The 55,754-nt window shown below is 69.3% G+C and carries 55 protein-coding genes and 1 riboswitch (1 of these 56 running past the window's edge); of the genes, 35 read left to right on the plus strand and 20 right to left on the minus strand.

Annotation, left to right across the window (positions count from 1 at the left end; genetic code table 11):
- Positions 1–256: hypothetical protein (locus QNJ67_14340; GenBank protein MDJ0610152.1), on the plus strand; the 256-nt coding region annotated here is incomplete at its 5' end.
- Here the strand turns inward: QNJ67_14340 and QNJ67_14345 are convergent.
- Both QNJ67_14345 and QNJ67_14350 read right to left on the minus strand, forming a co-directional pair.
- Entirely contained in the window at positions 222–839 is a 618-nt protein-coding gene (locus tag QNJ67_14345) for a TIGR04282 family arsenosugar biosynthesis glycosyltransferase (GenBank protein MDJ0610153.1), read from the minus strand. The two genes, QNJ67_14340 and QNJ67_14345, sit on opposite strands and share 35 nt — an antisense overlap.
- Positions 836–1,534, minus strand: coding sequence for a TIGR04283 family arsenosugar biosynthesis glycosyltransferase (locus QNJ67_14350; protein MDJ0610154.1), 699 nt, complete (start codon positions 1,532–1,534; stop codon positions 836–838). The genes QNJ67_14345 and QNJ67_14350 overlap by 4 nt, the downstream gene beginning before the upstream one ends.
- A gap of 107 nt (positions 1,535–1,641) precedes the next feature.
- Here QNJ67_14350 and QNJ67_14355 point away from each other — a divergent pair, with 107 nt between their 5' ends.
- The 4 genes from QNJ67_14355 (at position 1,642) to QNJ67_14370 (ending at position 5,989) form a co-directional block, all read left to right on the plus strand.
- A complete protein-coding gene (locus QNJ67_14355; GenBank protein MDJ0610155.1) occupies positions 1,642–2,730 on the plus strand; it encodes a PA0069 family radical SAM protein in 1,089 nt (362 codons plus the stop codon).
- A 58-nt stretch (positions 2,731–2,788) separates the two neighbouring features.
- The gene (locus QNJ67_14360) at positions 2,789–4,201 is read left to right on the plus strand and encodes a cation:proton antiporter (protein ID MDJ0610156.1); all 1,413 of its coding nucleotides are present in this window, start codon (positions 2,789–2,791) and stop codon (positions 4,199–4,201) included.
- A gap of 10 nt (positions 4,202–4,211) precedes the next feature.
- Complete coding sequence (locus tag QNJ67_14365; protein ID MDJ0610157.1) at positions 4,212–4,847, plus strand: ribonuclease HII; 636 nt, start codon at positions 4,212–4,214, stop codon at positions 4,845–4,847.
- 116 nt (positions 4,848–4,963) lie between these two features.
- Positions 4,964–5,989 carry a site-specific DNA-methyltransferase gene (locus QNJ67_14370; GenBank protein MDJ0610158.1) on the plus strand — a complete coding sequence of 342 codons (1,026 nt, stop codon included), beginning with the start codon at positions 4,964–4,966 and terminating at the stop codon, positions 5,987–5,989.
- A gap of 4 nt (positions 5,990–5,993) precedes the next feature.
- On the opposite strand, the gene fetB is transcribed toward QNJ67_14370, so the two are convergent.
- The 6 genes from fetB to QNJ67_14400 form a co-directional block, all read right to left on the minus strand.
- Positions 5,994–6,797 carry an iron export ABC transporter permease subunit FetB gene (gene fetB, locus QNJ67_14375; protein ID MDJ0610159.1) on the minus strand — a complete coding sequence of 268 codons (804 nt, stop codon included), beginning with the start codon at positions 6,795–6,797 and terminating at the stop codon, positions 5,994–5,996.
- Complete coding sequence (locus tag QNJ67_14380) at positions 6,794–7,420, minus strand: ATP-binding cassette domain-containing protein (protein MDJ0610160.1); 627 nt, start codon at positions 7,418–7,420, stop codon at positions 6,794–6,796. Before QNJ67_14380 ends, fetB begins: the two co-directional genes overlap by 4 nt.
- Positions 7,421–7,512: 92 nt before the next feature.
- Positions 7,513–8,022, minus strand: a complete 510-nt coding sequence (locus QNJ67_14385) for a cold-shock protein (GenBank protein MDJ0610161.1) — start codon at positions 8,020–8,022, stop codon at positions 7,513–7,515.
- Positions 8,023–8,420: 398 nt separating this feature from the next.
- Positions 8,421–8,975: an ATP-binding cassette domain-containing protein gene (locus QNJ67_14390; GenBank protein ID MDJ0610162.1), complete on the minus strand. Its 555-nt coding sequence runs from the start codon at positions 8,973–8,975 to the stop codon at positions 8,421–8,423.
- On the minus strand, positions 8,972–10,519 hold the full coding sequence (gene glpD / locus QNJ67_14395) for a glycerol-3-phosphate dehydrogenase (protein ID MDJ0610163.1): 1,548 nt from the start codon (positions 10,517–10,519) through the stop codon (positions 8,972–8,974). Before glpD ends, QNJ67_14390 begins: the two co-directional genes overlap by 4 nt.
- A gap of 140 nt (positions 10,520–10,659) precedes the next feature.
- On the minus strand, positions 10,660–11,208 hold the full coding sequence (locus QNJ67_14400; protein ID MDJ0610164.1) for a DUF2889 domain-containing protein: 549 nt from the start codon (positions 11,206–11,208) through the stop codon (positions 10,660–10,662).
- Positions 11,209–11,453: 245 nt separating this feature from the next.
- Here QNJ67_14400 and QNJ67_14405 point away from each other — a divergent pair, with 245 nt between their 5' ends.
- Positions 11,454–12,308, plus strand: coding sequence for a phytanoyl-CoA dioxygenase family protein (locus QNJ67_14405; protein MDJ0610165.1), 855 nt, complete (start codon positions 11,454–11,456; stop codon positions 12,306–12,308).
- A gap of 123 nt (positions 12,309–12,431) precedes the next feature.
- Here QNJ67_14405 and QNJ67_14410 read toward each other — a convergent pair whose 3' ends face one another.
- The 3 genes from QNJ67_14410 to QNJ67_14420 are packed head-to-tail and all read right to left on the minus strand — an operon-like array spanning position 12,432 to position 15,514.
- The gene (locus QNJ67_14410; protein MDJ0610166.1) at positions 12,432–13,733 is read right to left on the minus strand and encodes an HlyC/CorC family transporter; all 1,302 of its coding nucleotides are present in this window, start codon (positions 13,731–13,733) and stop codon (positions 12,432–12,434) included.
- A 39-nt stretch (positions 13,734–13,772) separates the two neighbouring features.
- Entirely contained in the window at positions 13,773–14,888 is a 1,116-nt protein-coding gene (aroB, locus tag QNJ67_14415) for a 3-dehydroquinate synthase (protein ID MDJ0610167.1), read from the minus strand.
- Positions 14,885–15,514 (minus strand): shikimate kinase, encoded by a 630-nt coding sequence (locus tag QNJ67_14420; protein MDJ0610168.1) that lies wholly within the window; start codon positions 15,512–15,514, stop codon positions 14,885–14,887. Before QNJ67_14420 ends, aroB begins: the two co-directional genes overlap by 4 nt.
- A gap of 362 nt (positions 15,515–15,876) precedes the next feature.
- Here QNJ67_14420 and QNJ67_14425 point away from each other — a divergent pair, with 362 nt between their 5' ends.
- The 4 genes from QNJ67_14425 (at position 15,877) to QNJ67_14440 (ending at position 21,122) form a co-directional block, all read left to right on the plus strand.
- Positions 15,877–17,757, plus strand: a complete 1,881-nt coding sequence (locus tag QNJ67_14425) for a hypothetical protein (GenBank protein MDJ0610169.1) — start codon at positions 15,877–15,879, stop codon at positions 17,755–17,757.
- Positions 17,758–17,772: 15 nt separating this feature from the next.
- Entirely contained in the window at positions 17,773–18,747 is a 975-nt protein-coding gene (locus QNJ67_14430; protein MDJ0610170.1) for a site-specific tyrosine recombinase XerD, read from the plus strand.
- Between the two features lie 83 nt (positions 18,748–18,830).
- Entirely contained in the window at positions 18,831–19,811 is a 981-nt protein-coding gene (locus QNJ67_14435; GenBank protein MDJ0610171.1) for a CoA ester lyase, read from the plus strand.
- A 156-nt stretch (positions 19,812–19,967) separates the two neighbouring features.
- Positions 19,968–21,122 (plus strand): zinc ABC transporter substrate-binding protein, encoded by a 1,155-nt coding sequence (locus tag QNJ67_14440; GenBank protein MDJ0610172.1) that lies wholly within the window; start codon positions 19,968–19,970, stop codon positions 21,120–21,122.
- 155 nt (positions 21,123–21,277) lie between these two features.
- Here QNJ67_14440 and QNJ67_14445 read toward each other — a convergent pair whose 3' ends face one another.
- From QNJ67_14445 to QNJ67_14460, 4 genes are all read right to left on the minus strand, one after another.
- Positions 21,278–21,961 (minus strand): TenA family protein, encoded by a 684-nt coding sequence (locus QNJ67_14445; protein ID MDJ0610173.1) that lies wholly within the window; start codon positions 21,959–21,961, stop codon positions 21,278–21,280.
- Position 21,962: 1 nt separating this feature from the next.
- The gene (locus QNJ67_14450) at positions 21,963–22,973 is read right to left on the minus strand and encodes an ABC transporter substrate-binding protein (protein ID MDJ0610174.1); all 1,011 of its coding nucleotides are present in this window, start codon (positions 22,971–22,973) and stop codon (positions 21,963–21,965) included.
- 58 nt (positions 22,974–23,031) lie between these two features.
- Positions 23,032–23,140: riboswitch (TPP riboswitch) on the minus strand.
- Between the two features lie 69 nt (positions 23,141–23,209).
- Positions 23,210–23,533, minus strand: a complete 324-nt coding sequence (locus tag QNJ67_14455) for a hypothetical protein (protein ID MDJ0610175.1) — start codon at positions 23,531–23,533, stop codon at positions 23,210–23,212.
- A 301-nt stretch (positions 23,534–23,834) separates the two neighbouring features.
- Positions 23,835–24,242 carry a VOC family protein gene (locus QNJ67_14460; protein ID MDJ0610176.1) on the minus strand — a complete coding sequence of 136 codons (408 nt, stop codon included), beginning with the start codon at positions 24,240–24,242 and terminating at the stop codon, positions 23,835–23,837.
- A gap of 117 nt (positions 24,243–24,359) precedes the next feature.
- On the opposite strand from QNJ67_14460, the gene QNJ67_14465 reads away from it, so the two are divergent.
- The 5 genes from QNJ67_14465 to QNJ67_14485 all read left to right on the plus strand — a co-directional run bounded on the left by QNJ67_14465 (position 24,360) and on the right by QNJ67_14485 (position 30,834).
- Positions 24,360–25,313: an acetyl-CoA carboxylase carboxyltransferase subunit alpha gene (locus QNJ67_14465; protein ID MDJ0610177.1), complete on the plus strand. Its 954-nt coding sequence runs from the start codon at positions 24,360–24,362 to the stop codon at positions 25,311–25,313.
- 141 nt (positions 25,314–25,454) lie between these two features.
- Complete coding sequence (locus QNJ67_14470) at positions 25,455–26,648, plus strand: acyl-CoA dehydrogenase family protein (GenBank protein ID MDJ0610178.1); 1,194 nt, start codon at positions 25,455–25,457, stop codon at positions 26,646–26,648.
- A gap of 3 nt (positions 26,649–26,651) precedes the next feature.
- Positions 26,652–28,259, plus strand: a complete 1,608-nt coding sequence (locus tag QNJ67_14475) for a thiamine pyrophosphate-binding protein (protein ID MDJ0610179.1) — start codon at positions 26,652–26,654, stop codon at positions 28,257–28,259.
- A gap of 20 nt (positions 28,260–28,279) precedes the next feature.
- Positions 28,280–29,437, plus strand: coding sequence for an aminotransferase (locus QNJ67_14480; protein ID MDJ0610180.1), 1,158 nt, complete (start codon positions 28,280–28,282; stop codon positions 29,435–29,437).
- A 17-nt stretch (positions 29,438–29,454) separates the two neighbouring features.
- On the plus strand, positions 29,455–30,834 hold the full coding sequence (locus QNJ67_14485) for a tetratricopeptide repeat protein (protein ID MDJ0610181.1): 1,380 nt from the start codon (positions 29,455–29,457) through the stop codon (positions 30,832–30,834).
- A 39-nt stretch (positions 30,835–30,873) separates the two neighbouring features.
- Here the strand turns inward: QNJ67_14485 and secA are convergent, their stop codons facing one another.
- Positions 30,874–33,621 (minus strand): preprotein translocase subunit SecA, encoded by a 2,748-nt coding sequence (secA, locus tag QNJ67_14490; GenBank protein ID MDJ0610182.1) that lies wholly within the window; start codon positions 33,619–33,621, stop codon positions 30,874–30,876.
- Positions 33,622–33,932: 311 nt separating this feature from the next.
- Between secA and QNJ67_14495 the strand changes: the two genes are divergently transcribed.
- The 4 genes from QNJ67_14495 to QNJ67_14510 all read left to right on the plus strand — a co-directional run bounded on the left by QNJ67_14495 (position 33,933) and on the right by QNJ67_14510 (position 37,364).
- On the plus strand, positions 33,933–34,775 hold the full coding sequence (locus tag QNJ67_14495) for a peptidylprolyl isomerase (protein MDJ0610183.1): 843 nt from the start codon (positions 33,933–33,935) through the stop codon (positions 34,773–34,775).
- 27 nt (positions 34,776–34,802) lie between these two features.
- Positions 34,803–36,035, plus strand: coding sequence for a bifunctional glutamate N-acetyltransferase/amino-acid acetyltransferase ArgJ (gene argJ / locus QNJ67_14500; GenBank protein MDJ0610184.1), 1,233 nt, complete (start codon positions 34,803–34,805; stop codon positions 36,033–36,035).
- Positions 36,036–36,076: 41 nt separating this feature from the next.
- Complete coding sequence (locus QNJ67_14505; GenBank protein ID MDJ0610185.1) at positions 36,077–36,538, plus strand: (deoxy)nucleoside triphosphate pyrophosphohydrolase; 462 nt, start codon at positions 36,077–36,079, stop codon at positions 36,536–36,538.
- A 499-nt stretch (positions 36,539–37,037) separates the two neighbouring features.
- Positions 37,038–37,364: a ribbon-helix-helix domain-containing protein gene (locus QNJ67_14510; GenBank protein MDJ0610186.1), complete on the plus strand. Its 327-nt coding sequence runs from the start codon at positions 37,038–37,040 to the stop codon at positions 37,362–37,364.
- Between the two features lie 40 nt (positions 37,365–37,404).
- On the opposite strand, the gene QNJ67_14515 is transcribed toward QNJ67_14510, so the two are convergent.
- Positions 37,405–38,322, minus strand: a complete 918-nt coding sequence (locus tag QNJ67_14515) for a methyltransferase domain-containing protein (protein MDJ0610187.1) — start codon at positions 38,320–38,322, stop codon at positions 37,405–37,407.
- 79 nt (positions 38,323–38,401) lie between these two features.
- On the opposite strand from QNJ67_14515, the gene QNJ67_14520 reads away from it, so the two are divergent.
- From QNJ67_14520 to QNJ67_14545, 6 genes are all read left to right on the plus strand, one after another.
- Positions 38,402–39,166 carry a ComF family protein gene (locus tag QNJ67_14520; protein MDJ0610188.1) on the plus strand — a complete coding sequence of 255 codons (765 nt, stop codon included), beginning with the start codon at positions 38,402–38,404 and terminating at the stop codon, positions 39,164–39,166.
- A gap of 91 nt (positions 39,167–39,257) precedes the next feature.
- Entirely contained in the window at positions 39,258–40,439 is a 1,182-nt protein-coding gene (locus QNJ67_14525; GenBank protein MDJ0610189.1) for a redoxin domain-containing protein, read from the plus strand.
- On the plus strand, positions 40,436–41,413 hold the full coding sequence (locus tag QNJ67_14530; GenBank protein MDJ0610190.1) for a hypothetical protein: 978 nt from the start codon (positions 40,436–40,438) through the stop codon (positions 41,411–41,413). The genes QNJ67_14525 and QNJ67_14530 overlap by 4 nt, the downstream gene beginning before the upstream one ends.
- A gap of 79 nt (positions 41,414–41,492) precedes the next feature.
- On the plus strand, positions 41,493–41,756 hold the full coding sequence (gene grxC, locus QNJ67_14535; protein MDJ0610191.1) for a glutaredoxin 3: 264 nt from the start codon (positions 41,493–41,495) through the stop codon (positions 41,754–41,756).
- Positions 41,753–42,625 (plus strand): carbon-nitrogen hydrolase family protein, encoded by an 873-nt coding sequence (locus tag QNJ67_14540; protein ID MDJ0610192.1) that lies wholly within the window; start codon positions 41,753–41,755, stop codon positions 42,623–42,625. The genes grxC and QNJ67_14540 overlap by 4 nt, the downstream gene beginning before the upstream one ends.
- 49 nt (positions 42,626–42,674) lie before the next feature.
- A complete protein-coding gene (locus QNJ67_14545; GenBank protein ID MDJ0610193.1) occupies positions 42,675–43,037 on the plus strand; it encodes a hypothetical protein in 363 nt (120 codons plus the stop codon).
- Between the two features lie 10 nt (positions 43,038–43,047).
- On the opposite strand, the gene QNJ67_14550 is transcribed toward QNJ67_14545, so the two are convergent.
- Positions 43,048–43,599 carry a class I SAM-dependent methyltransferase gene (locus QNJ67_14550; protein ID MDJ0610194.1) on the minus strand — a complete coding sequence of 184 codons (552 nt, stop codon included), beginning with the start codon at positions 43,597–43,599 and terminating at the stop codon, positions 43,048–43,050.
- An 87-nt stretch (positions 43,600–43,686) separates the two neighbouring features.
- Between QNJ67_14550 and QNJ67_14555 the strand changes: the two genes are divergently transcribed.
- The gene (locus QNJ67_14555; GenBank protein MDJ0610195.1) at positions 43,687–44,106 is read left to right on the plus strand and encodes a DUF1178 family protein; all 420 of its coding nucleotides are present in this window, start codon (positions 43,687–43,689) and stop codon (positions 44,104–44,106) included.
- Between the two features lie 5 nt (positions 44,107–44,111).
- Positions 44,112–44,384, plus strand: a complete 273-nt coding sequence (locus QNJ67_14560) for a hypothetical protein (protein MDJ0610196.1) — start codon at positions 44,112–44,114, stop codon at positions 44,382–44,384.
- Positions 44,385–44,390: 6 nt separating this feature from the next.
- Here the strand turns inward: QNJ67_14560 and ubiG are convergent, their stop codons facing one another.
- Entirely contained in the window at positions 44,391–45,143 is a 753-nt protein-coding gene (ubiG, locus tag QNJ67_14565; GenBank protein ID MDJ0610197.1) for a bifunctional 2-polyprenyl-6-hydroxyphenol methylase/3-demethylubiquinol 3-O-methyltransferase UbiG, read from the minus strand.
- Positions 45,144–45,327: 184 nt separating this feature from the next.
- On the opposite strand from ubiG, the gene QNJ67_14570 reads away from it, so the two are divergent.
- The 8 genes from QNJ67_14570 to QNJ67_14605 all read left to right on the plus strand — a co-directional run bounded on the left by QNJ67_14570 (position 45,328) and on the right by QNJ67_14605 (position 54,904).
- A complete protein-coding gene (locus tag QNJ67_14570) occupies positions 45,328–46,548 on the plus strand; it encodes an aspartate kinase (GenBank protein ID MDJ0610198.1) in 1,221 nt (406 codons plus the stop codon).
- A 116-nt stretch (positions 46,549–46,664) separates the two neighbouring features.
- Positions 46,665–48,131 (plus strand): DUF4115 domain-containing protein, encoded by a 1,467-nt coding sequence (locus tag QNJ67_14575; protein ID MDJ0610199.1) that lies wholly within the window; start codon positions 46,665–46,667, stop codon positions 48,129–48,131.
- 148 nt (positions 48,132–48,279) lie between these two features.
- Positions 48,280–49,428 (plus strand): flavodoxin-dependent (E)-4-hydroxy-3-methylbut-2-enyl-diphosphate synthase, encoded by a 1,149-nt coding sequence (gene ispG, locus QNJ67_14580; GenBank protein ID MDJ0610200.1) that lies wholly within the window; start codon positions 48,280–48,282, stop codon positions 49,426–49,428.
- Positions 49,429–49,461: 33 nt separating this feature from the next.
- A complete protein-coding gene (hisS, locus tag QNJ67_14585) occupies positions 49,462–50,706 on the plus strand; it encodes a histidine--tRNA ligase (GenBank protein MDJ0610201.1) in 1,245 nt (414 codons plus the stop codon).
- Positions 50,707–50,715: 9 nt separating this feature from the next.
- Positions 50,716–52,008 (plus strand): glutamyl-tRNA reductase, encoded by a 1,293-nt coding sequence (hemA, locus tag QNJ67_14590; protein ID MDJ0610202.1) that lies wholly within the window; start codon positions 50,716–50,718, stop codon positions 52,006–52,008.
- Positions 52,005–53,081 (plus strand): peptide chain release factor 1, encoded by a 1,077-nt coding sequence (gene prfA, locus QNJ67_14595; GenBank protein MDJ0610203.1) that lies wholly within the window; start codon positions 52,005–52,007, stop codon positions 53,079–53,081. The genes hemA and prfA overlap by 4 nt, the downstream gene beginning before the upstream one ends.
- Entirely contained in the window at positions 53,078–53,944 is an 867-nt protein-coding gene (gene prmC, locus QNJ67_14600; GenBank protein ID MDJ0610204.1) for a peptide chain release factor N(5)-glutamine methyltransferase, read from the plus strand. The genes prfA and prmC overlap by 4 nt, the downstream gene beginning before the upstream one ends.
- 228 nt (positions 53,945–54,172) lie before the next feature.
- A complete protein-coding gene (locus QNJ67_14605; GenBank protein MDJ0610205.1) occupies positions 54,173–54,904 on the plus strand; it encodes a DUF4167 domain-containing protein in 732 nt (243 codons plus the stop codon).
- A gap of 16 nt (positions 54,905–54,920) precedes the next feature.
- On the opposite strand, the gene QNJ67_14610 is transcribed toward QNJ67_14605, so the two are convergent.
- On the minus strand, positions 54,921–55,754 hold the 3' portion of the coding sequence (locus QNJ67_14610; protein MDJ0610206.1) for a patatin-like phospholipase family protein. The gene runs 318 nt beyond the window's last position; 834 of the gene's 1,152 nt are visible here — the last part of the coding sequence; the start codon falls outside the window, past its right edge; it ends in the stop codon at positions 54,921–54,923.

Below are 55,754 nucleotides of genomic sequence, written 5' to 3' on the forward strand. Positions count from 1 at the left end.
CTGGATCCCGATCTACGACAAGAGCTGCGTGCCGGGCTTCTACATGGCCTGCGGCTCGAGCGGCAACCAGTTCAAGAACGCGCCGCCCGCGGGCGCGATGATGGCGGCGCTGATCGAGCAGGTCGAGGCCGGCCGGGACCACGACGCCGAGCCGGTGCAGTTCCCCATGGCCTACACCGACCGGACCATCGACGTCGGCTTCTACAGCCGCCGGCGCACGATCAACCCCGAGAGCAGCTTCTCGGTCCTGGGCTGAGACGGGCCAGGTCGGCGGCGGTGTCGACGTCGTCGAGCTCTTCCAGGAAGGCGACCCGCTGCCCGCCGAGACCGGCCAGGGTGTCGGCCCGGGCATGGGGGCCGCCCCAGCGCACGCCGCGAAAGGGCAGGGCGAGGCGCGGCCGCCGGCGCGCGCCGATCAGCCAGTAGCCGCCGTCGCTGGCAGGTCCGATCACCCAGTCGTTCCGGCCGAGAGCGGCGAAGGCCTGGGTCACGTGGGTGCCGGAGATCTCCGGGATGTCGGTGCCGACGATCACCACCGGCCCGGGCGGCAGTTCCCGGAAGACGCGTCCCATGCGCCGGCCCAGGTCGCCCGGGCCCTGCGCCCTCAGGCGGGCCGGCGTCGCCCAGAGGCCGCGCGGCCGCGCGATCTCCCGGTCGGGCGTCACGGCCAGCCAGGTGGTCCAGTTCGGGCTGCGCGCCACGCGCCGCAGCAGGCCGGCGGTGGTCAGACGGTGGAAGCGCAGGGCGGCGACCGGGCCCAGGTCGCGGGCGAGGCGCCGCTTGACCCGGCCGAGCCGGGGCGCGCGGGCGAAGACCACCAGGTGGCTCTGCAGGCTCATCCGTAGAGCCGCTTGAGCCAGGCTGGCGGCAGCCCGGCGAAGTAGAGCGCCAGGATGCCGAGGTTGCGCAGCGGCCGCAGCAGCCAGCCGCCCCGGCGGTAGCGCGCCGCCGAGGTGATCGCTTCGCTCTCCAGCATGACCAGGCGCCGGCGGCCGAGGCGGCGGACGAAGTCGACGTCCTCCATCAGCGCGAGCGGGCGGTAGCCGCCGAGGCTGCCGTAGAGGCTCTTGGTGATCAGCAGCCCCTGATCGCCGTAGGGCAGGCCTAGGGTTCGCGCCCGCCAGTTGGCCACGGCCTCGATCCGGCGCGCCTGCGGCGCCGGGTCGTCGAGCTCCAGGCGGAAGTAGCCGGCGCGCCGGGCGTTCCGGGGCACGCTCATGAAGCGCTCGGCCGCACCGACCCATCCGGGCGCGAGGCGCGTGTCGGCGTGGAGAAAGAGCAGCCAGTCGGCGCCGGCGGCTGCGGCGGCCGTGGCGAGCTGGCGGCCCCGGTTGGCGCGGCCGGCGGAGAGCACCCGCGCGCCCCGGTCCCGCGCGACGCGCGCGGTCTGGTCCTTGGAACCGCCGTCGCACAGCAGGACCTCGGCGATCAGTCCCTCGCGGCGGCCCGGCTCCAGCGAGTCGAGCACGGCCGGCAGCCCCGCCTCGGCGTCGAGGGCGGGAATCAGCACGGAGATCCCGGGGTCGGCGGTCATCGGCCGCTCTTTAGCACGGCGGTGCCACGAGATCGACGGTCTCCGACAGAGCGCTTCCGACAGAGTCGTTCTTGTTTTGTTCTTTCTGTGGGCGTAAACTCTCAGCCATGGACGACGCGGTTCCCAATAAGGCGGTCAAGGGGCGCGGCGCGGTCAGCAACGAGGCCGGGCGTTACGAGCCCTACCAGAGAGTCCGGACCGCCGACGGCTGGGAAGGCGCCTGGGACCGGGACGCGCCGGAGCCGCGGGCCGACACGCTGATCTCGCCCGACGCGAGCCGCGAGATCATTGCCACGAACCAGTCGCCGGACATCCCCTTCGACCGCTCGATCAATCCCTATCGGGGCTGCGAGCACGGCTGCATCTACTGCTACGCCCGGCCGAGCCATGCCTGGCTCGGCCTCTCACCGGGCCGGGACTTCGAGACCCGGATCTTCGCCAAGCACGAGGCGCCGGCGCTTCTGCGCAAGGCCCTGTCCAAACGCGGCTACAAGCCGAAGGTCATCGCGCTCGGCGCCAACACCGACCCCTACCAGCCGGCCGAGCGCAAGCTGGAGATCACTCGCGGCGTCCTGGAGGTGCTCCGCCAGGCGCGCCATCCCGTCACCATCGTGACCAAGTCGGCGCTGATCCTGCGCGATCTGGATATCCTGGCGCCCCTGGCCGAGGCCGGCCTGGTTCGGGTCATGGTCTCGGTGACCACCCTGGACGGCGCGCTGGCGCGCAAGCTGGAGCCCCGGGCGCCGCGTCCGGAACGGCGGCTGGCCGCCATCGAGGGGCTCAACAAGGCCGGGGTGCCGGCCGGGGTGCTCGCCGCGCCCATGATCCCGGCGCTGAACGACGCGGAGATGGAGAAGATCCTCGAAGCGGCGGCCGGGGCCGGCGCGCGCTCCGCTGGCTACACGGTTCTGCGGCTGCCCCTCGAGATCAAGGACCTGTTCCGGGAGTGGCTCGACGCCCACTTCCCGGACCGCCGCGACCGGGTCTTCAGCCTGGTGCGCCAGACCCGGGGCGGCAAGCTCTACGACGCCGACTTCAAGCACCGCATGCGCGGGCACGGCGTCTATGCCGAGATGATCGCCAAGCGCTTCCAGATCGCCCGCAAACGGCTCGGCCTCGACAAGAACGAATGGCAGCCGGATACCAGCCAGTTCGTCGCCCCGGGTCCCGACCCGAATCAGCTCGCTTTGTTCTGAGACTTGTCCCGCCTCGTGACTTCTGGTTAACGGCCGGCGTGCTAGAGTCACCGCCATCATGGAGTCGGTGCATGACCACAGCCAGCTGACCGGATTGGCGCTCGTCGTCCTGGCGGCGCTGGGCTGCGGGATGGCCATGCAGCGCTTTCGACAGCCGGCCGTGGCCGGCTACATCCTGGCCGGGATGATCCTCGGGCCTTCGGGCGCCAGCTTCGTCGAGAACCGCGACATGATCCAGCAGCTCGCCGAGCTCGGCGTGCTGATGCTGCTGTTCCTGATCGGCATGGAGCTTTCCCTGCGCGGCGCGCGGCAGGTCTGGGGCATCGCGCTCGCCGCCACGGGCCTGCAGATCGCGGTCAGCCTGCTCGCCATGTTCATCTTCGGCCAGGTGCTCGACTGGCCTCTGCCCCAGGTGCTGCTGCTGGGCTTCGTCGTGGCGGTCTCCAGCACCGCGGTCGCGATCAAGATGCTGCAGGAGATCGGCGAGCTCAGGACCCGGATCGGGCAGATCACGATCGGCGTGCTGATCGCCCAAGACCTGGCGGTCGTGCCCATGATGCTGATCATCGGGTCGTTCGGTCCGGGTGGGTCGATCGGTATCGAGGCCGTGCTGAAGATCGTTCTCTCGATCGTCTTCCTGGTGCTCCTGATCATCTACCTGAGCGGACGCCAGCGCATGCGCCTGCCCTTCGCCCGGCTGGTCGGCAAGTCCGCCGACCTGACGCCCCTGGCCGGCCTGGCCTTCTGCTTCGGCGCGGCGGCGATCTCGGGCGTGCTCGGCCTCTCGCCGGCCTACGGCGCCTTCCTGGCCGGCCTGGTGATCGGCAACTCGACCAGCCGACGGGTCATGATCCACTACACGGCGCCGATCCAGAGCGTCCTGCTGATGGCCTTCTTCCTGTCGATCGGCCTGTTGATCGACCTCGAGTTCATCTGGGCCAACGTCTGGACCGTGGTCCTGATCGTTGCCTTCATCGCTCTGTTCAAGACGGCGCTCAACGTCGGGCTGCTGAAGGCGCTGGGCGAGACCTGGCCGCGCGCCTTCCTGTCCGGTGTGCTGCTGGCCCAGATCGGCGAGTTCTCCTTCATCCTGGCGGCGCTCGCCATCAGCAGCGGCGCGGTCACGGCCGAGACCCACCGCCTGATCGTCTCGGTGACGGTGCTCTCGCTGATCGTCAGCCCCTTCTGGCTCGAGACCGCCCGCCGGCTCAACCGCATCGTTCTGATCGGCGTCACCTCGCCGCGGGAAATGCTGCGTCTCACTTTCGGCCGCGAGGTCGGCGCGCTGTTCCGCTCGACCCGGCGGGCCGAGCACCGCATGGTCGATATGGCGACCGGCGCGACCCGCTGGGTCGGCGACATCATGCCCCAGCCGTCGCGATCCTCGCCGATGAAGCGCCCGAAGTCGGTCGACCTGGCCCAGGACCTGGGCAAGCCGGTCAAGGGCAAGATCGAACCGGTCAAGGACTGAGGAGGACGCGGTGCCCGACTTCGAGCTCGAGCGGGCGGAGGGCGCCGGCACCGGCCGCTGCGTCGTCGGGGTCGACGAAGCCGGACGGGGTCCCTGGGCCGGCCCGGTGGTGGCGGCCGCGGTCTGGCTCGAACCTGCGCGTCTGCCGCCCGGTCTCGCCGCGGCTCTCGACGATTCCAAGCGGCTGTCGGCGCGCGCCCGCGCCGGCCTGGCGGCGGCACTCCAGGCGGCTCCGCCCGAGGCTGTCCGGCACGGACTGGCCGAGGCGGCGGTCGAGGAGATCGATCGCCTCAACGTCCTGCAGGCCAGCCTGCTCGCCATGGCGCGCGCCGTGGCGCGCTGCGGCCTGGCGCCCGACGTCGCCCTGGTCGACGGCAACCGGGCGCCCGATCTGCCGTGCCGGGTGCGCACGGTGATCAAGGGCGACGCCCGCAGCCTGTCGATCGCCGCCGCCTCGATCCTGGCCAAGGTGGCGCGGGACCGGCAGATGGCCTGCCTGGCGGGGGCGCACCCGGGCTACGGCTGGGAACGCAACCAGGGATACGGCACGGCCGAGCACCGGGCCGCGCTGTCCCGGCTCGGGGTTACCCCCCAGCACCGGCGGTCGTTTCGGCCCGTGCGTGAGGTCCTCGATCTAAGCGATTGACTCTCATGACTCTTGACGGCGAGTCTCCGGTGACTCAGGATGCCCGCACCTGCGCCGCCAAGGGGGACCCCGGGTTGCAATACGACATCATTCGTCAGGGTAATTGCATCGAGGAGATGGGCCGCCTCCCGGAAACGTCGGTCGATCTCGTCTTCGCCGACCCGCCCTACAACCTCCAGCTCTCCGGCGACCTGAGCCGTCCGAACCACAGCCGGGTCGAGGGCGTCGACGACCACTGGGACCGCTTCGACGACCTGGCCAGCTACGACGACTTCACGCGCCGCTGGCTGGCCGCCGCGCGCCGGGTCCTCAAGGACGACGGCTCGCTCTGGGTTATTGGCAGCTATCACAACATCTTCCGGGTCGGCGCCTGCCTCCAGGACCTCGGGTTCTGGATCCTCAACGACGTGGTGTGGCGTAAGTCCAACCCCATGCCGAACTTCCGCGGCCGGCGCTTCACCAACGCCCACGAGACCATGATCTGGGCGGCCAAGCACCAGGAAGCGGCCTACACCTTCAACTACGCGGCCATGAAGGCGCTGAACGACGACCTGCAAATGCGCAGCGACTGGCTGCTGCCGATCTGCACCGGGGCCGAGCGGCTGAAGGACGGCCAGGGGCGCAAGGCGCACTCGACCCAGAAACCCGAGGCCCTGCTGCACCGGGTCATCCTGGCGGCGAGCAAGCCGGGCGATCTGGTTCTGGACCCCTTCCTGGGCAGCGGCACCACGGCGGCGGTCGCCAAGCGGCTGCGGCGGCGCTACATCGGGTTCGAGCGCGAAGCCGACTACGTCGCCCTCGCCGAGCGCCGGCTCGCGGCGGTCCGGCCGCTCGACGACGAGTCCCTCGCGGTCACCCCCTCGAAGCGTGACCAGCCGCGCATCCCCTTCGGCTGGCTGGTCGAGCGCGGTCTCCTGGAGCCGGGCACGCTGCTCTACGCGCCCGGACGGCGGAGCGTCGCCAAGGTGCGCGCCGACGGAACCCTGGTGACCGCCGACTTCCGGGGCTCGATCCACCAGGCGGGCGCCCACGTTCAGGGCGCGCCGGCCTGCAACGGCTGGCAGTTCTGGAACATCGACGTGGAGGGGCAGCTGGTGCCGATCGACGTGCTCAGGCAGAAGCTGCGCGCTGAGTTGTCCTGACCGGTCAATCGCGCGCCGGGGCGAGCCGGTCGAGGCGCAAACGGTGGCGGTTGTCGCTCAGCCTTCGGGTTCCCCAGAGTACCGCGGTGGTGGCGCCGAAGCCCGTACCGCCGGCGATCAGGAACATGACCAGGATCTGGTAGCGGACCGCCGCGTCGGGATCGGCGCCGGCCAGGATCTGTCCCGTCATCATGCCGGGCAGGGAGACCAGCCCGGTCGCCGCCATGGCGTTGATGATCGGCATGTAGGCGCTTCTCAGGGCGGCGCGGGTGACCGGCAGGAAGGCCAGGCTGCGGGTCGCGCCCAGCGCCAGCCGCGCCTCGACCGCGGCCCGGTCGCGCACCAGGCCGCTCGAGAGCGTGTCCAGCCCAAGGCTGATTCCGGTCATGGTGTTGCCGAGCACCATGCCGAGCAGCGGCAAGGCATAGCGGGGGTCGTACCAGGGGTCGGGGCCGACCGAGGCGGTGAGGCCGAAGGCCGTGACCAGGCCGGCGGCCATCAGCATCGACCCCGTGCCGAGGCCGTAGGACCACCAGCCCCGCATGCGGCGCCGCTGCCGGGCCATGATCTCCCGGCCGGCGAAGAGCACCATGGCCAGGGCCGCCACGGCGGTCCAGAGCGGCGAGGCCAGGGCGAAGAGGGTGGTCAGCACGAACCCGATCAGAGTCAGCTGGACGATCATGCGCAGGGTTGCAATCCCGAGCTGACGAGCGATGCCCAGGTTGAGGGCGACCGAGAGCGCGCCGTTGATCAGCACAAGGACCGCGGCGATGGCGAGGTCGGCATATCCAAGGGGAATCGCGTTCACGGGACTGACTCCACCGCCTCGCCGCGCTCCATCCGCAGGCAGCGCTTCGCCACGCGTTTCGCCTGGGACGCGTCATGGGTAACCCAAATCGCCCCCGCGCCCGCGTCCAGCCTTTCGCGCACGGCGGCCTCCACGGCTTCCCGTCCGGCCTCGTCCAGGGCCGAGGTCGGCTCGTCGAGCAGGAGCACAGAGGGCCCCTGCACGAGCAGACGGATCAATCCGAGCCGCTGCGACTCCCCGGTGGAGAGGCGGCCGACCGGCCAGGTTGCGCAGTCTTCGGCCAGGTGGAACCGTCGGACCAAGGGGGCCGCCGCCGTCCAGTCTTCGAAGTGAGCGCCGACCGTCTCCGCCCACCAGCCGGGCTCCGCCGCCGCGTAAGTCACCAGGCGCCGCCACGCCGGTGCGCTCATCGCCGAGCGCGCTTGCCTGGCCAGACTGACGTCGCCGCTGTTGGGATCCAGATCGGCCAGCGCGCGCAGCAGGAGGCTCTTCCCGGAACCGGAGGGACCCATGACGGCCAGGCACTCGCCCGCAGCGAGATCGAAGGAAACCTCGGCCAGCCAGATGCCGCTCAGGCCGCGCACACGCAGCAAGATCTCGTCAGGCCGCAGCACAGACGCCACGCTTTCCTGGGCTTTTTCGGGCGAACTCACCAGCCGCCGGTCTTGCGTCCTGCCGCGCTTCTCTCCACTCCGTGAACGACCGCGGAGTGGTCTTATCCAAGAACCTCGACGTGCTCGGCCATGGGGCCTTTCTGGCCATGGCGAATGCTCAAGCGCACGCGCTGGTTCGATTCCAGCGTCGCCAGTCCGATCCGCTGCAGGGTTCGCGCCGACACGAAGACGTCCTTGCTGCCGTCGTCTGGAATGACGAAGCCGAAACCCTTCTCGGCGTTAAAGAACTTGACCGTGCCCTCGAGCTGCGACGTCTCGGCTTCGCCCATCATCGCGGGCTGCGGCGCCGAGTCCGGCGGATCCTCGACGTGGTTGATCGCGGCGACCTGGAGGCCTTTGCGGCCTTGTGCCAGGTCACAGACGATCTTGGCGCCTTCCGGCAGGTCCCGACGCCCGATTTCCTGCAGGACGGAAATGTGCAGGAAGGCGTCCGGCGAGCCGTCGTTGGGCTGAACAAATCCGAAACCCTTAACGGGATTGAACCATTTGACCACCGCGGCGACCGCGTGCTGCGAGACCGCCGGATGGTCGAAATCTTGACCGTTTGCCATTGATGGTATGCTCCGAAACGTAACGCCCCTAGTCTCAAGCCCAACACGCCCGCGAACCGGAAACCAAGCGTGGCCAGCGCTCAATCCCAACTTGCGGTCCCTCTATACCGCGACCACGCGAAACGCCCTGCCATTAGTTTTGCACGGCAATATGGTTGCTGTACATGGTCTTCGAGAGAAACTCGAACGAATTGCCGCTGTATTGGCGACCCGAAGGGCCTGATCCACGACAATCAGGGTGTCCCGGGACGCCGAGACCGCCTTTTCGAGCCTAAAGCGTCGCCAACGGTCATGGTTCTGTAAAAAAAGAACGGGGCGGAAGGACTTTCCGCCCCGAAATCGCGCGATTTCGTCGCGATTAACGTATCAAGAGCGGTGCCTCCGCACCGCGTGATGGACTACTTGACCCGTCCCTCGCGCCAGGCCTGGATCAACTGGTCGTAGTCGACCGTCTCGCCCTGGGGCTTCTCGTTGGCCAGCTTGGCCTTGGGCGAGCCCGCCTGGCTAAGCCACTTCTCGGGATCGATCTCGTCGTTGAGCTTCGGTCCGCAGTCACCCTGAACGTTGGAGCGCTGCAGCCGCCTGAGCACCTTGTCCTGCTCGCGCGCCAGGTTGTCCATGGCGGTGTCCACGGTAACCTCGCCAGCCACCGCCTCGCCGATGTTCTGCCACCAGAGCTGGGCCAACTTGGGGTAGTCGGGGACGTTGGTGCCGCTCGGCGTCCAGGCGACACGCGCCGGGCTGCGGTAGAACTCGACGTCGCGGCCGTCGAGCAGCAGGCGCCCGCTGGTCGGACGGTCGAGGCCGGCCATGATGCGCATCAGCGATGTCTTGCCGGCGAGGGTCGGGCCGAGCAGGACGTTGAGCGAGCCCGGCGCCAGCTCGAGCGTGATGTCCCGGAGGTGGGTCTCGGAACCGACCGTCTTGCCGACCTGCTCCAGGGCCAGGCTCATGGCAGGGCGATCCGCTCGGCGGCGGCGGTGGCACGGCGGGCAATCCAGTCGTCAAGCCGCGCACGGGTCTCCGCCCCGCAGTGCAGGCCGAGCTTCGACCGTCGCCACAGGATGTCCTCGGCGGTCTGCGCCCATTCCTGGTCGACCAGATAGCGAAGCTCCGCCTCGTAGAGACCGTCGCCCAGGGCTTCGCCGAGATCGTCGAGCGCCGCGGCCCGCCCGACGATGCGCTCGGCGCGGGTGCCGTAGGCGCGCAGGTAGCGCCGCGCCAGGGCCGGTGGAAGCCAGGGGTGCGCGCCTTGAAAACGCTCGAGATAGGCGTCGAAATCGGCGTCCGGCATGTCGCCGCCCGGCAGGGACACCTCGGCGGTCCAGGGATCGCCGGTCGCTTCGAGCCAGGGCGAAAGCTTGGCCAGGGCGTGCTCGGCCAGCTTGCGGTAGGTCGTGATCTTGCCGCCGAAGACCGAGAGCAGCGGCGCGGCGCCGTCGTCCGCATCGATGTCGAGGACGTAGTCGCGGGTCACCGCCGAGGCGTTCTCGCTCGCGTCGTCGTAGAGCGGGCGCACGCCGGCATAGCTCCAGATGACGTCCTCCGGTCCGATCTGCTGCGCGAGATAGCGGTTCGCAGCGTCGCACAGATAGCGGGTCTCGTCATCGGCGATGCGGGCCTCGGCGGGGTCGCCGTCGTAGGGCACGTCCGTCGTCCCGATCAGGGTGAAGCGCTGCTCGTAGGGGATCAGGAACACGACCCGCCGGTCGGTGTTCTGCAGGATGTAGCTCTGCTCGCCGTCGTAGAGGCGCGGGACCACGATGTGGCTGCCCTTGATCATGCGCACCGCGCTCTTCGCGTTCAGGCTCGCCACGCTTGTCAGGGTCTCGCTGACCCACGGCCCGGCGGCGTTGATCATGATGCGCGCCCTGATCCGTTCGGCGGCCTCGCCCCCGCTCGGGGCCAGGTCCATCTCCCAGAGGCCGTCGCGGCGCCGCGCGCTGACGCAGCGGGTGCGGGTTCGGATCTCCGCGCCCCGTTCCCGGGCATCCAGGGCGTTGAGCACCACCAGCCTGGAGTCCTCGACCCAGCAGTCGGCGTAGCTGAACCCCCTCTTGACGTCGCCGGCCAGTGGCCCGCCCAGGGGATCGCGCGTCAGGTCGAGCCCGCGCGATCCCGGGAGCCGCTCGCGGCCGCCCAGGTGGTCGTAGAGCCAGAGGCCGAGGCGCACCATCCAGGCGGGCCGCAGCTGACGGGCGTGGGGCAGCACGAAGGTCATGGGCCAGATGATGTGGGGCGCGGCGCGCAGCAGGACCTCCCGCTCGATCAGTGCCTCGCGCACCAGGCGGAACTCGAAGTACTCGAGATATCGCAGGCCGCCGTGGATCAACTTGGTGCTGGCCGAGGAGGTCGCCGAGGCCAGGTCGTGCTGCTCGCAGAGCAGAACCTTCAGGCCGCGGCCCGCCGCGTCGCGGGCGATCCCCGCGCCGTTGATTCCGCCGCCTACGATCAGAAGATCGTAGATCGGGCTCTTGGCCATGACCGGGCCGGACAAACCGCTCCTCCCCACAGCCCTCGCCGGCGGACGGACGGTCTCGCATCGGTGCGAGGCGCCGCGCCGCGGGGCCGGCACAGTCTAGCCCGCATTTCTCGGCCAAACCAAGGTCTGCTCGGTGGGAGGGCGGGATGGGCGACTCAGCTGCCGGTGTAGAACGACGGCCAGATCCGCTTCACGATCTCGCCGTCGCTGCGGTAGGCGTGGCAGGAATCGATCATCCCCGGCCTCTTTGCGGGATTGGGATCTTCGACCTTGGCCGCGATCTTCGGGTAGATCGTCTGGAAGGCGACGGTCGCCATGGCGCCGAGCATCTCGACCAGGTGCGTGCAGCCCTCGACCCCGCCGAGGTTCTTGCGGATCGCCGCGCGCCAGCCGAGGCTTATCTTGGTGCCGATCATGCGCTTGAAATTGGGCGTAATGTCGCTGCACATTCGGTAGGGCGAGGCCTCGGTCGTGGCTTCGATGTCCCGCACCACGAAATCGGTATCCAGGGTCAGGCGAATGATCATGTCGTGCAGGGGCGTTCCCGGCTCGATCCGCCCCCGGTAGTTGTTGTCGAAGCCGTAGGTCTTGACGTCGGTCATCCGCCCTTCGATGTCCCAGAGCCCGTCGGCCCGTTCGAATCCCTCGAAGTGATAGCGGCGTGTGTGCAGGTGCTTGCGCTCGGCCGGCGGCGACAAAGGCATGATCTGGGCTTTCGAAAATTGGCTCGGGCACGGGGACCCGGATGGCCGCGGAACGGACGCACTATAAGAAGCGTCCAATGGCCGTCAAGACGAGGCGAGGCGAGCGTAGCATGGACCGTCCGGCCGGGCGGGCCGTCATCCTAAATGATTGCTTTTCTTGTGTTCCGAGGCGCCTGTTCCGGGGCGGCCGCTTCCGCTAGACTGCCGGGCCTGTGCACCCCGGGGCGAGGGAGCGTGAGGCTGCGATGACCGCGTTGAGCCCGGCCGAGATTGCGGCCTATCGGCGCGACGGCTACGTGATACCCGATTTCCATGTCGGCTCTGCGCGTCTGGCGGCCATGCGCGCGGCGCTCGGCCGCCTGCTCGACGAAAACCCCCATCTCGCCTCCGACGTCATCATCTGTCCGCACCTTCTGGACGAGGGCGTGCAAGGCTTGAGGGGCGCCGGGGCGTGGCTCGAGTTCGCCTGCGCTCCGGAACTGCTCGATCTCGCCGAGTCGGTCCTGGGTCCGGACATGATCCTCTGGGGCACGACAGTTTTCGGCAAGCCGGCGGGAACCGGCAAGGCGACGCCCTGGCACCAGGACGCCGCCTACTGGCCGATACGCCCGCTTGCGACCTGCACGGTCTGGGTGGCGCTCGACGATTCGGGCCCGGAGAACGGCTGCCTGCGCGTGATTCCGGGCACTCACAGGTCGCGCGACCGCTACGAGCACAAGACCGAGGACCGCGACGACCGCACCCTCAACAAGGAGATCGCCCCCGCCGCCTTCGACGCGGGCCAGGCGCGCGACCTGGTGCTGAAGGCCGGCCAGGTCTCGCTGCACGACGCCTACCTCGTGCACGGCTCCGCGCCCAACAGGTCGGGACGGCGGCGGGCCGGTTTCGTTATCCGGCTCATGCCGGCGACCTCGCTCTGGGACCGGGAACTGGGCCGGCGCATGGCGGGAGAGCAGTCGCTGGTCGACTTCGCCGGGCGCACCCTCTACCTGGTGCGCGGCACCGACCGCGACGGGCGCAACGGCGCTCTGCCGCCGCCGCTAGAGGCGGCTGAAAATGCGCCTCGTAGGCACCATCACCCTTCGACAAGCTCAGGGTGAGGGCGAGATGTTTTAGACACTAACCCTCATCCTGAGCTTGTCGAAGGATGACCGTGGTCAAGGACTGAGGAGTTCTTCATCAGCCTGCTAGAGCGGATCCGGGTTTGACTGAAACGCCAGAGGTCAGTCGCCGACGGCGGCTTCTGGCGCCTCCGCATCGGGTTCCTGCTCGAGCGGGGTCACCTTGAGCGAGGTGATCTGGTTGCGCTTGCGCTCCAGCACTTCGAAGCGCATGCCATGGAAGGCGAAGACCTGGCCCTCTTCGGGGATGCGCCGCGCCTCGTGCAGGACGAGACCGGCGACGGTCGAGGCTTCCTCGTCGGGCAGGCGCCACTCGAACTGGCGGTTGAGGTCCCGGATCGTGACGTCGCCGTTGGCTACGATGGCGCCGTCCTTGAGCAGTTCGACGCCGGCCATCTCGACGTCGTGCTCGTCGGCGATCTCGCCGACGATCTCCTCCAGGATGTCCTCGAGTGTGACGATACCCATCAGCTCGCCGTACTCATCGACCACCATGGCGAAGTGCTCGTGGCGGCTGCGGAAGGCCTGGAGCTGGGACAGGAGGTCGGTGTTCTCCGGGATGAACCAGGGGTCGTTGGCGATCGACTCGATGTCGATCTCGGTTAGCTGGCCGCCCTTGGCCTGAACCGCGCGCAGCAGCGCCTTGGCGTGCAGGACACCGATGATGTTGTCTTGCGACTCGCGCCACAGCGGAATGCGCGTATAGGGGCTCTCGAGCACCTGCTTGACGATGGTCTCGGTCGGCAGGTCGGCGTCGACGATCACCACGTTGCGCCGGTGCGTCATGATCTCCTCGACCTCGACGTCCGCCAGGTCCAGGATCGAGCGCAGCATCTGCCGTTCGTGGCGCACCTCCTCGCTCTCGCCGGCGTGCAGGTCGATGGCGCCGCGCAGCTCTTCCTCGCTCGAGGGGTCACTATCGATCCAGCGGATGCGGAACAGGCGCAGGGTGCCCTGGACGATGGACTGGACCGCGATGGTGACGGGGCCGAAGACGAAGACCACCACGCGCATCACCGGCGCCACGGTCAGGGCGAGGCGGTCGGCGTTGTGGATCGCGTAGGTCTTGGGCAGAACCTCGGCGAAGATAAGCACCAGCAGGGTCATGGCCAGCGTGGCGTAGACCATGCCGGCTTCGCCGAACAGGCGGATCAGGATGCCGGTCGCCAGGGCCGAGGCCATGATGTTGACCAGGTTGTTGCCCAGCAGGATCGCGCCGATCAGGCGCTCCTTGGTAGCGAACAGGCGGTTGACCACGAGGGCGCGGTGATCGCCCTGCTGTTCCAGGGTGTGCATGCGCGGGCGCGAAGCGGCGGTCAGGGCCGTCTCCGAGCCGGAGAAGAAGCCCGACAACACCAAGAGCGCCAGGATGGCGCCGATCCAGACGAAAAGTTCGGTTTCCATGGTTTAAGACTTCGGGTTCTTGCCTGAGAGTTCAGTGGCTTATGCCGCCAGGGCACTATTCAACATGGCCTCGACCTCGGCCATTTTCACGTCCCGACTCAAAAAAGCTTGGCCGATGCCGCGCGCCAGGACGAAAGTCACCTGGCCGTCCTCGACCTTCTTGTCGCGCGCCATGTGCGCGACCAGGGCCGCGCCGCTCAATCCGGGACGGCGCAGCCCCTCCACGCCGGCCGGCAGGCCGATCGCGGCCAGGTGGCGCCGAACCCGGGCGGCGTCCTCGGGCGGGCAGAGCCCCAGGCGGGCCGAGAGGTCGAAGGCGAGGACGAGGCCGGCGGCCACGGCCTCGCCGTGCAGCAGCGCCTCGCCGTAGCCGAACTCCGCCTCCAGCGCGTGACCGAAGGTGTGGCCCAGATTGAGCAGCGCGCGGCGCCCGGTCTCCCGCTCGTCCTCGGCGACCACGGCCGCCTTCGTGGCGCAGCCGGTCAGAACCGCGTGGCGCAGGGCGGCGGGATCGCCGTCGATCATCGCCGCGCCGTGGCCTTCGAGCCAGGCGAAGAACTCCGGATCGCAAATCAGGCCGTACTTGACCACCTCGGCGTAGCCGGCGAGCAGCTCGCGGCGGGGCAGGGTCGAGAGCGTCTGGGTGTCGGCCAGCACCAGGCGCGGCTGATGGAAGCTACCGACCAGGTTCTTGCCGTAACGCGTGTTGATGCCGGTCTTGCCGCCGACCGAGGAATCGACCTGGGCCAGCAGCGTCGTGGGGATCTGCACGAAATCGACGCCGCGCAGCATGATCGAGGCGGCGAAGCCGGCCAAATCGCCGACCACGCCGCCGCCGAGCGCCACCACCGGGGTGCCCCGCTCCACCTTGGCCGCCAGCATGCGGTCGGCCAGGTCCTCCAGGTGCTTGAAGTCCTTGGTCGCCTCGCCGGCCGGGACGACCAGGATCTCGTAGGCCAGTCCCGCGTCGTCGAGCGCGCGCGCGAGCGGTTCGGCGTAGAGCGGCGCGACGTTCCCGTCGGTCACCACCATGACGCGCCGGGCCCCGGTCGCCGCGGCGATGTGCCGTCCCGCGGTCGATACCAGGCCTTCGCCGACCAGGATGTCGTAGGCGCGTTCGCCGAGCGCGACCGGCAGGCGGGACCACTCGCTCATGGCTGTGCCGCCACCGCCGCGCCGGCCGTCGCGGGCTCGCAGGCGAGAAAGCGGTCGAGCGCCTTCATGGTTCGCTGCACCGTCACCTCTGGGGGTTTGTCCGCGCTCTCCACGATAATGTCGGCTTCGGCGTAGACCGGATAGCGGGCGTCGATCAGACCGCTCAGGATCTGACGCGGATCGCCGGTCTTGAGCAACGGGCGGTTGTTGCGCCGCGCGGTCCGTCGGAGCAGGAGCTCGAGGTCGGCCCGGATCCAGATTGAGATCCCCTTGTCGCGTATCGCCTGGCGGGTCCGTACGTCCATGAAGGACCCGCCGCCGGTTGCCATGACGTGCTTGGGTCCGTCCAGAAGCCGCGCAATGACCCGGCGCTCGCCGTCGCGGAAAGCGGCCTCGCCGTGACGGGTGAAGATCTCCTCGATGGTGCAGCCCGCCGCCGTTTCGATCTCGGCGTCGGCATCGATGAAAGGAAGCTCGAGGCGCGCCGCCATCCGGCGCCCGATGCAGCTCTTCCCGGCGCCCATGAGGCCGACCAGCACGATCGAGCGCGGCACCCTCACGATCCCGCTCCTGTCTCGGGCTGGGGACGCGGTGCCCCGGCGGCAAGGCAGGCCCCGCCCGGCCATGGGACCGGCAGGCGCCCAAAAAGCCCCGGAAGGCCGCTAAGTTCCTGTTTCACCGTTGCCTGCCTGCGGGCTCGCCGATAAATTGCCGCAATATCGCCACAGTCAAAAAGTAACACAAACCTGCGGGTCCCATGCAAGCCTGCCTCGATTTCGTCCCTCTCCGGTCCGGTCCTCCCGGGCCCGGGTGCGCGGGCGTGGTTTCGTCACCGTTAACGAGAGTTCAATCCGGGGAGCCATGAACCGAAACAAACTGCTTATGGCCTCCGCCGCGCTGTGCGTTCTGGTGCTGACGGCGGGGGGCGTCCTGGTCGCGACATGGGAGCTGCCGCCGCCGACCAAGCCGGTCGAAAAGGCCATACCAAATGACCGTTTCCCTCGCTAGGAGCGGCTGGATACCAAGTCTTACCGGCTTTGCCGTGGCGCTGGCCGTGGCCGGCGCCGCGCCCGCGCCGGTCTGGGCGCAGACCTCTCTCGAAAGCGGCGGCGCCGCGACCGGAGCGCCCCGGCCGCTCGCGCCGCCGACCGCCCTGATGCCCGGCGCCGAAGGCCCCGCGACCGCCGAGGAGGCCCGCCCTGCTGCCCTGGCCCCGACCGCCCGGACCCTGCCCTCGAGCCTGACCCGAGGCATGGAAGGCGAGGGAAGCGGCCTCATGGGCATCGAGATCAATCCCCTGGGGGACATCGACCCCGACGCGATCGGCACGCTTGACGCCCGCAACGGCGGCTTCGGCGGCGACATGTGGAGCCGCAGCGATCGCACGGCCGTGGAGCGGCTGCTGCGCCGCCTGCCCTCGCGGCTCGAGTCGGCGACCCTGCGCGGGCTCGCCCGCCGCCTGCTGCTGACCAATGCCGAGCCGCCGCGCAGCCGCCGCGCCACGACCGAGGCGACTGCCACCCTGCTGGCGACCCGGGTCGACCGCCTGGCGGCCCTGGGCGACGTGCGCGGGCTGAACGAACTGCTGCGCCTGGTCCCGCAACGCTACGAAAACGATCGGATCGCCAGAGCCCGGACCGAGGGGCTCCTGCTCACCGGAGAGGTCGAGGAGGCCTGCCGCAAGGTGCGCCGCGAGGTGGCGCGCGACGGCGCGGCCGGCTACTGGCGCCGGGCCATGGTCTACTGCCAGCTCCGCTCCGGCGAGTTCGACCAGGCCATGCTGGGCGTCGGCCTCATGGTCGAGCAGGGCAGCACCGAGGACGATCCGGCCTTTTTCACCCTGGTGGACGCCTTCGCCGGCGCGGAGACGGCCAGCGTCACCGTCGACTCGCCACTGCATCTGGCGATGCTGCACATGATCGACCGGCCGCTTCCCGACGATCTGATCGAGGCCGCCAGCCCCGGCCTGCTGGTCGCCATTGCCGCATCGGAGCGAAGCGATCTCGAGCCGCGGACCCGGGCGGCCGAACGGGCCGTCTCCATGGGTGTCCTTCGCACCGCGGCGCTCAGAGAGATCTACGATCTTTACGTCTTCGATTCCGCCGAGCTCGACGATCCCATCGCCGCGCTGGACGAGAACCCCGGCGGGCCGGGGCGCGCCCTGCTCTATCAGGCGGTCCGCGAGCGCGAGCAGCCGACGGCGCGGGCCCAACTGATCCAGGCCGCCCTCGAGCGCGCGGCCGATCCTGCCGTCTATCAGCTCCTGGTCCGGGTGCTGCTGCCCGACCTCCTCGAGGTGCCGGTCGAGCCGCCGCTGCTCTGGTTCGCCGACCCCGCCGGCCGCGCGCTCTTTGCCGCCGGCCGCCTGGACGAAGGGGCCGCCTGGTATCTCCTGGCGCGCCAGGAGGCGCTGCTCGATCCCCAAGGCGCGGCCGCCGCGGCGAGCCTCTGGCCCTACTATCGCCTGGCCGGCAATCCGACCTTGCCCTGGCAGGGCGACATGGAGGCCTGGCAGGCCTCCCGCGAGGACGAGTCCTCCGCCGAGCTCGCGCGTCAGGCCTGGCTTCGCGGCGCGCTCAAGGCCCTCGGCGAGGACGAGGGCGAAGCCGTGTCCTGGCTCGATCTCGCCACCTTGAGCTCCGAGGCGCCGCCGCCCGACGGCGCGCTCCTCTTCGCACTGCGCGATGCCAGCGACATGGGCAGGGTCGGCGAGACCGTGCTGCTGTCGATCCTGATCATCGGCGAGAAGGGGCCGGCCGACTGCCACCCGACCGCCCTGGTCGCCGCTCTGTCGGCCCTGCGCGGCGTCGGGCTGGAGCGGGAAGCCCGGGCCCTGGCGATCGAGGCGGCGGTCGCCAAGGGCATCTGAGCGGCCTTGCCGGCGATGCCCGGACCCGGAGGCCGCCGGCGTGCCGCCGGCGAGGGCGCGCCCTACCACCCGCCGCCCCTGGTCGAATCCTTCCTCGAGATGATGTCCGCCGAGCGGGGCGCGTCGGGTAACACGCTCGCGGCCTACGGCAAGGACCTCGAGGCCTACGGCGGCTTCCTGGCGCGCCGCGGCCTCGCGCTCGAAGCGGGCGGCCGCGACGAGATCGGCAGTTTCCTGGCCGAACAGCATCGCGGCGGCCTCTCGCCCCGCACCACCGCGCGGCGCCTCTCGACGCTGCGCCAGTTTCACCGCTTCCTCATGCGCGAGGGCGTCAGAGCGGACGACCCGCTCGACGGGCTTGAGGCGCCGCGCGGCGGGCGGCCGCTGCCGAAGATCCTGACCGAGGCCGAGGTCGACCGCCTGCTGGCGGCGGTGCACCGGATGAAGGGGCCGGAAGGCCGCCGCCTGGCGGCCCTGGTCGAGCTGCTCTATGCCACGGGCCTGCGCATCTCGGAGCTGGTCACCCTTCCGCTCGGCGCCGTCGCGCGCGACCCCGAGGTGCTGCTGGTGCGCGGCAAGGGCGGCCGTGAGCGCCTAGTGCCCCTGAGCCCGGCGGCGCGCGAGGCGGTCAAGGCCTACCGCGCGGCGCGCGCCGCCTTCCTGGCCGGTCGTCCGGACTCGCCCTGGCTGTTCCCGTCGCGCGGTGCGGCGGGGCACCTGACCCGGCGCCGGGTCGGTCAGCTGCTGAAAGAGCTCGCCCTCGAAGCGGGGCTCGCGCCGGAGAAGGTCTCGCCCCACGTGCTGCGCCACGCCTTCGCGAGCCACCTGCTCGACCACGGCGCCGATCTGCGCTCGGTCCAGCAGATGCTCGGCCACGCCGACATCTCGACCACCCAGATCTACACCCACGTCCTGAACGAGCGGCTCAAGGCGCTGGTCCGCGAGCACCATCCCCTGGCGCGCGCGGCGGGCCGGGGAACCGGCGGCTGAGGCCGGCGGCGGCGGAGTTGACAGCGCCGGGCCCAGCTGCCACTTAGCGCGTCCAGATTTCGAGCCGAGACAGGGGAAGGTCCATGAGCTTTACCATCGTAGAGCAGGCGCCGGCGCGCCTGAACCGCAGCGAACTCGCCGTTCCGGGAAGCAATCCCAAGCTGTTCGAGAAGGCAGCCGCCTCGGCGGCCGACGTGGTCTTCCTCGACCTGGAAGACGCGGTGGCGCCCGACGACAAGGTGCAGGCCCGCAAGAACGTCATCGAGGCGATCAACGATATCGACTGGGGCAGCAAGACCCTGTCGCTCAGGATCAACGGCCTCGACACCCACTACATGTACCGCGACGTGGTCGACGTGCTGGAGCAGACCAAGGGCCGGCTCGACCTCTTCATGATTCCCAAGGTCGGAACGGCGGCCGACGTCTACGCGGTCGACATGCTGGTCACCCAGATCGAGGACGCCATGGGCCGCGAGAAGCGGATCGGCTTCGAGCACATCATCGAGACCGCGCTCGGCATGGCCAACGTCGACGAGATCGCCGCCGCCTCCAAGCGCAACGAGAGCCTCCACTTCGGCGTCGCCGACTACGCCGCCTCGACCAAGGCGCGAACCACGGTGATCGGCGGTCCCAACGCGCTTTACGGCGTGCTGACCGACCAGGAAGAGGGCAAGGAAAGGGACTACCACTGGGGCGACATGTGGCACTACGCCGTCTCGCGCATGGTGGTGGCGGCCCGGGCCAACGGCCTCCGGCCGATCGACGGCCCCTTCGGCGACTTCTCCGACCCCGACGGCTTCGTCGCCCAGGCCAACCGGGCGGCCTGCCTCGGCTGCGAGGGCAAATGGGCGATCCACCCGAGCCAGATCGAGCTGGCCAACAAGGTCAACAGCCCCTCGGAGGCCGAAGTGACCAAGGCCAAGCGGATCCTCGAGGCCATGGAACAGGCCACAAGGGAGGGCAAGGGCGCGGTCGCGCTCGACGGCCGCCTGATCGACATCGCCTCGATCAAGCAGGCCGAGGTCATGGTCAAGAAGGCCGAGCAGATCGCCGCGGCCGGCTGAGTTAGCGATCCCCCTCTCCTTCGGGAGAGGGGGATCGGTCGAGCGCAGTCGCGCTGGCCTTGGCTTCGGCGCCGTGGGCTATTGACTCGCCCGAACGAGACCCGCTTACTTTCGCAACGTTATAACATTTAGCCTTTGACCCGAAGGGAACTGCCAATGCCGGTCCTCCGCCAGATCGACGCCCGCAACATGATTCCGCGCCGCCTCTTCGTCGCCGCTGCGCTCCTGCCGCTGGTCGGCGTACCGCTTCAGGCCGCGGCCGCGCCCAAGGTCGTCACCAGCATTCCCCCGGTGCACAGCCTGGTCGCCGGCGTCATGGAAGGCGTCGGCGAACCCACGCTGCTGGTGCCCGGCGGCGGCTCGCCCCATGCCTACAATCTGCGCCCCTCGCAGGCGCGCAGTCTGAGCGAGGCGGATGTCATCTTCTGGGTCGCTCCGGCCTTGGAGGGCTTCATGGTCAAGCCCCTCAAGGCCCTGCCGCGCGACGCGCGGGTCGTGGAACTCTCCGAGCTGCCGGGGCTCGCCCTGCTGCCGGCCCGTGTCGGCGGCGCCTGGGACGACCACGGCCACGATCACCATGACGACCATGACGAGCATGGGCACGACGACCACGCGCACGACGACCACGGCGACAAGGACCACGGGCACGACGATCACGGGCACGAGAAGCACGCCGGTCACGACGACCACGCCGATCATGACGACCATGGGCACGACGATCACGGGCACGGGAAGCACGCCGGTCACGACGACCACGCCGATCATGACGACCACGCCGAACACAGCGCCCACGGCGATCCGCACATCTGGCTCGATCCGCGCAACGGCAAGCTGATCGTGCGGGCGGCGGTCGAGGCGCTCACCGAGCGCGACCCGGCCAATGCGGCGCGCTACCGGGAGAACGGCGCTGCCGTGGCGGCGCGCCTCGACGCCCTCGACGCCGAGTTGGCAGCCACCTTGGAGCCGGTGCGAGGCCTGCCCTACGTCGTGTTCCACGACGCCTACCAATACTTCGAGGTCCGCTACGGGATGTCGGCGGTCGGTTCGATCACGCTCAGTCCGGAGCGTGCGCCGGGCGCCAAGAGGCTGCAGGAGATCCGCGAGAAGATCGTCTCGACGCGGGCCGCCTGTGTGTTCAGCGAGCCGCAGTTCGAGCCCTCGCTGGTCGAGACCGTCGTGAGCGGGACCGGGGCGAAGACCGCCGAACTCGATCCCCTGGGCGCCCGCTTGCAGCCCGGACCGGCGGCCTACGACCGGCTTCTGCGCAACCTGTCGAAATCGCTGATCACCTGCCTCAAGCCGGTCAGCTGACACCGCCGAGGAGCTCGCTGCGGCGGGCTGAACCAAAACGCCCTCACCCTCCCGCTTGCGCGGGTCCCTCCCTCTCCCACGGGGAGAGGGTATGATGGGTCCCTGCGGCTGCGCTCCCTCTCCCTCCGGGAGAGGGTCGGGGTGAGGGCGACTGGTTAGGCTTTGTAAGCGTCGTCGAAGAAGGCCTCTTCGAGCTCCATCATGCGCCGGAACAGGCGGGCGAGTTCGTCCTGCCGCGTCGGCGGCATGGCCGGGCCGCGCCGGTCCATGTCCTCGCGCAGCCAGCCGACGAAGGCCTTGAAGGCCGGGTTGGCGTGGAGCTCGATCCACTCCCGCAGGTAGAAGCGCGCCGGCTGCTTGTCGGCCACGGCGCCGGCCCAGGCCTCGTAGCACCACTCGGCGGCGAGCAGCACGACCAGCGCGCTCTCGTAGCTGCCGTCCTCGGCTGCTTCCGCCAGGACCTCGCCGAAGGCCTGCCCGATCTGTCCGGGACCGGCGGACTGCCATTCCGCCTCCGGCACGCCGAGCGCCTCGAAGGAGCGCAGGAAGTAGTCGTTCTCCTCGCTGGTGACCGCGGCGAGGAAAGCGGCCAGACTGCTCTGGGGCGGCATGTCGGGCGCCACGACGATGGCGTGGGCGACGTGGCGCACCAGGGCGTCGATGAAGCCGTAGTCCTCGATCAGGTAGCGCCGGTAGACCGCGTCGGGCAGGCTGTCGTCGGCCAGCTCGCGGGTGAAGCGGTGCCCGACCGCGGCCGACCAGAAGGGCTCCGCCTCGGCCTTGAGCCAGTCCGAGAAGCGCGCCCCGGGCCGGCCGGCGGCGTAGTCCCCGAAGTCCATGCTAGTTTCCTGCGGGGGCGGGCAGCTCCACCGCGTAGCTCGCGGTCGGCGGCAGCTGCTTGACGATGCCGCGCGCCATCAGGAACTTCCCGAAGGCCTCGTAGCGCCTGCGATCGAGGGCGGCCGGCCGCAGGGCGAAGCGCGGCAGGGTGTCGCGCCAGGCGCGGCGGTTCAGCTCGTCATCCAGTCCGGCCTTGTAGCCGGCGAAGAGCTTCCAGGACTCGTCCTGGTGGTTGATCAAGTAGAGCACCCCGCGCTCGACCGCCGAGACGAACTTGGCCAGCGCCGCGTCCCCGACCCGGTCCTTGTGGGCCACGATGATCAGCTCGTCGTAGGCCGGCACACCCTCTTCCTCGACGTAGAAGGCCCGCCCCTTGCGGCCCTCGATGGCCAGCTGGTTGAGCTCGAAGTTGCGGTAGGCGCCGATCACCGCGTCGACCTGTCCGGACAACAGCGAGGGACTGAGCGAGAAGTTCACGTTGATCAGCTCGATATCGCTGAGGGTGAGGCCGTGGCGCTCCAGCATGGCGCCGAGGATCGCGTCCTCGAAGCCGCCGACCGAGAAGCCGACCTTGCGGCCCTTGAGGTCGGCGACGGACTTCACCGGGCCGTCGGCCAGCACCAGCAGGGTGGTCAGCGGCGTCGCCACCAGGGTGCCGATGCGCACCAGGGGCAGGCCCGCCGCCGCCTGAATGTGGAGCTGGGGCTGGTAGGAGATCGCGATGTCGGCCTTGCCGGCGGCGACCAGCTTGGGCGGGTCGTTGGGATCGGCCGGCTCGATCATCTCGACCTTCAGGCCGGCCTCCTCGAAGTAGCCCTTCTGCTGGGCCACGATGAGTGGCCCGTGGTCCGGGTTGACGAACCAGTCGAGCAGGACCGTGAGCTTGGTCTCGGCGGCGGCCGGCTGGACCCAGGTCAGGGAAGCGGCCGCGAGCAGCAGGGCGGCGGCGAGGCCGGACCCCAGGGGCTTGATGAGCGGCGGCTTGATGGGCAGGGGCTTGATGAAACGCATGACGTGTACCCTCCAGATCGTCGCGAGCGATCCAGGGCGCTTGTCGGGGTGCAGTTGGGGACCTTGCGGGTTCCGTTCCCTGCGCCGGCATGACCCGGATCAGGTTCGAAGGGTCACCGCCGGCATGGCGGCCTCTCAGCCCGTTCAGGGCTCCCCTAGGAACGGCATGAGCATGGGAGGGCACCCCGGCGCTGTCAAGCGCTCGCAGATTTCGCCTTTTTGCCGCCGAACAGGCCCTAGGCCAGAGGCTCTTCCTCGCGGGGTTCGCTATCCTGCCAGCCGCCGCCTTCCGTCATGATGCAGGTGGCGCCGCCGGGTAGGGTGACCAGGATCGTCCAATTGCCGCGCGGGCCGACGAAGAGTTCGAGAAGCTTGCCGTCCGTGGTGATACCCAGCCCGCTTCGCTGCTCGTCGAACTGCTGTTCCAGCTTCTTCACGAAGTAATCGTGCTCGGCGCAATAGCGGAGCTGCGCGTCGGCGGACGATCCCGCCGCGGTCAGAACCGTGGTCGACGCCAGCGTCGCCAGAACATATCCCGTCACATGCCGCAGAACGGCCATCACCTCTCCTCTGCCGGTCCATCCCGCCGGCGACAATCGTTGAATAGTGTCCGAGGCCGAGAAATTGGCGCTCAAGGACTTAATGACATGTATGGCGGCAAGCCAAAGAATTCCAGGTCAAACAAAGAACCGTTCTGCAATAATAAAAGGTAGGGGGAAAACCGCGAGCTGTAGGGCCTGAGGGAGCGTAGTTAGATCAAAAATTTGAGTTCTCTCTTATGCAGATACTGCGTTTTACAGCACGCCCGAAAATTTTCTTTTTGTATTCTCTTCCTGGCACTGCAGTCCAATCGCTGAGACCTCAGCCATCCGACTCCGGCGAAGCTGGATCGAGAAACTTCTGGAACTCGATCACATAGCCGTTGGGGTCCTCGGCGAAGAAGCTGTAGATCCCAAAGGCCTCGATGCGTTCCGGCGGTCCGCGCAACGTCGCCCCGGCGGCTTCCAGGCGGGCGTACCAGGCGTCGACCCCGTCGGTCACCAGGGTGATCATGCCGCCCCGGGGCTCGACCACCCGGTCCTCGAAGGCGCGGCAGACTCCGATGAAGCTCGACGGCCCGGTCCGGAAGATGCGCGCCGCGCCCTCGTCGCGCACGACCGGCAGGCCGAGGAGACCGCCGTAGAAGGCGGCGGTCCGCTCCAGGTCCTCGGTGTAGACCCAGGTGATCTGCTGGTCGATCGGGATCGGCATGGCGTCGCCGAGGAGCATAGACCGGCGGCCGAAAGGCTCCAATCCCGAGAAATCCCCGGGAAACGCAGGCTCCTTTACCCCGCGTTAACCACGATTGGGTTCGCCTAGGCTCAGGGGCTGTGATAGAGAAGGGCGATGCAGCACTACCTGGATTTCGAAAAGCCGATTGCCGACCTCGAAGGCAAGGTCGAGGAGCTCCGGCACCTGACCAACGAAGGCGACCTCAACATCGCCGAAGAGGTCGGGCGCCTGCAGACCAAGGCCGAGCGCCTGCTGCGCCAGACCTACGCCAAGCTCTCCGCCTGGCAGAAGACCCAGGTGGCGCGGCATCCCGAGCGGCCCCACTTCCGCGATTATGTGGCGCTGCTGGTTGACGACTTCACGCCGCTCGCCGGCGACCGGGCCTACGCGGAGGACCAGGCGATCATCGGCGGCATCGGCCGCTTCCGCGGCTACACCGCCATGGTGATTGGCCACGAGAAGGGCCACGACACGGCGACCCGGGTGCAGCACAACTTCGGCATGGCGCGCCCCGAGGGCTACCGCAAGGCCGAGCGCCTGATGCAGCTGGCCGACCGCCACCGCATTCCGGTGATCACGCTGGTCGACACCGCCGGCGCCTACCCGGGCATCGGCGCCGAGGAGCGCGGCCAGTCCGAGGCGCTCGCCTGCTGCATCGAGACCTGCCTCCGGCTCGAGGTGCCGCTGATCTCGGCGATCATCGGCGAGGGCGGGTCGGGCGGCGCCATCGCGCTCGCCGCCGCCAACCACGTCATCATGCTGGAGCACTCGATCTACTCGGTGATCTCGCCCGAGGCCTGCGCCGCGATCCTCTGGCGCACCGGCGAGCAGGCCCAGGATGCGGCCGAGGCGCTGAAGCACACGGCCCAGGACCTGCTCAAGCTCGGCGTCATCGACGAGATCGTGCCCGAGCCCCTGGGCGGCGCCCACCGCGACCCCGAGGCCACGATAGAGGCCCTGGGCGACCGGCTCGAGAAGGCGCTGGTCGCCCACATGTCCGGCGACGAAGACCCGCGCGCGGCGCGCCGCCAGAAGTTCCTCGACATGGGCCGCAAAGGGCTCTCCTGAGCCGGGCGTTGCGCCGCCGTCGGGGCGACCGATATCCCCTCCCAAAGTGCGCGAAAGACTGCTAATCACTAGCGGACGGCCGCCCTCGACCTCCGAGGCGGAAAGGGAAGCGGCCGGGCTACACAGCGGGATCATGAACCCATGGCATCAAACCTGACGGCCGAGCAACTGGCGCTCCGGGACCGGGCGCGGCAGTTGGCCGAGGACGTTATCGCGCCGCGTGCGGCGGAGATCGACCGCAGCGAAGAGTATCCCTGGAACAACGTCGCCGACCTCAAGAAGGCGGGCTTCTTCGGCATGACGATCCCCGAGGCCTATGGCGGGCAGGGCCTGGGCTATCTGGAGGCCGTCCTGGTGATCGAGGAGATGGCCAAGGTTTGCGGCGTCACCGCGCGCATCGTGGTCGAGGCCAACATGGGGGCGGTCGGCGCGATCATGGCCTACGGGACGGAGGAGCAGAAGCGCCTGGCCGCCGGCCTGGTGCTCGACGGCGACAAGCCGGCGATCTGCATCACCGAGCCGGGCGCCGGCAGCGCCGCCACCGAGATGACCACGCGGGCCGACCGCAGGGGCGACGACTACGTGCTCAACGGGCAGAAGCACTGGATCACCGGCGGCGGCGTCTCGCGCCTCCATCTGGTCTTCGCCCGGGTCTTCGAGGACGGCCTGGAGCAGGGCATCGGCGGCTTCATCGCGCTCAAGGACGAGGCCGGCCTCAGGGTCGGCGAGCGCGAGCCGACCATGGGCCTGCGCGGCATTCCCGAGACCAAGATGTACTTCGAAGACCTGGTGCTGCCCAAGGAGCGCCTGCTGCTGCCGCCCCAGGGGCTCAGGCGCGGTTTCGGCGCACTCATGGAGGCCTACAACGGCCAGCGCACCGGGGCGGCCACGGTCTCCCTGGGCCTCGCCGCGGGCGCCTACGAGGCGGCGGTCGACTACGCGAAGAAGCGCGAGCAGTTCGGCCGGCCGATCTGCGAGTTCCAGGGCCTGCAGTGGATGCTGGCCGACATGGCGACCCAGATCTCGGCGGCCCGCGCCCTGGTCCACAAGGCGGCCGACTGCGACGGCTTCCCCGACGTGATGGACGCGGCCCAGGCCAAGGTCTTCGCTTCCGAGATGGCGATCAAGGTCACCAACGACGCGCTCCAGGTCTTCGGCGCCGCCGGCTACTCCCGCAACAACGCCATGGAGCGCCGGGTGCGCGACGCCCGCATGTTCACGATCGGCGGCGGCACGGCGCAGATCCTACGCACGGTAATCGCGAGCAAGCTGCTGGAGCGCAAGCTGCCGCAGACCCGCGACGGCTACCTCAACCTGACCCGCGCGGCGGAGTAGCCCATGCCGTCGGCCGCGCAGATCCTGGCCCAGCGGCTTTACGCCGCCGGCTGCCGCACCGCCTTCGGCATCCCCGGCGGCGAGGTTCTGACCGTGATGAACGCGCTGGCCGAGGCGGGTATCGCCTTCCATCTCGCCAAGCACGAGAACGCCGCCGGCTTCATGGCCGAGGGCAGCTATCACACCAGCGGCGCGCCCGGCATCCTGCTGGCCACGATCGGCCCTGGCGTGGCCAACGCGGTCAACGTGGTGGCCAACGCCGAGCAGGACCGGGTGCCGCTGATCTTCCTGACCGGCTGCGTCGATCCGGCCGACGCCCTGGGCTACACCCACCAGGTCTTCGACCACGTCGCGCTCATGAAGCCGGTCACCAAGGCGAGCTTCACCCTGGTCGACGGCGCGGTCGACGCCCTGGTCGACAAGGCGCTGGCCATCGCGACCGAGGGCCGGCCCGGCCCGGTCCATATCGATATTCCAATCTCGTTGGCCAAGGCCGAGCAGCCCAAGGCTTCGCCTTATCGCCCGGCCCCAAGGAGCGCTGTCGCGCCGAGCGGCGCGGACCTGGAGACCGCCCGCGCCGCCTTTGCCAGGGCCGAGCGGCCGATCATGGTCGCCGGGCTGGAGGTCCTCACCCAGAGCGCGGAGGCCGCGGTGGCCGACTTCTCGCGGACGCATCGGGTGCCGGTGGTCACCACCTACAAGGCCAAGGGCGTGATCCCCGAGGACGACCCGCTCGCGCTCGGCGGCGCCGGGCTCTCGCCGGTCGCCGACAAGCACCTTCTGCCGCTGATCGAGACCAGCGACCTGATCCTGCTGGCCGGTTACGACCCGATCGAGATGCGCCACGGCTGGCGCGACCCCTGGGACCCGGCGAGGACTCCGGTGATCGAGTTCACCGCCGCGCCCAACCACCACGGCATGCACGGCGCGAGCCACTCTTTCGTCGGCGATATCGCGGCGGGCTTGGCCGCTCTGGGCGAGGGCCGGCCGGTCAACGGCGTCTGGTCGAACGGCGCGCCTGCGGCGGTCCGCGCCGTCCTGGCCGAGGCCTTCGACGCCTCGGAAGACTGGGGGCCGGCGGCCGTGGTCGACGCCGTGCGCGACGCGCTGCCGGCGGACGGCATCGCGACGGTCGACAGCGGGGCGCACCGCATCCTGCTGTCGCAGATCTGGCGCTGTCCGCAGGCCCGCGGGCTGATCCAGTCGACCGGGCTGTGCACCATGGGCTGCGCTCTGCCGCTCGCGACCGGCATCAAGCTGACCGCGCCCGAGCGGCCGGTGGTCGCCTTCACCGGCGACGCCGGGCTGGAGATGGTGCTGGGCGAGCTGACCACCCTGCGCGACCTCAAGCTGCCCGTCGTCGTCGTGGTCTTCGTCGACGCCTCGCTCGCCCTGATCGAGCTCAAGCAGCGCGGCTCCGGCATGGCCAACCTGGGCGTCGATTTCGGCGCCACGGACTTCCCGGCCCTGGCCGAAGCGCTGGGTGGCCGGGGTGTCGCGGTGCGCGACCGGGCGGCCCTGCAGGCCGCCGTCGAAGAGGGGCTGGGCGCCGGGACTTTCACCGTGGTCGCGGCGGAGATCGGCCCCAAGGCCTACGACGGGCGCTTCTGAGGGCGCGGAGGGAACCGGCCATGAGAGCGGCGAACGAGATCCTCTCCGGCTACGGCACCACGGTCTTCGAGGTCATGTCGCGCCTCGCCATGGAGCACGGCGCGATCAACCTGGGCCAGGGCTTTCCCGACGAGGACGGGCCCGCCGACTTGCGCCGGCTCGCCGCCGAGGCGCTGATCGAGGGGCCGAACCAGTATCCGCCGATGATGGGCCTGCCCGAGCTGCGCCAGGCGGTGGCCCAGCACAACAAGCGCTTCTACGGCCTGGACGTGGACTGGCAGCGCGAGGTCATGGTGACCTCGGGCGCGACCGAGGCTCTGGCCGACTGTTTCTTCGGCCTGATCGAGCCGGGCGACGAGGCGGTGCTGATCGAGCCGCTCTACGACTGCTACCTGCCGATCGTGCGCCGCGCCGGCGCGGTCCCGAAGCTGGTGCGCGTGACTCCGCCGGACTGGCGCCTCGAGCGCGCGGAGCTGGAGGCGGCCTTCTCGGAGAAGACCAAGCTGATCCTGCTGAACAGCCCGATGAACCCGGCGGCCAAGGTCTTCTCGCGCGACGAGCTGGCGCTGATCGCGGAGATGCTGGAGCGCTACGACGCCTACGCCGTGTGCGACGAGGTCTACGAGCACATCCGCTTCGACGGCCTGGAGCACATCCCGCTCATGACGTTGCCGGGCATGCGCGAGCGCTGCGTGCGCATCGGCTCGGCCGGCAAGTCCTTCTCGCTGACCGGCTGGAAAGTCGGCTACATGACCGCGGCCCCGGCGCTGCTGACGCCGATCGCCAAGGCCCACCAGTTCGTCACCTTCACCACGCCGCCCAACCTGCAGCGGGCGGTGGCCCAGGGCCTGGCCAAGGACGACGCCTATTTCGACAGCCTCGCCGCCGACATGGAGGAGAAGCGCGACCGCTTCGCCGAGGGCCTCGCGCGCATCGGCTTCGACGTGATCCATTGCCAGGGCACCTACTTCATCACCGCGGACTTCCGGCCGCTCGGCTTCAACGGCGACGACGTCGCCTTCTGCCGCCATATCACCACCGAGGCCGGCGTGACCGCGGTGCCGGTCAGCGCGTTCTACCAGGAGAGTGCGGTCGACCACTTCGTGCGCTTCTGCTTCTGCAAGAAGACGGAAGTGCTGGACGAGGCGATCGTCCGCCTCGAAGGCTTGTTCAGCTAAGGACTGAAACCATGGGCATGACGGATTCGAGGGGCGTGCCGATCTCCACCGACAGCGCCGACCTGGTGGCGGCGCTGGAAGCGGCGCACGAGAACAGCCTGTCGTTTCGCGGCGACCCCGTCGCCGAGATCGATGCCGTCCTGAAGGAGCACCCCGATTTCGTCATGGGGCACTGCTTCAAGGCGGGTCTGCTGACCCAGGCCATGGAAACCCGGATCTACGACGAGATGTGCGCCAGCCTGGCGGCCGCCGAGGCCCTGGCCGACAAGGCCAACGACCGGGAGCGCGGCCACATGGCGGCGGTCCGGGCCTGGGTCGAAGGGGACTTCCACGAGGCGGTGCAGCGCTGGGAAGCGGTCCTCGTCGAGTATCCGCGCGACCTGCTCGCCCTGCAGCTCGCTCATCTTTCCGATCTTCTGCTCGGCGACATCGTCGACCTGCGCGACGTCGTCGCCCGGGTGTTTCCGGCCTGGGACGAGGGCGTGCCGGGCTACGGCTACGTGCTCGGCTTCTATTCCTTCGGCCTGGAGGAGTGCCGCGACTTCTCCCAGGCCGAGGAGTTCGGCCGCCGGGCGATCGCGCTCAACCCGCTCGACGCCTATGCGATCCACGCGGTTGCCCACGTCATGGAGATGCAGGGCCGCCAGCAGGGCGGGATTGCCTGGATGACCTCGCGCGAAGCGGACTGGGCGACCAGCAACTTCGCCAATCACCTCTGGTGGCACCTGGCGCTGTTCCACCTCGACCTGGAGCAGGTCGACCGGGTGCTGGAGATCTTCGACAACCACCTGCGCTCGGACGGCCCGACCGGCGACAAGTACGAGGAGCTCGACGCTTCGGCCCTGCTCTGGCGCTTGAAACTGCTGGGCGTCGACGTCGGCAACCGTTGGCACGAGCTGGCCGACAAGTGGGAGCCTTCGGCCAAGGACACGCTCTACGCCTTCAACGACGTGCATGCCATGATCACCTTCGTGTCCGATGACCGGGACGACGCGGCGGAGGCCGTGCTCAACGCGAACGAGCGCTATCTCAAGCACGCCAGCGACGCCAACGTCGGCATGACCCGCGAGATCGGCATCCCCTTCTGCCGCGCCGCCCAGGCTTTCGCCGGCGGCGACTACGGCCAGGTGGTCGATCTCCTGCTGCCGATCCGCTACCGGACCTACCGCCTTGGCGGCAGCCACGCCCAGCGCGACCTGATCGCGTGGACCTTGCTCGAGGCGGCCCTCAGGGCCAAGCAGTACAAGCTGGCCTTGGCCCTGGCGAACGAGCGCACGGCGCTTAAGCCGACCAGTCCGGTGAACTGGAAGCTGACGGCCCGCGCGCTGGACGGCCTGGGCGACCGCGACGCCGCGCGCCGGGCCTACGCCAAGGCCCAGTCGCTGCCGCTGAACTAGCTTTTCGAAAGAAGCGGTCGGCGCGCCTTTTGGCGCCGCTCAGCCCATCTTGCCGTGGCAGTGCTTGTACTTGCGGCCGGAGCCGCAGGGGCAGGGCGCGTTGCGCTGGACCTTGCCCCAGGTCGAGGGGTCGCCGGGCACGATCTCGGCCGCCGCGGTGCGGCGCACGGGCTGCGGCTTGGACGGCGGCGGCATGGGCGTCTCGTCGGCACCGTTGCCGCCGGCCGGCGCATCGGTGACACCCAGCACGTCGTCGCGGCTCTCGCTCATGGCGCGCGGCGCGCTGCGCGGCACCGCCACGTCGGAGGCCATGGGCTGGATCTCGACGTGGGACAGCAGGAAGGTCGTCTCGGCGCGGATCTCCGCCAGCATGCCTTCGAACAGGTCGAAGGCCTCGCGCTTGTACTCGATCAGGGGATCGCGCTGCGCCATGGCCCGCCAGTTGATGCCTTGGCGCAGGTGGTCGAGGGATAGCAGGTGGTCCTTCCACTGCTTGTCGAGCACGTGCAGAAGCAGCTGCTTCTCGATGGTGCGCATGACCTCGGGGCCGTAGTTCGCCGTCTTCGCAGCCATCTTCTTGTCCGAGGCGGCGGTGATCCGCTCCCTGATCTCCTGGTCGGCGATGCCCTCTTCCTTAGCCCAGTCCTCGACCGGCAGGTCGAGGCCGAGCAGGCGCAGGGATTCCTCGTGCAGCCCGCCGACGTCCCACTGCTCGGCGTAGGCGCTCTCGGGGATGCAGCGGGCGACCGCGTCCTCGATCGTCTGGTGGCGCATCCCGACCACGTCGTCGTGCACGTCGCGGCTGCGCATCAGGTCCTTGCGCTGCTCGTAGACCACCTTGCGCTGATCGTTCATGACGTCGTCGTACTTCAGCACGTACTTGCGCGACTCGAAGTTGCGCGCCTCGACCTTCTGCTGGGCCTTCTCCAGGGCCTTGTTGATCCAGGGATGGACGATCGCCTCGCCCTCCTCGAGGCCGAGCTTCTGCAGCATGGAGTCCATCCGCTCGGACCCGAAGATACGCATCAGGTCGTCCTCGAGCGACAGGAAGAATTTCGATGCCCCGGGGTCGCCCTGGCGGCCCGAGCGGCCGCGCAGCTGGTTGTCGATCCGCCGGCTCTCGTGACGCTCCGAGGCGACCACGAAGAGCCCGCCGGCCTGCTTGACCACTTGGCCAGCCTCGGCGACCTCGGCCTTGATCTTGTCGGTCACCTTCTGCCGCTTGGCGGCGTCCTCGATCACCGCCGCCTCCTGCATGATGCGCATGTCGACGTTGCCGCCGAGCTGGATGTCGGTGCCGCGGCCCGCCATGTTGGTGGCGATGGTCACCGCGCCGGGCGCGCCGGCCTGGGCGATGATGTAGGCCTCCTGCTCGTGGTAGCGCGCGTTCAGCACCTGGTGGGGGATCTTGCGCTTCTTCAGCAGGGCGGCGAGGTGCTCGGACTTCTCGATCGAGACGGTGCCGACCAGCACCGGCTGCTTGCGCTTCCGGCACTCGTCGATCAGCTCGATGATGGCCTCGAACTTCTCCGCCGTCGTGCGATAGACCTCGTCGTCGTGATCGATGCGCACGAAGGGCACGTTGGTCGGGATCTCGATCACTTCGAGGCCGTAGATGTCGGCGAACTCCTCGGCCTCGGTCATGGCCGTGCCGGTCATGCCGGCGAGCTTCGGGTAGAGCCGGAAGTAGTTCTGGAAGGTGATCGAGGCCAGGGTCTGGTTCTCGTGCTGGATAATCGCCTTCTCTTTGGCCTCCAGCGCCTGGTGCAGGCCATCCGAGTAGCGCCGCCCTTCCATCATCCGGCCGGTGAACTCGTCGATGATGATGACCTTGTTGTCCTTGACGATGTAGTCCGTGTCGCGCTGGAACAGCTTGTGGGCGCGCAATGCCTGGTTGACGTGGTGCACCAGGCTCACGTTGTTGATGTCGTAGAGCGAGCCCGTGTCGAGCATGCCGGTCTCGCGCAGCAGCTCCTCGATCCGCTCGGCGCCGGACTCGGTCAGCGTGACGGCGCGCTGCTTCTCGTCCTTCTCGAAGTGCTCCTCGTCCAGCCGCGGGATCAGCGCGTCGGCCTTGACGTAAAGCTCGGAGGAATCCTCCGCCGGCCCCGAGATGATCAGCGGCGTGCGGGCCTCGTCGACCAGGATCGAGTCCACCTCGTCGACGATCGCGTAGTGGAACTCGCGCTGGACCATCTCCTCCAGGCTCGACTTCATGTTGTCGCGCAGGTAGTCGAAGCCGAATTCGTTGTTGGTGCCGTAGGTGACGTCGCAGGCATAGGCCGCGCGGCGCTGGTCCTCGGCGAGGTCGTGGACGATGCAGCCGACGGTGAGACCGAGGAACTGGTAGATCGCGCCCATCCAGGTGGAGTCGCGTTTCGCCAGGTAGTCGTTGACCGTGACCACGTGAACGCCCTTGCCGGTCAGGGCGTTCAGGTAGACCGGCAGCGTCGCCACCAGGGTCTTGCCCTCGCCGGTCTTCATCTCCGAGATCATGCCGCGGTGCAGCACGATGCCGCCGACCAGCTGAACATCGAAATGGCGCTGACCGAGGGTCCGCTTGGACGCCTCACGCACCGTCGCGAAGGCTTCGACCAGGATGTCGTCGAGGGTTTCGCCGTCCTTCAGGCGCTGCCGGAAGGCCTCGGTCCGCGCCTTCAGCTCCTCGTCGCTGAGCGCCTCCAGCTTGGGCTCCAGGTCGTTGATCGCCTTGACCATGGGCGACAGGCCCTGGACGTAGCGGTCATTGGCGGAACCGAAGATTCGCTTGGCGAGCGCGCCGAACATGAAACCCTCTCGGATAAAGGCGATCACCAGCCGCCGGAGCCTTGAAAGCATGCCAGGCGCGGCCGACGGCCGATCCGCCGCGGCGACTATTGATCAAACCCGCCTGGACGAGGGCGCCCCGGCCGCAGATAAACCGTTGCCTGACTGATCAGACAGATAGGTCGATCCGGCGGGGCTGTCAACGATCCGGGACCGCCGGGGTTGCCCAGGGTGGCGGCGGGGCCTAAAGTCCCGCCGACGACAGGAATAGGCTCTTCCGCCAGGCTAGATTGAGCGGACGATCCGAGTTCACAGCCCGAGAGGATCCGCTTATGAAGACCCTTCTACGCGTCGCGGCGGTGACGGCGCTTCTGCTCCCGCTGACGGCGACGCCCGGCGCGGCCCAGCAGGGCGATGACGATCCGGCGGTCGCGCGGGTCAACGGCGCGACGATTTACCGGTCCGAGGTCCTGGAGGCCGCCAGCGCTCTGCCCCCGGAGTACCAGGCACAGCTGGCGACCATCTTCCCGACGCTGGTCGAGCGAATCGTGGACTTCCACCTGATCTCCAAGGCCGCCGAGAGCGCCGGGCTGTCCGACGACCAGGAGGTCAAGGATCGGGTCGCGGCCCTGAAAGTCGACGTCATGCGCGAGGTCTACCTGCAGCGCCAGGTCGACAGCCGGATCACCGAGACCACGCTGCGGGCGCGCTACGACACCTTCGTGACGGAGAATCCGCCGAAGCAGGAGGTCCGCGCCCGCCACATCCTGCTCGACGACGAGGCGGCGGCGGTCGAGGTCATCGCCGAGCTCGACAAAGGCGCCGATTTTGCAACTCTGGCCAGCGAACGCTCCAACGGCCCCTCGAAGGCGCGCGGCGGCGACCTCGGATACTTCACTGCCGAGCAGATGGTGCCGGAGTTCTCCCAGCAGGCCTTCGCCCTCGAGACCGGGAAATACAGCAGCAAGCCGGTGCAGACCCAGTTCGGCTGGCATGTGATCAAGGTCGAGGACCGGCGCGAGAGCGAGCCGCCCAGCTTCGAGTCCCTGGAAGAACAGCTGCGCGAGGATATGTCGCGGGAAACCGTTAACGACGTGATCACCGATCTTCGCGAGACCGCCGAGATCGAGATTCTGCCGACACCCGGCCTGCCGGGCGCGACGACCGCCCAGTAAGGGTCCTGCGCGAGGGGGAAAGTAGGCATCACTTCAGAGACGTCGCCCCTGGCTCCCGATAAGCTGGCCGTGCTGCCGCCGGTGGCCGGCGTGCGCCTGGCGACAGCCGCCTGTGATATCCGCTACCGCGGGCGCACCGATGCCTGCCTGATCGAGGTGGCGCCGGGCTCGAGCGTCGCCGGCGTCCTGACCAAGTCGAAGACTGCCGGGGCGCCGGTAGAATGGTGTCGCGCCGCGCTTTCCTGGGGCAGCGCACGGGCCTTCGTGATCAACGCAGGTAACGCCAACGCCTTCACCGGCGGCGCCGGCAAGGCCTCGGTCGAGCGCACGGTCGACGCCGTCGCTGCGCTCTACGACTGCCCGCGCCACGACGTCTACATCGCCTCGACCGGGGTGATCGGCGAGCCGCTGCCCGACGAGAAGGTGACGGCTGCACTGGGCGGCCTGATGGACGACCTCGCGCCCGACGCCTGGGAGCAAGCGGCCCGGGCCATCATGACCACCGACACCTTTCCCAAGCTGGCGACGCGCAGCGCGACGATCGACGGCTGCCCGGTCACAATCAACGGCATCGCCAAGGGCTCTGGCATGATCGCGCCGGACATGGCGACGATGCTGGCCTTCGTCTTCACCGACGCGGCGATCCCGGCCGAGCTGCTCGAGAAGCTCCTGCGGCCCGCGGTCGATCAGTCGTTCAACGCGATCACGGTCGACGGCGACACCTCGACCAGCGACACCCTGCTGCTCTGCGCCACGGGCCAGGCCGATCACGCCGCCATCCTTTCCCAGCGCGACCCGGCGTTGCGCTCGTTCAAGGCCGCCCTCGGGGACCTGCTGCGCGACCTCGCCCAGCAGGTCGTGCGCGACGGCGAGGGCGCCCAGAAGTTCATCACCATCCGGGTGTCGGGCGCGGCATCCAAGCAGGCCGCCCGGCGGATCGGGCTGGCGATCGGCAACTCGCCGCTGGTCAAGACCGCGCTCGGGGCCGGAGACGCCAACTGGGGGCGCATCGTGATGGCGGTCGGTAAGTCCGGCGAACGCGCCGAACGGGATCTCCTCGCGATCCGCATCGGCGGAATCGAGATCGCCCGGCGGGGCGCGGTCGTGCCGGGCTACGACGAAGCGCCGGTCGCCCGGCACATGAAGGGGCGCGAGATCGACGTCGAGGTCGATGTCGGTGTGAAGAACGGCCGGGCGACGGTCTGGACCTGCGACCTCAGCCACGGCTACGTCTCGATCAATGCCGACTACCGCTCCTGACCGCCGGCCCGCCCCGCCGCCCCCCGACCACTTCGAGCTCTATGTCGGACAGTTTCGATAGCGAGTGCTGGACCGCGGGGGCGTTCCCGTCGCCCGGCGAGCAGCGGCCCATCGTTCTGGTCGCCGCCGCGGCCCTGGTCGACGACGACGGCCGGGTCCTCCTGGCCCGGCGACCCGAAGGGAAGCCCATGGCCGGCCTGTGGGAGTTCCCGGGCGGCAAGGTGCAGCCCGGCGAGGTGCCCGAGCAGGCCTTGATCCGCGAGCTCAAGGAAGAGCTGGACATCGACACCAGGGAGAGCTGCCTCGCGCCGATCGGCTTCGCCTCGCACGGCTACGAGGACTTCCACCTCCTCATGCCGCTCTTCGTCTGCCGGGTTTGGCGCGGGATGCCCCGTCCGCGCGAGGCTCAGGAACTGATCTGGGTCCGGCCGCCGCGCCTCGGCGACTACCCCATGCCGCCGGCCGACGAGCCGCTGGTCGCCCTCTTGCGGGACCTGATCTAGCGATCAGACGCGAACGCGTCTGGCCTGACAACGCCCTGGTGTCCCGATTCCGAAGGTTCGAGCGATCGAACTTCGGGATCGAAGGGACACTACCCCTATGATTCAAGTGTGATTCAGCTTCCGAAGTTCGACACGAGAAACGCACCGAACTTCGGAACCATCACACTAGGGCAGATCCGGGATTCTACGGAATCGCCAAAAGCGATCCGACAGGACATGATCCGGTCTAGGAGCGCGATCCCAACCGCGCCCTTGCGAAGCCTTCCCGGCGGCGAGGCCCGCGGCGCCGGCCTCAGATCCGGGCGCTTTTACCTCATTATAACAACTATACTGTGGCATCTCGCTGGTAAATTTTCTACTATAGCGCGCGTAGTATTTTTGTAGGATTTGTGTAGTTCTCGATAGTTGCGGGGGAGAGAGGGGATCTTGGCCAGCATGTCTTTCAGACTGGTGCGCCGTCGGCACACCAGGGCGTTGTGCTAATCGGCGGGGGCCGCCAATGGCCAAGCTGCAGAATAGGAATGTGCGGTTGCGCGGACTGCGCACCAGCCTCCGCCTCGAGCCGGCGATGTGGGACGCGCTCGAGGAAATCTGCCGCCGGGAGAGCTGCTCGATAAACGAGATCTGCTCGCTGATCGACGAGCAGAGGCATGGTTCCACCCGAACGGCCGCGTTGCGGGCCTTCATCCTCTACTATTTCCGGGCGGCCGCCACGGAGAACGGTCATCGCCGGGCTGGACACGGCCGCAGCGACAACATGATCAAGGAAATCCGGGCAATTCTGAATTCCAACACCGGGAACGGCAACGGGCCGGACGGTCCCTGAACCGGACTATCCTTCGCCGGCAGGCTCATGAAAAAGCAACCTAATCCGGTTGGGCTGGATCGCCGGCCTTGCGCTCGACGGTTTCGAGGGCATCGGCCAGACGGGAGCGCGCGCTGCCCGGCGCCAGGGGCTGCTGCTGTGACGGATGGGGCGACCATCCGGTGAGGTAGACCACTTCGAAGGTGGCCGGCAAGGGGCCTTCCGGGGCGCCGTGGCGGTCGCGGTAGATCTCCGCCGCCCTGAACAGCGTGTGCCGCCGGCTCATCGCCTTGCGGCGTTCGGCGACGGCGTTGCTCTCGCCCATGGCACTGAGCTCCTTCATCAACGCCAGGGCGTTGGGATAGGTCACCGTGATCCGGTCGCGGTCCGTGACCGGGAGCGCGAAGCCGGCGCGCTGTAGGAGACCGCCGGCGTCGGCGACGTCGGCGAAGGGCGAGACCCGCGGACTGACGCCGCCCTCGACCTCGGCCTCGGCCTCGAGCAGCGCGCCGCGCAGCTCCACCAGGGTCTCGCCGCCCAGCATCGCCCCGAGGAACAGCCCGTCCGGTTTGAGCGCCTGGCGGATCTGGATCAGCGCGCCCGGCAGGTCGTTGACCCAGTGGAGCGAGGCCGCGCTGACGACCAGATCGAAGCAGTCCGGCGCGAAGGGCAGGAACTCCTCATCCGCGGCCACGGCCGGGTGCCCCGGCGCCGCCGCCGCCCGCGCCATGCGCGGCGAGAGGTCGCCCTGCACCAGCATCTCCACACCGCCGCGTCCGGCCAGGACCTCGCGCAGGATGCCCGTGTGGCAACCCAGGTCGAGCGCAAGCGGGAAACGGCGCTGGATGTCCTCCAGCCGCTCGACCAGCCGTTCGCCGATCTCGCGCACCAGGAAGTCGTGCGCGCCGAAACCCGCGGCGGCGCGGTCGCGTCGGCGCCGGACGGCCCGCCGGTCGAAGACCAGGACACTCTCGTTCATGGCCAGCACCATGCCCCACCGGGCCGCCCGCTGCCAAGCCGCCGTTGACAGGCGTTGGGTGCGCGGGAAAGCTTCCATCATGGGTAGCACAGAGAGCCTTGGCCGGAGGCTCGGCGGCGCGCTGGAGGCCGCCGTCGACGTGCTCTTGCCGCCCCGCTGCCTGGGCTGCGGCTGCGCCGTGGACCGCGCTGGCGCGCTCTGCCCGTCATGTTGGCGCGGCATCAGCTTCGCCGCCCCGCCGCACTGCGCGCGCTGCGGCTATCCCTTCGCCTTCGATCTCGGCCCCTCGGCGCTGTGCGGCGCCTGCAGCCGCGAGACGCCGCCGTTCGACCGCGCCCGCTTCGTGATGCGCTACGACGAGCGGAGCCGTGACCTGGTGATCGCCTTCAAGCACCGCGACCGGACCGACGCCGCGCCGGTCTTCGCCGGCTTGATGCGGCGCGCCGGGGCTGAGCTGATCGAGAGTGCGGATCTGGTGGCGCCGGTCCCGCTGCACCGCTGGCGTCTCCTGTCCCGGCGCTTCAACCAGGCGGCCCTGCTGGCGATCGCCTTGGGCGCCCAGGCCGCCCTGCCGGTGGTGCCCGACCTCCTGGTCCGGCGGCGCCACACGCCGTCCCAGGGGCGTCTCGATCCTGCCGCGCGGCGCCGCAACGTGACCGGCGCCTTCGACGTGCCGCCCAAGCGCCGGGCGCGGGTCGAAGCCAAGCGCGTGCTGCTGGTCGACGACGTTCTGACCACCGGGGCGACGGTCGAGGCCTGCGCCAAGGCGCTGCGCCGGCGCGGCGCGGCCGCGGTCGACGTTCTGGTGCTGGCCCGGGTAATCCGCCCGCAGCGGCGGGCTTGAGCGCCGCTCGCGGATGTCGAAGTGGTTTGACCTTTACTTCCCGCCCTTCCATAGATGGACGCACTTAGGATAGTCCGCGTTTCTGCCAGGAATGAAACCCGCGCCCGCAACACCGACAGATCGCGCCCAGCCCGGCGAAGCGGCCGTCTCCTGGCCGCCGCCCAGCGTCATCGGAGAAACGGCGCCCCGCTTCATGCTGCCGGATCACGGCGGCACGGGGTGGAGCCTGGCTTCGGACGCCGTGGCCGGACGGCCCGTCGTCCTTGTCTTTCTGCGGGGCACGGCGAAGTCCCCGGCGCGCGCGCAGCTGCTCGGGTTTCGCGACCGCTACGGGGACTTTGCCGCCGAGGGCGCCCTGATCGTCGCGGTTACCCGCCAGCCGATCGGGATCAACGCGACCGACCGGGAAGAGCTGGGTCTGCCCTTCCGCCTGCTGGCCGACCTCGTTGGCGACATCAGCCGGGGCTACGCCGCCATTGCCGGCTGCCGCGGCGAGCCCGAGGTCCTGACCTGCGTGCTGACGCCGGCGCTCAAGATCGCCCGCTTCCTGGTCGGGCCGGGGGCGCCCGACCACGCGGCGGCCGCGCTGGCCGAGGTCCAGCGGCTGACCGCGCCGAGGGTCGCCGCCGAGGCGGTGATGCACCCGCCGATCCTGCAGATTCCAGGGGTGCTAAGCCCCGAGGAGTGCCGCTTCCTGATCGCCCTTCACGACCGGCCGGGGACCCCCTGGAACGAGCCCGACGACCCCGACGACCAGTACGATTTCAAGATCCGGGTCGGCGACCACCGGCGCGCCGACCGGGTCGACTACGTGATCAACGACCCCGAGGTCCAGGCTCTCCTCGACCGGGCGCTGAACCGACGGATCGCGCCCGAGATCCAGAGAGCCTTCCAGTACAAGGTGACCCGGCGCGAGGCCTACCACCTGGCCTGCTACCAGGGCCTGCGCGGCGGCTTCTCGATCGGCCACCGGGACAACTCCACGCCGGCCTTGGCGCACCGCCGTTTCGCCCTCTCCCTCAGCCTCAACCACGAGGAGTACCAGGGCGGTGAGCTGGTCTTCCGGGAATACGGCGAGCAGCGCTATCGCCTGCCGACCGGCGCGGCACTGATCTTCTCCTCCTCGCTCCTCCATGAGATTCTCACGGTCACCAGCGGACGCCGCTTCGTGCTGCTCTCCCACCTCTACGGTGACGATCGGGACCGCCCGCGGAGCGCGAACCAGCCGGCCGAGGGCGATCCGCGCAGGCGCGAGGCGCCCGACCGGCCGTGACCCAGGAGCTCTCTCTCGAACCCGCGCCGTCGCGCCTCGAGCGCGAATCTCCGGCGAGACGCGCGGCGCCGCCGCCGGCTCACTGGTACCGCACCGGGCGCGGGCACCTCTTCCTGTCCACGGCCTTCGGCGAACAATCGGGGGCGCCCCACGGCGGCGAGATCCAGGGGATCCTGGTCGCCCTTCGCTGGGAGCCGCTCGACGGCCGGGACGTGGCTCTCTACGACGAAGCGGCGCCGACGGAAGGCCGGTTTGCCATCGGGCGTGTCGGCGCGGCGAACCGGGGCAGCCGGGAGACCTGGCGCCTGTTCGCCCCGCCGGCCGTCGGCTCCTGGCGCGCGGCGAACGCCGCGGCAGGCAAAGGCGGGGCCCTGCACCTGCTCGAGCTTTGCTCCTGCGCCACCGAGGAAAGCGGTCTGGATGCGGTGGAGCGTGCGGCGCTGGAGGCCTACAAGGATCGGGGCGGCCGGGCGATTCACAAGGGCGAAGGCGGGTTCTTCTGGTTCCGCAGCTATCACCTGGCGGTCTTCGGCCCGCTCGGCCGGCGCGACGCTCCGGGAGCGGGATGGCGGTCCGAGGGGGGCGCCTATCGGCCCCCGTCCAACCGGGCGGGGCCGTGGCGCCGGCGCTGGCGCCGGAAGGCAGGCCTCGGTGCGGCGGAGAACAGCCGGCCGGCGGACAGCTTCGACCCCCAGGCCAGCTACGGCTTCGACGGACCCGAGGCCGGCATCGCGGGCGCCGATCCCTCAGGCCAGCTGCTCTCCGCGCTGCCCATGGCCAAGTTTCGGCCCTTCGTGGCGCGGCTCGTCCCGCTGTCACCCTGGCCGCCTTTCAGTATCAGCCCGGCCCTACCGGACGCGGCCGGCGAGGCCGCGGGCCTCGAGGGCTGGTATCGCCGGGTCGCCTTCGAGCCGGTGCTGACCTGGCGCTATTCGCCGGCCCTGCTTCACGCCGCCGGCACCCAACGCGCTTGATGGAAAAGATCCGTCTCGTCCCCAAGTAACCGGGCTGAAGTAACCGGGCGCTGACCGCGATCCCTTATCGGAGACGACCATGGCCAAAGTCGAGATCTACTCCAGCATGTTCTGCCCCTTCTGCTCGCGGGCCAAGCGGCTGCTAGACAGCAAGGGCGTCTCCTACGAAGAGATCGACGTCACCATGCGGCCCGCCCTGCGCCGCCAGATGACCGAGCGCGCCCAGGGCCGCACCTCCGTACCCCAGATCTTCATCGACGATGCCCACGTAGGCGGCTGCGACGAGCTCTACGCCCTCGATGGGGAGGGGCGGTTGGACCCTCTCCTCCAGGGCGCGGCATGACGGCGCCGTTTCGCGCCGCCTGCCTGCAGCTTACCTCGGGGCGCGAGCCGGCAGCCAACATCTCCGCGGTGCAAGGCTTGGCGCGCGAGGCCAAGGACGCCGGCGCGCAGCTGATCATGACCCCCGAGGTCACGGACATGCTGGAACCGCGCCGGGTGCTGGCTTTCGAGAAGGCCCTGCCCGAGCCGGACCATCAGGGCCTCACGGCCCTGCGGGCCCTGGCCCAGAAACTGGACGTCTGGCTGCTGGCCGGCTCCCTGGTGGTCAGCGTCGGCCCCGAGCGCCTGGCCAATCGATCGTTCCTGATCGGACCGGACGGGCGGGTCGCCGCCAGCTACGACAAGATCCACATGTTCGACGTCGCGGTCGCAGACGGGCAGACCTACCGGGAGTCGCGGGCTTACCGCCCGGGCGGGCAGGCGGTCCTGGCCGAGCTGCCCTGGGGCCGGCTCGGCATGACGATCTGCTACGACCTGCGCTTCCCACAGCTCTACCGTCACCTGGCCCAGGCCGGGGCGGACTTCCTCTCTATCCCCTCGGCCTTCACCCGGGTCACCGGCGAGGCCCACTGGCACGTGCTGCTGCGCGCCCGCGCCATCGAGACCGGCTGCTACGTCTTCGCCCCGGCCCAGTGCGGCGAGCATGCCGAGGGCCGCCAGACCTACGGCCATTCCCTGATCGTGGACCCTTGGGGCGAGGTGCTGGCCGACGGCGGGGACGAGCCCGGCGTCGTTGTGGCCGAGATCGATCCCGCGGCGGTGGCGAAGGCGCGCGCGATGGTGCCTTCCCTCAGCAATGACAGAGACTTCACTTTCTGCTCGACGGAGGGCGAGGCACCGGTCGCCGTTGAGGCCGAGGCCGGCAGTTGACCCGATCGAAGTTCCGGCTGCGCCGTTCGATTGATTCCGGTGGCCCGTGATGGCGACCAAGATTCTTTTCCGTCCGGTGGGCCCGGAAGAGCTCGCGCTGATCGAGGCCTCGGGTTGGCGGGCTTTCCCGCCGCGCCTCCCGGAACAGCCGATTTTCTATCCCGTCCTCAATCAGGACTACGCCAGCTTGATCGCCCGCGATTGGAACGTGAAAGCGAGCGGCGCCGGCTACGTAACGCGTTTTGCGGTCGAGGCCCGGTTTTTGGATCGCTATCCGGTACAGACCGTTGGGGCGGCCGACCATCAGGAGCTCTGGGTGCCGGCCGAGGAGCTGGAGGAGTTCAACCGCCATATTGTCGGCCCCATTGAGGTCGTGGCCCGTTATGAGCCACTCGAAAGCCAGCCGGATTGACGGCCCTTGCTCACTCGCAACGAGCGCAGATCCTCTGGATGGCGGATGGCTTGGGCCGCTCGACGATGACGTCCTCGTAGGCCAGGACCCTGAGCCGCCCCCGCACGGCTTCCAAGAGTTCGCCGGGACGGAGAAGGAAGTCGGGATTGCTGGGCTTTCCGAAGCGTTCGTTGCCGCGCGCGAAGGTCTCGTAGATCAGCAGGCCGCCCGGTTCGACCGCAGCGACAAGGGGCGCCAGCAGGGGCCTGAAGAGGTAGTTGGTCACCACCACGCCGGCGAAACTGCGGCCCGCCAGGGGAAAGGGCCGCCCATCCTCCAGGTCGACTTCCAGCCTCTCGAGTCCCGCGTGATCGCCCAGGTCAGCGAGGCCTGAGAGGTCGCGATCGACCGCCACAACCGGGTGCCCTCGCTCGAGAAACAGCCGGGCATGGCGGCCGCCGCCGCAGGCCAGATCAAGCACGGCGCCGCCGGCCGGCACGGCGCCGGCGAAGCGGACGACCCAGTCCGATGGTTCCCGGAGCGCGTCGTGGTTGCCGTTGTCCGGTTGGTGAGCTGCCGCCATCTCTTGCCAATTTCCCCGAAAATCGCCACTTGCTGGTAAGATGTTGGAATCGCAACGTCACGAAAAGCAGGAAATGGCCCCGTCGCGATGATCCTCTACGACCTCAGATGCCAGGACGGCCACGTCTTCGAGGCTTGGTTCAAGGACAGCGCCGCCTACGAAAAGCAGGCGAAGGCCGGCCGTGTCGACTGCCCGGTCTGCGGCTCCAGCAAGATCGAAAAGGCGCCCATGGCGCCAAATCTGGCCCGCAGCCGGAAAGGCTCGGAGACCCGGGCTACCGACAAGGCCGCCGCCGTGCGGCAGGCGCTCCAGGAGGTCCGCAAGCAGGTCGAGGAGACCTGCGACTACGTCGGCGAACGCTTCCCGGAGGAGGCGCGCCGGATCCATTACGGCGAGACCGACCCGCGCGGCATCTACGGCGAGTCCAGCCCCGATGAAGCCAAGTCCCTCGAAGAAGAGGGCGTCAAGTTCCAGCGCATCCCCTGGCTGCCGCGCGAGAACTCCTGACGTCCGTGAGCGACGACCTGCGCTGCCCGACACGGGCCTGCCAAGGCTGGGTCTGTCTGGTCGACGAAGAGACCGAGCAGCCTTTCTGGGGCTGCGGTGAATGCGGCGCCGTCTGGGCGGACCGGAGCGATCTCGAAGACGCCATATCGGGCGCCGTTGAACGCCATCCGCACCGGCTGCAGGTCTACCGGAAGTCCGGCGGCGGCTGGACGGCCGTTCCCTCGGCCGCGGAGCCGGCGGACTATGCCGAACGGGTCGAAGCCGAGTGGAACGAGTGACGGCCTCTACGCCGCCTCGTCCTTCACCGCAAAAATCATGTAGTTGACGTCGCTGTCCCGGGTCATCCGCCAGCTGTCCGCCAGGGGGTTGTAGGCGACTCCGGTCAGCTCGGTCGACCGCAGGCCGCCGGCGCCGAGCGCCTCGACCAGCTCGTCCGGACGGACGAAGCGGTTCCAGTCGTGGGTGCCGGGCGGCAGCCAGCGCAACAGGTACTCGGCGCCGACAATGGCCAAGGCAAAGGACTTTGGCGTGCGGTTCAGGGTCGCCACCGCCATGGCGCCGCCCGGCCGCACCAACGCGCAGCAGACATCCATGAAGGCCGGCACGTCGGCTACGTGCTCGACAACTTCCATGTTGACCACCAGATCGAAGGCCGCGCGTTCGCGCGCGAGATCCTCCGCCGCGGCGTTGCGGAAGGCGATCTCAAGGCCCTGCTCCTCGGCGTAGAGGCGCGCAACTTCGATGCTCTCCGCCGCCGCGTCTATCCCGGTGACGGCGGCCCCCAGGCGGGCGAGCGGCGCGGCCAGCAGCCCGCCGCCGCAGCCGACGTCGAGCACGCTGAGCCCCGAAAGCGGCGCCGGCTCGTCCAGATCCAGCCGGAAATGACGTGCCGCCCGGTCTCGGATGAAAGCCAGCCGGGTCGGGTTCAGCCGGTGCAGCGCCTTGAACTGCCCCTCGGGATCCCACCAGGCCTCGGCCATGGCGGCGAACTTCGCAATCTCTTCCGGGTCCAGGCTCGGTCGCGCGCTCGTGTTCACGTCTCGGCGTTCCCTTGCCGCGGTCCTCGCCGCGGCTCGTTGCGGTCGCGCGCTGCGCCCGGGTCCGGGCGACGGGGATCTTGCCTCGCCGCGCGCGTTGAGAGTATGGATAGCCGCCGCCGCCCAGGCAACTGCCCTCGGCGCCGGTTTCTTTACGCGCCCACCTGTCTTTGCGGAGACCTCGATGGCCCGGATCGTGATGAAATTCGGCGGCACCTCGGTGGCCAGCATCGAGCGGATTCGCAGTGTGGCGGAACGGGTGCAGGCCCAGGTCGCCGGCGGCGACGAGGTCGCCGTCGTGGTCTCCGCCATGGCCGGCCAGACCGATCACCTGATCGGCCAGGTGCGCCAGGTCGGCCAACTCGTCGATCTGCGTGAGTACGACGTGGTGGTCTCGACCGGCGAGCAGGTGACTGCGGGACTGCTCGCCATCACGCTGCAGAGCCTGGGAGTTTCGGCGCGCTCCTGGCTGGGCTGGCAAATCCCGATCCACAGCGACACCGCGCACGGCAGCGCGCGGATCGAAGAGATCGACGTCGGACGCATCGTCGAGCGGCTGGCCGAGGGCCAGGTCGCGGTCGTGCCGGGGTTCCAGGCGGTTGATCCCCAGAACCGGGTGACCACGCTCGGGCGCGGCGGCTCCGACACCTCGGCGGTGGCGCTGGCCGCCGCCTTGCGCGCCGAGCGCTGCGACATCTACACCGATGTCGACGGGGTCTACACGAGCGACCCGCGGATCGTCTCCCGGGCGCGCAAGCTCGACCGTGTCACCTACGAGGAGATGCTGGAAATGGCCTCGCAAGGGGCCAAGGTCCTACAGACCCGCTCGGTGGAAATGGCGATGAAGCACGCCGTACGGGTACAGGTACGCTCGAGCTTTCATGACACTCCAGGGACCCTTGTGGTCGACGAGGAAGAAATCGTGGAAAAGGCAGTCGTCAGTGGAATCGCCTACAGCCGGGACGAGGCGAAAATCACCCTGCTCCAGGTGCCGGACAAGCCCGGCGTCGCGGCGCAAATCTTCGGCCCCTTGGCCGACGCGTCGATCAACGTCGACATGATCGTGCAGAACGTGTCCGCGGAGCGGGACCGCACCGATCTCACCTTCACGGTCAGCGAGGCCGACCTGGGCCGAGCCGTTGAAGTCATTAAGGAAAAATGCACCGATCTGGGCTATGCGGATATCCTGGCGGACGCCAACGTCGTCAAGGTTTCCGTCATAGGCGTCGGCATGCGCAGCCATGCCGGCGTCGCACAGCAGATGTTCAAAGCGCTCGCTGAAAAGGGTATAAACATCCAGGTGATCTCGACCTCGGAAATCAAGGTCAGCGTCTTGATCGCTGAGGAGTACACCGAGCTCGCCCTGCGGACGCTGCATACGGCCTATGGCCTCGACGCGGAATGATCGATCCCGCCGCGCCCACGGGGGTCGGCAGTTCACGGGGTCGCCAATCGCTTTGCCGGGCCGTGCGAGTCAGACACGGCGACCGGGTCAGGCCGCCGAGGTGGTGAGGTAATCGGGTGACTGAGGCCGACGACGTAAAGCGAGAAGGAGGGTCCGCCGCGGGGGAAGAGTCCAACCCGCCGGCCAGGACATTCCGCCTTCCGGGCGCGGTCTCCGACGATCCCGACGCCGCACTGTCCGGCGACGTGGGCGAGCCCCTGGCCGCCAAGCCCTCCGGCGAACAGGTCGGCGAGGAACTGCGCCGCACCCGCGAAAGCTTCGATCAGACCATTGCCGATGTCGCGGCCTCGCTCAACATCCGGCACGTCTATCTCCAGGCCCTGGAAGACGGGGACTTCGACAAGCTCCCCGGCACCACCTACGCCGTCGGCTTCCTGCGCAGCTACGCCGACTACCTGGGCCTGGACAGCAAGGACCTGGCCCGCCGGTTCAAGGAGGAAATGGCCGGCCGCCAGGACGCCACGCAGCTGGTCTTCCCGGTCCCGACCTCGGAGAGCCGCTTACCGGGCGCCGCGCTGATTCTGGTTTCCCTCGTGCTCTGCGCCCTCGCCTACGGCACCTGGAGCTTCTTCACCAAGCCGGAGCCCCAGGTCGCCGAACTCGTCCCCGCGGTACCCAACAGGCTGCAAGGCCTCCTGGACGAGGAGGCCGGAACCCTGCCCGGCGGTGCGAACGGGGCGCAGGCGGAGGCCACGGCCTCGAACCTGAACGGATCCGAAGTGAGTGCCAACATCGCGCTCGCCGACGGCGGCCCGAAAGAGGCCCTGCCGGTGGCCGCGCCGGAGAACGGCGCGCGCGGCGACGAGGCGGCGTCCAACGGGGCGGCGTCCGACGGGGCGGACGAGCCGGCGCCGGCGGCTGCCGATTTCGAGGTTCCGGCCTACGAAGCGGCCCCGCTGGCCGAGGCGGAGACCCTGGCGGCGCGTCAGCCCGAGCCGGCGGCCGAGCCCGAACCGGCCCCGGAACCGGCCGTGGCACCGGTGGCGGAAGCGGGCCGGCAATCGGAGACGGTACCGGCCTCGTTGCCGTCCGTGGCCGCGGCGCCGCGCCCGGCCGCCGCCGAGCCCGAGGCGGCCCCCAGCGTTTCGGCCGCGCCCGAAGCGGCAGCGCAGCAGACGGCGGGCGGAGAGGCGGCGTCGACAGGTCCCTTGCCGATTCCCAAGCCGCCCGAACTCGACCCGGCGCCGGCGGCGGCCGGGACCCAGACCGCCGCCCGAGCCAGGGAGCCCCGCGTCTACGGCGCCGAGAACGACACCTCGCGGATCGTGCTCCGGGCAACCCAGGACTCCTGGGTCCAGGTCCGGGCCGGAACCGACGAGCTGCTCCTGACCCGGGTCCTGCAGGCCGGCGACACCTACCGTGTGCCGGACCGTCTGGGTATCACGCTCCAGACCGGCAACGCGGGCGGCGTAGAGGTCCTGATCGACGGCCGGAATCTGGGCCCCCTTGGCCCGGCCGGATCGGTGCGCCGAAACGTCCAGCTCGAGGTCGACCGGCTCGTCAGCGGCGCGACCCAGCGCTGATCACAAGCCCTACCGCGTTTCCTGCAGGGTTGAAGTTCCCCCCTTTCCAGCGCATCTTGTGGCGCAGGCGGCGGCGGGTTACGGCGCGCGCCATATCCAGCGGCCGGCCCGATTTCAAGCCGCCGAAAAGCCATGGAGTTTCCGCGCTATGAGCGTTCGACCCTATCGCGACATCGTCCGTCGCAAGTCGCGCCAGATCCAGGTGGGCAAGGTTGCGGTCGGTGGCGACGCGCCGATCTCCGTGCAGTCCATGACCAACACCCTGACCTCCGACGTCGCGGCGACGATCAAGCAGATCCGCGATCTGGAGATCGCCGGCGCTGACATCGTGCGGGTTTCCTGCCCCGACGAGGACTCCACGGCCGCGCTCAAGAAGATCGTTCCGGAAGTGACCGTGCCGATCGTGGCCGACATCCACTTCCACTATAAGCGCGCCCTCGAGGCGGCCGAGGCGGGCGCGGCCTGTCTGCGCATCAACCCGGGCAACATCGGCTCGCGCGAGCGGGTGCGCGAGGTGGTGAAGGCGGCTCGCGATCACGGCTGCTCCATGCGCATAGGCGTCAATGCCGGCTCGCTCGAGCGCGACCTCCTGGAGAAGTACGGCGAGCCCTGTCCGGAAGCCATGGTGGAGAGCGGGCTGAACCACGCCCGTCTGCTCGAGGACGAGGACTTCTTCGAGTTCAAGATCTCGTGCAAGGCCTCCGACGTGTTCCTCGCGGTCGCCGCTTACATGGGGCTGGCCGAGGCCTGCGACTATCCGCTGCACATCGGCATCACCGAGGCCGGCGGCCTGCGCAGCGGCACCGTGAAATCCTCGATCGGACTAGGCAATCTGCTCTGGTCCGGCATCGGCGACACGCTCAGGGTCTCGCTTTCGGCCGACCCCGTCGAAGAGATCAAGGTCGGCTTCGACATGCTGAAGGCCCTGGGGCTGCGCCACCGTGGCGTCAATGTGATCTCCTGCCCGTCCTGCGCGCGGCAGCAGTTCGAGGTGATCAAGACGGTGGAGGTCCTGGAAGAGCGGCTGGCCCACATCACGACGCCCATGACCCTCTCGGTGATCGGCTGCGTGGTCAACGGGCCGGGCGAGGCGCGCGAGACGGACATCGGCTTCACCGGCGGCGGCAACGGCACCCACCAGGTCTACATCAGCGGCCTGCCCCATCACCGGCTCAAGGACGAGAGCATCGTCGATCACCTGGTCGGCCTGGTCGAGCAGAAGGCGGCCGAGATCGAGGCCGCGAAAGCGGCCGAAGAGGCCGGCGAAACCCCGAGGATCGCCTCCGCCGGCTCGTAGGCCGCCGGCTCTTACGCCAAGACGGAGAAATCTGTGTCTGCGTTGCAGCCGGTTCGCGGCACCCACGACATATTGCCCGAGGAGATGCGCAGACACCGCTTCGTCGTCGAGACGGCGCGCGAGCTCGCCGAGCGCTACGGCTATCACGAGATGACCACGCCGGCGTTCGAGTTCACCGAGATCTTCAGGCGCACTCTGGGCGAGACCTCGGACGTCGTGACCAAGGAGATGTACACCTTCTCCACGAGCGGCGACGAGCAGCTCACGCTGCGGCCCGAGGCTACCGCGGGGGTCGCGCGGGCGTTGATCTCGAACGGGCTGACCCAGACCCTGCCGCAGAAGTATTTCTACGCCGGCCCCATGTTCCGCCACGAGCGCCCGCAGAAGGGCCGCCAGCGGCAGTTCCATCAGATCGACGTGGAACTGCTCGGCGTGGCCGAGCCGCTGGGCGACGTCGAGATCATCGCGGTCGGCGCGCACGTGCTGGACGCGCTCGGCGTTCTGGACAAGACGACCCTGGAGCTCAATACCCTGGGCGATCCGGAGAGCCGCCACGCTTATCGCGACGCGCTGGTTGAATACTTCCAGGCGCACCGCGACCGCTTGTCGGAGGACAGCCTGGATCGGCTCGAGCGCAATCCCCTGCGCATCCTCGATTCCAAGGACAAGGGCGACCGTTCGGTGGTCGCGGACGCGCCCTCCTTCGAAGACTATCTCAATGCCGAGAGCGTCGAGTTCTTCGAGCAGGTCAAGGCCGGCCTGGATGCGATCGGCATCGCCTACCAGCTAAATCCGCGCCTCGTCCGGGGACTCGACTACTACACCCACAGCGTCTTCGAGTTCATCACGACAGAGCTGGGCTCCCAGGGCACGGTCCTTGGCGGCGGACGTTACGACGGCCTCGTCGAGCTGATCGGCGGGCCCTCGACGCCGGGCGCCGGCTGGGCCGCAGGGATCGAGCGGCTTGCCATGCTGATCGAGGAGCCGAATGAACCGCCGCGGCCCTTCGCCGTGGTGCCGGTCGGGGCCGAGTGCGAGGCGGCCGCCCTGACCTTGGCCCAGCAATTGCGGCAGGCCGGCTTTGCCGTCGAGCTGACCTTCAGCGGCAACTTGAAGAAGCGGATGAAGCGCGCCGACAAGGTGAAGGCGCGCGCGGCGCTGATTCTGGGCTCCGACGAGGTGGCCCGGAACGCCGCGACCTTGCGCGACCTCGATACGGGCGAGCAGGAACTCGTGTCCCTCGACGCACTGAGCGACCGGCTCGTCCAGTTCCGCTAGCGACCCGCCATGGCCGACCGGCGGGATACGATCGGGCGATTCTTCGTGTTCGGTGTCAACCACCGCTCCGCGACGCCGGCGCTGCGCGAGCGCTTGCTCATGGACATCGAGGAACACACGGGCCTGCTGCAGGAAATCGGCGCCAGCGGCCTGGAGGAGGCCCTGGTGCTGGCGACCTGCGACCGACTCGAGATCGTGGCGCTGGATCCGGCGCCCGAGACGGCGCCCGAACGCCTGGTGCCGGTCTTCGCCCGGCGCGGGGCGGTGCCGGTCCAGGAGGTCCGAGCCCAGAGCTATCATCATCTCGGCGAGGCGGCGCTGCGCCATCTCTTCGCCGTTGCGTCCTCGCTCGACAGCCAGATCGTCGGCGAACCGCAGGTCCTGGGCCAGGTCAAGCAGTGCCACCGGCTGTCCGCCGCCGCCGGTCTGCTTGGGGCCGAGCTGGAGCCCCTGCTGCAGGCCGCCTACGGCACGGCGAAACGGGTGCGCGCCGAGACCGCGGTGGCCGAGCGGCCGGTCTCGATCGCCGCCTCCGCGGTCATGGTGGCGCGCGATCTGCACGGCGATCTGGCGCGCTGCCAGGCCGCGCTGGTAGGCTTGGGCGAGATGGGCGACTTCATGGCGCTGGAGCTTCAGGAGGCCGGGCTCGAACAGCTGACGGTGCTCCACGGCTCCCTGCGCCGGGCCGAGGCCGCGGCTCGGCGGCTCGGCTGCCACTTCCGTCCGCTCGACGAACTGCCCGAGGCCCTGGTCAAGGCCGACATCGTCGTGACCGCGACCGGCGCCGGCAGGCACACGGTGACCGAGGCCATGGTGGCGGCCGCGCTCAAGAGCCGGCGCAACAAGCCGATCCTGGCGATCGACGCGGCCGTGCCCGGCGACGTCGAGCCCTCGGTCGACGGACTGGACGACGCCTTCGTCTACGATCTCGACGACCTGGAGTCGGTGGCGCGGGAAGGCCAGGCGAACCGCGAGGCGGTCGCCAGCGAGGCGTGGCGGGTCCTGGACGACAGCCTGGCGGCCTTCCTGCTGCGCCGGGCCGAGCGCGCGGCGGTCCCGACGGTCACCGCCCTGCGCGGCCATTTCGAGGCGGTGCGCCGCGAGGTCCTGGACGAGGGCCGCCAGGACGCGGCGGCGGCGACCAAGCTGCTGATCGCCCGCCTGCTGCACGACCCGAGCGAGACGCTCCGCGCCCTGGCGGCCGAGGACCCGGAACAGGCCACGGCCGCGGAACGGGCGATCAAGCGCTTGTTCCGCCTGGATCGCGGGGCGCCGCCGCCCGATGAGGAGAAAGAGTCTTGAGTCTGGAACGAAAGCTCGACCGCGTGGTGACGCGCCGGGACGAGCTCAACGCCCTGATCACCGATCACCCGGACCCGGGGTCGGCGGACTATACCGCCAAGCTCAAGGAGTTGGCCGAGCTCACGCCGGTGGTCGAGCAGGTCGAGGCGCTGCGCGCCCTGCGCCGCGAGCTCGAGGACGTCGAGGCGCTGGTCGCCGATCCCGAGGCCGACGAGGAGATGCGCGCCCTGGCGGAGGAGGAGCGCAGGAGCCTGCAAGGGCGCGTGCCCGTGCTGGAGCAGGAGGTCAAGCTGCTGCTGCTGCCGAAGGACGAGGCCGACGACCGCAACGCGATTCTCGAGGTGCGGGCCGGCACCGGCGGCGACGAGGCCGCGCTCTTCGCCGAGGAGCTGTTCCACATGTACCAGCGCTACGCCGCCGGCCGCGGCTGGCGCTTCGAGCCGATCAGCGTCTCGGAGACCGGGATCGGCGGCTACAAGGAGGCGAGCGCGGCGATCTCGGGCCCGGGCGTCTTCGCGCGGCTCAAGTTCGAGTCCGGGCCGCACCGGGTCCAGCGCGTGCCGGTCACGGAGTCGGGCGGCCGGATCCACACCTCGGCGGCCACCGTCGCTGTGCTGCCCGAGGCCGAGGAGGTCGACGTGCAGATCGACGACAAGGACCTGCGGATCGACACCTTCCGCTCCCAGGGCGCCGGCGGGCAGCACGTCAACACGACCGACAGCGCGGTGCGCATCACGCACCTGCCGACCGGCGTCGTGGTCTCCTGCCAGGACGAGAAATCGCAGTTCAAGAACAAGGCCAAGGCCATGAAGGTGCTGCGCGCCCGGCTCTACGAGCGCCAGCGCGAGGAGCTCGACAGCGCGCGCGCCGAAGCCCGCCGCAGCCAGGTCGGCAGCGGCGACCGCTCGGAGAAGATCCGGACCTACAACTTCCCCCAGAGCCGCGTGACCGACCACCGCATCAAGCTGACGCTCTACAAGCTGGACCAGGTCCTGGCCGGCGAGGCCCTCGACGAGCTGATCGAGGCCCTGATCGCCGAGGACCAGGCGGCCCGGCTCGCCGCCGCGGAATGAGCCGCGCGGCGGTGGACGGCGAGACCGTCGGACGAGCCCTCGGGCGCGCGGCGGCGCGCCTCGCGGACGCCGGCGTGGAACAGCCGCGGCGCGACGCCCGCCTGCTCCTGGCCGAGGCCCTGGAGGCCGACGCCGCCCAAGTCGCCGCCTGGCCGGAACGGCGGCTGGCGGCGGCGGCGGCGGCGCGCTTCGAGGGCTTCGTGGCGCGTCGGGCGGCGCGCGAGCCGGTGTCGCGCATTCTGGGCCGGCGGGAGTTCTGGGGCCTGGAGTTCGCTCTTGGGCCGGCGACCCTCGACCCGCGCCCCGAGACCGAGACCCTGGTGGAGGCCGTGCTCGAGCGCTGCGCCGACCGCGACGCCGCGATCCCGATTCTCGATCTCGGCACCGGCAGCGGCTGCCTCCTGCTCGCCCTCCTGGCCGAGCTGCCCCGCGCCTTCGGCCTCGGGCTCGACCGCAGCTTCGAGGCGGCGCGCCAGGCCAGGGCGAACGCGTACGGTCTCGGCCTCGCGGCGCGCAGCCGCTTCGTGGTCGGCGACTGGTGCGAGAGCCTCGGCGGTGAGTGGAAAGTTATCGTTAGTAATCCACCCTATATAATCAACTCGGACATGGCCGCACTGGCGCCGGAGGTCGCGCTCTACGATCCCCGAGGCGCGCTGTGCGGCGGCGAAGACGGGTTGGATGCCTACCGTCGCCTGGCAGAGGGGGTGGGCCGGCTTCTCCCCCGCGACGGCATCCTGGCCCTCGAGGTCGGCGCCGGCCAGGCCGATTGCGTTGTCGAGATTCTGAGCAGAGCAGGACTGCGCGTGTTCGATCGTCGTTGCGATCTCGCCGGGCTGGAACGTTGCATCCTCGCCGGGCTCTGAGCGAGACCGGGCCGAGAATTGATCGAGGGCAAAAAAATGGGTTGGAATGCCACGCGAACACCATTACCTTTGGGTCCTGAGCTTATGGCTCCAGCGTTCCAGAGGGACGCGCCGCGATCCCCAAAAGGCCGCGTGAAGGGCGCTCGCAAAATCGTCGGGATGACGGTGGGCGAGGGGACGCGAGTGGATTTGCCTCCGCTTTCATTCAACGGGCTAAAGTAACGAAACATGAGACCAGCGAACAATGTGCGGCGGCCTCGTGGCCGGCCGAACAGAAAGCAACACGGTTCACCGCGTAGCCAGACCTACGACAGCCACGGCCCCGATGTACGCGTTCGGGGCAACGCGACACAGATCTACGACAAGTACCTCTCGCTCGCGCGCGACGCCGCCGCATCGGGAGACCGTGTCGCCGCCGAGGGCTACTTCCAGTTCGCCGAGCACTACTTCCGGATCATGAACGACTCGACCGATCCGCGGCGGGCCAACCCGCAGCAAGGCCGTGGCGAGCATAGCCAGAACGGGGCCGACCAGCCGCGGGACCGCGAGCAGACGCGCGGCCAACAGGGCCAGCAGCCCGGGCCGTCCGAGCAGCCGCCCCTGGAGATGGAGCAGCCCTTCATCGACCAGAACCAGGCCCAGGGCATGTGGCCGCCGCAGGTCGACGGTGCGCCCGACGCCGCCCCGGCGGGTAGCGACGGCGGCGGTCGCCGCCGCGGCGCCTCGCAGAGCGAGACCGAGGCCGACGCGGGCGACGAAGCCGGCAACGGGAAGGGCGACGGGGCCGCGAAGAGTGACGGTTCCGACGAAGAGGCGCCACCGCGCCGCGCCGCGCGCGGCCGTCCGCGCGGACGCCGTAAGGCGAATGGCGCTGCCAAGAGCGACGAGGACACCGCGCCCGAGGAAAAGGACGGCGGGTCACCCGCGTCCGACGCGGAGTCCGAGGGCCTCTCTACCTAGATTTTTGCGTAGCGTCTCAGCTGCCGGTCATCCGGTAGCGGCGAGTCGATGCGAAGCCCGGCCTCGAGTGCTCGAGCAGCCGGTCCTCGAACTCGGGCGCGCGGCCGCGGCCCAGCTGGCCCAGATGGTCGGCCAGCCAGTGTTCGGCGGAGGCCCGCCCCAGATCCTTCAGCGTGTTCAGAAATTTCGAGTCGGTCTTCAGCTTGCTGCCGACCTCGCTGCGGGTCATGGAGTCCGGCGGCAGGATATGGTGCAGGCCGAGCCCCTTGAGCCGCCGGCCCAGATCGCTGTCGGACGGCACGGCCGAGCGCAGCTCGGTGATCAGGTGGATCTCGCGGATCAGCGGCGCGTTGTTGAGCACCGCCTGAAGGCGCTTCTCGATCTCGGAGGCCGAGACCGGCAGGTCGTGCTGCGCCTGGGTGTCGATGTGCACGATCAGGATGTCCGGGGACGCCGCCTTGTGCACCAGCGGCAGCACCGGCGGGTTGGCGGTGAAGCCGCCGTCCCAGTAGTAGTCGCCGTCGATCTCGATCGCCCGGTGCAGGTTCGGCAGGCAGGCCGAGGCCAGCAGGACGTCGCTGGTGATCTCGCCGTTGCTGAACAGCCGCGGGCTGCCGGTGTGCACGTTGGTCGCCGAGATGAAGAGCTTCAGCTTGCGCGTGCGCCGCAGGCGGCCGAAGTCGATCAGCTCGTTGACCAGGCTGCGCAGTGGGTTGATGTCGAGCGGGTTGAGCTGATAGGGCGAGGTGACCTGGGACAGTAGCCGCAGGTTGCCGCCCTCGCCCAGGAGCCCGCCGAGCAGGTGGCTCAGCGGGTGGGTGCCGACCGGCGCCATGCTGCCGATCTTGGC

The sequence above is a fragment of the Kiloniellales bacterium genome, from assembly GCA_030064845.1.
In the GTDB taxonomy this organism is placed as follows: Bacteria; Pseudomonadota; Alphaproteobacteria; order Kiloniellales; family JAKSDN01; genus JASJEC01.

Bases quoted from the DNA above. Each gene is read 5' to 3' on its own strand.
- QNJ67_14355 (MDJ0610155.1), top strand. From the start codon at position 1,642: ATGGACGACGCGGTTCCCAATAAGGCGGTCAAGGGGCGCGGCGCGGTC.
- QNJ67_14435 (MDJ0610171.1), top strand. From the start codon at position 18,831: ATGAGCTTTACCATCGTAGAGCAGGCGCCGGCGCGCCTGAACCGCAGC.
- ispG (MDJ0610200.1), top strand. From the start codon at position 48,280: ATGAGCGTTCGACCCTATCGCGACATCGTCCGTCGCAAGTCGCGCCAG.
- QNJ67_14475 (MDJ0610179.1), top strand. From the start codon at position 26,652: ATGCCGTCGGCCGCGCAGATCCTGGCCCAGCGGCTTTACGCCGCCGGC.
- aroB (MDJ0610167.1), bottom strand. From the start codon at position 14,888: ATGAGCGAGTGGTCCCGCCTGCCGGTCGCGCTCGGCGAACGCGCCTAC.
- QNJ67_14510 (MDJ0610186.1), top strand. From the start codon at position 37,038: ATGGCCAAGCTGCAGAATAGGAATGTGCGGTTGCGCGGACTGCGCACC.
- QNJ67_14400 (MDJ0610164.1), bottom strand. From the start codon at position 11,208: ATGCCTTTGTCGCCGCCGGCCGAGCGCAAGCACCTGCACACACGCCGC.
- QNJ67_14455 (MDJ0610175.1), bottom strand. From the start codon at position 23,533: ATGGCCGTTCTGCGGCATGTGACGGGATATGTTCTGGCGACGCTGGCG.
- hemA (MDJ0610202.1), top strand. From the start codon at position 50,716: ATGGCCGACCGGCGGGATACGATCGGGCGATTCTTCGTGTTCGGTGTC.
- QNJ67_14545 (MDJ0610193.1), top strand. From the start codon at position 42,675: ATGGCGACCAAGATTCTTTTCCGTCCGGTGGGCCCGGAAGAGCTCGCG.
- QNJ67_14605 (MDJ0610205.1), top strand. From the start codon at position 54,173: ATGAGACCAGCGAACAATGTGCGGCGGCCTCGTGGCCGGCCGAACAGA.
- QNJ67_14410 (MDJ0610166.1), bottom strand. From the start codon at position 13,733: ATGGAAACCGAACTTTTCGTCTGGATCGGCGCCATCCTGGCGCTCTTG.
- QNJ67_14385 (MDJ0610161.1), bottom strand. From the start codon at position 8,022: ATGGCAAACGGTCAAGATTTCGACCATCCGGCGGTCTCGCAGCACGCG.
- QNJ67_14505 (MDJ0610185.1), top strand. From the start codon at position 36,077: ATGTCGGACAGTTTCGATAGCGAGTGCTGGACCGCGGGGGCGTTCCCG.
- QNJ67_14440 (MDJ0610172.1), top strand. From the start codon at position 19,968: ATGCCGGTCCTCCGCCAGATCGACGCCCGCAACATGATTCCGCGCCGC.
- QNJ67_14350 (MDJ0610154.1), bottom strand. From the start codon at position 1,534: ATGACCGCCGACCCCGGGATCTCCGTGCTGATTCCCGCCCTCGACGCC.
- QNJ67_14460 (MDJ0610176.1), bottom strand. From the start codon at position 24,242: ATGCTCCTCGGCGACGCCATGCCGATCCCGATCGACCAGCAGATCACC.
- QNJ67_14450 (MDJ0610174.1), bottom strand. From the start codon at position 22,973: ATGCGTTTCATCAAGCCCCTGCCCATCAAGCCGCCGCTCATCAAGCCC.
- secA (MDJ0610182.1), bottom strand. From the start codon at position 33,621: ATGTTCGGCGCGCTCGCCAAGCGAATCTTCGGTTCCGCCAATGACCGC.
- QNJ67_14480 (MDJ0610180.1), top strand. From the start codon at position 28,280: ATGAGAGCGGCGAACGAGATCCTCTCCGGCTACGGCACCACGGTCTTC.
- QNJ67_14525 (MDJ0610189.1), top strand. From the start codon at position 39,258: ATGAAACCCGCGCCCGCAACACCGACAGATCGCGCCCAGCCCGGCGAA.
- QNJ67_14465 (MDJ0610177.1), top strand. From the start codon at position 24,360: ATGCAGCACTACCTGGATTTCGAAAAGCCGATTGCCGACCTCGAAGGC.
- grxC (MDJ0610191.1), top strand. From the start codon at position 41,493: ATGGCCAAAGTCGAGATCTACTCCAGCATGTTCTGCCCCTTCTGCTCG.
- QNJ67_14405 (MDJ0610165.1), top strand. From the start codon at position 11,454: ATGACCGCGTTGAGCCCGGCCGAGATTGCGGCCTATCGGCGCGACGGC.
- QNJ67_14570 (MDJ0610198.1), top strand. From the start codon at position 45,328: ATGGCCCGGATCGTGATGAAATTCGGCGGCACCTCGGTGGCCAGCATC.
- QNJ67_14550 (MDJ0610194.1), bottom strand. From the start codon at position 43,599: ATGGCGGCAGCTCACCAACCGGACAACGGCAACCACGACGCGCTCCGG.
- QNJ67_14495 (MDJ0610183.1), top strand. From the start codon at position 33,933: ATGAAGACCCTTCTACGCGTCGCGGCGGTGACGGCGCTTCTGCTCCCG.
- QNJ67_14345 (MDJ0610153.1), bottom strand. From the start codon at position 839: ATGAGCCTGCAGAGCCACCTGGTGGTCTTCGCCCGCGCGCCCCGGCTC.
- QNJ67_14360 (MDJ0610156.1), top strand. From the start codon at position 2,789: ATGGAGTCGGTGCATGACCACAGCCAGCTGACCGGATTGGCGCTCGTC.
- QNJ67_14485 (MDJ0610181.1), top strand. From the start codon at position 29,455: ATGACGGATTCGAGGGGCGTGCCGATCTCCACCGACAGCGCCGACCTG.
- QNJ67_14540 (MDJ0610192.1), top strand. From the start codon at position 41,753: ATGACGGCGCCGTTTCGCGCCGCCTGCCTGCAGCTTACCTCGGGGCGC.
- QNJ67_14520 (MDJ0610188.1), top strand. From the start codon at position 38,402: ATGGGTAGCACAGAGAGCCTTGGCCGGAGGCTCGGCGGCGCGCTGGAG.
- prmC (MDJ0610204.1), top strand. From the start codon at position 53,078: ATGAGCCGCGCGGCGGTGGACGGCGAGACCGTCGGACGAGCCCTCGGG.
- QNJ67_14370 (MDJ0610158.1), top strand. From the start codon at position 4,964: ATGGGCCGCCTCCCGGAAACGTCGGTCGATCTCGTCTTCGCCGACCCG.
- QNJ67_14425 (MDJ0610169.1), top strand. From the start codon at position 15,877: ATGACCGTTTCCCTCGCTAGGAGCGGCTGGATACCAAGTCTTACCGGC.
- QNJ67_14470 (MDJ0610178.1), top strand. From the start codon at position 25,455: ATGGCATCAAACCTGACGGCCGAGCAACTGGCGCTCCGGGACCGGGCG.
- QNJ67_14555 (MDJ0610195.1), top strand. From the start codon at position 43,687: ATGATCCTCTACGACCTCAGATGCCAGGACGGCCACGTCTTCGAGGCT.
- QNJ67_14430 (MDJ0610170.1), top strand. From the start codon at position 17,773: ATGCCCGGACCCGGAGGCCGCCGGCGTGCCGCCGGCGAGGGCGCGCCC.
- QNJ67_14420 (MDJ0610168.1), bottom strand. From the start codon at position 15,514: ATGGCCGGGCGGGGCCTGCCTTGCCGCCGGGGCACCGCGTCCCCAGCC.
- QNJ67_14390 (MDJ0610162.1), bottom strand. From the start codon at position 8,975: ATGAGCCTGGCCCTGGAGCAGGTCGGCAAGACGGTCGGTTCCGAGACC.
- QNJ67_14515 (MDJ0610187.1), bottom strand. From the start codon at position 38,322: ATGAACGAGAGTGTCCTGGTCTTCGACCGGCGGGCCGTCCGGCGCCGA.
- QNJ67_14445 (MDJ0610173.1), bottom strand. From the start codon at position 21,961: ATGGACTTCGGGGACTACGCCGCCGGCCGGCCCGGGGCGCGCTTCTCG.